General features: G+C 34.8%; 46 protein-coding genes and 1 pseudogene (1 of these 47 running past the window's edge). 34 read left to right on the forward strand and 13 right to left on the reverse strand.

Features of this window, described 5'->3' with window-relative positions:
* Nucleotides 1-1225 (forward strand): hypothetical protein (locus GYW75_RS08185; protein WP_174798997.1); only part of this gene is annotated, 1225 nt, incomplete at its 5' end.
* 341 nt (nt 1226-1566) lie between these two features.
* On the opposite strand, the gene GYW75_RS08190 is transcribed toward GYW75_RS08185, so the two are convergent.
* On the reverse strand, nt 1567-1749 hold the full coding sequence (locus GYW75_RS08190) for a hypothetical protein (protein WP_174798998.1): 183 nt from the start codon (nt 1747-1749) through the stop codon (nt 1567-1569).
* 401 nt (nt 1750-2150) lie between these two features.
* Here GYW75_RS08190 and glyA point away from each other — a divergent pair, with 401 nt between their 5' ends.
* A complete protein-coding gene (gene glyA / locus GYW75_RS08195; protein WP_174798999.1) occupies nt 2151-3407 on the forward strand; it encodes a serine hydroxymethyltransferase in 1257 nt (418 codons plus the stop codon).
* Nucleotides 3408-3455: 48 nt separating this feature from the next.
* On the opposite strand, the gene GYW75_RS08200 is transcribed toward glyA, so the two are convergent.
* Nucleotides 3456-5633 carry a MerC domain-containing protein gene (locus GYW75_RS08200; protein WP_174799000.1) on the reverse strand — a complete coding sequence of 726 codons (2178 nt, stop codon included), beginning with the start codon at nt 5631-5633 and terminating at the stop codon, nt 3456-3458.
* Between the two features lie 57 nt (nt 5634-5690).
* A complete protein-coding gene (locus GYW75_RS12785) occupies nt 5691-5888 on the reverse strand; it encodes an integrase core domain-containing protein (protein ID WP_363319071.1) in 198 nt (65 codons plus the stop codon).
* A 143-nt stretch (nt 5889-6031) separates the two neighbouring features.
* On the opposite strand from GYW75_RS12785, the gene GYW75_RS08210 reads away from it, so the two are divergent.
* From GYW75_RS08210 to GYW75_RS08230, 5 genes and pseudogenes are all read left to right on the forward strand, one after another.
* Nucleotides 6032-6397, forward strand: coding sequence for a hypothetical protein (locus GYW75_RS08210; RefSeq protein ID WP_194240449.1), 366 nt, complete (start codon nt 6032-6034; stop codon nt 6395-6397).
* Nucleotides 6398-6539: 142 nt separating this feature from the next.
* On the forward strand, nt 6540-7070 hold the full coding sequence (locus GYW75_RS08215) for a hypothetical protein (RefSeq protein WP_194240450.1): 531 nt from the start codon (nt 6540-6542) through the stop codon (nt 7068-7070).
* Nucleotides 7071-7503: 433 nt separating this feature from the next.
* Nucleotides 7504-7872, forward strand: a complete 369-nt coding sequence (locus GYW75_RS08220; RefSeq protein ID WP_085165057.1) for a hypothetical protein — start codon at nt 7504-7506, stop codon at nt 7870-7872.
* A 485-nt stretch (nt 7873-8357) separates the two neighbouring features.
* Nucleotides 8358-8807 carry an SMI1/KNR4 family protein gene (locus GYW75_RS08225; protein ID WP_065610359.1) on the forward strand — a complete coding sequence of 150 codons (450 nt, stop codon included), beginning with the start codon at nt 8358-8360 and terminating at the stop codon, nt 8805-8807.
* Nucleotides 8808-9255: 448 nt separating this feature from the next.
* Nucleotides 9256-9498: pseudogene (locus tag GYW75_RS08230) on the forward strand (transposase); the annotation flags it as partial.
* A gap of 317 nt (nt 9499-9815) precedes the next feature.
* Here GYW75_RS08230 and GYW75_RS08235 read toward each other — a convergent pair.
* The 3 genes from GYW75_RS08235 to glmU form a co-directional block, all read right to left on the reverse strand.
* Nucleotides 9816-10217, reverse strand: coding sequence for a hypothetical protein (locus GYW75_RS08235; RefSeq protein WP_174799001.1), 402 nt, complete (start codon nt 10215-10217; stop codon nt 9816-9818).
* A gap of 120 nt (nt 10218-10337) precedes the next feature.
* A complete protein-coding gene (gene glmS / locus GYW75_RS08240; RefSeq protein ID WP_174799002.1) occupies nt 10338-12170 on the reverse strand; it encodes a glutamine--fructose-6-phosphate transaminase (isomerizing) in 1833 nt (610 codons plus the stop codon).
* 3 nt (nt 12171-12173) lie between these two features.
* Complete coding sequence (glmU, locus tag GYW75_RS08245; protein ID WP_174799003.1) at nt 12174-13559, reverse strand: bifunctional UDP-N-acetylglucosamine diphosphorylase/glucosamine-1-phosphate N-acetyltransferase GlmU; 1386 nt, start codon at nt 13557-13559, stop codon at nt 12174-12176.
* Nucleotides 13560-13698: 139 nt separating this feature from the next.
* Here glmU and hemG point away from each other — a divergent pair, with 139 nt between their 5' ends.
* Nucleotides 13699-14232: a menaquinone-dependent protoporphyrinogen IX dehydrogenase gene (gene hemG, locus GYW75_RS08250; protein ID WP_194240451.1), complete on the forward strand. Its 534-nt coding sequence runs from the start codon at nt 13699-13701 to the stop codon at nt 14230-14232.
* Between the two features lie 165 nt (nt 14233-14397).
* Nucleotides 14398-16224 carry a ribosome-dependent GTPase TypA gene (gene typA, locus GYW75_RS08255; protein ID WP_065561705.1) on the forward strand — a complete coding sequence of 609 codons (1827 nt, stop codon included), beginning with the start codon at nt 14398-14400 and terminating at the stop codon, nt 16222-16224.
* Nucleotides 16225-16258: 34 nt separating this feature from the next.
* Here typA and GYW75_RS08260 read toward each other — a convergent pair whose 3' ends face one another.
* Both GYW75_RS08260 and GYW75_RS08265 read right to left on the reverse strand, forming a co-directional pair.
* On the reverse strand, nt 16259-16675 hold the full coding sequence (locus GYW75_RS08260; RefSeq protein WP_174799004.1) for an RnfABCDGE type electron transport complex subunit B: 417 nt from the start codon (nt 16673-16675) through the stop codon (nt 16259-16261).
* Complete coding sequence (locus GYW75_RS08265) at nt 16675-18375, reverse strand: formate--tetrahydrofolate ligase (RefSeq protein WP_202983948.1); 1701 nt, start codon at nt 18373-18375, stop codon at nt 16675-16677. Before GYW75_RS08265 ends, GYW75_RS08260 begins: the two co-directional genes overlap by 1 nt.
* A gap of 167 nt (nt 18376-18542) precedes the next feature.
* Here GYW75_RS08265 and sohB point away from each other — a divergent pair, with 167 nt between their 5' ends.
* From sohB to GYW75_RS08295, 6 genes are all read left to right on the forward strand, one after another.
* Nucleotides 18543-19658, forward strand: a complete 1116-nt coding sequence (gene sohB / locus GYW75_RS08270; protein ID WP_085164829.1) for a protease SohB — start codon at nt 18543-18545, stop codon at nt 19656-19658.
* 245 nt (nt 19659-19903) lie between these two features.
* The gene (gene aspT / locus GYW75_RS08275) at nt 19904-21604 is read left to right on the forward strand and encodes an aspartate-alanine antiporter (protein ID WP_174799005.1); all 1701 of its coding nucleotides are present in this window, start codon (nt 19904-19906) and stop codon (nt 21602-21604) included.
* Between the two features lie 29 nt (nt 21605-21633).
* A complete protein-coding gene (locus GYW75_RS08280) occupies nt 21634-23226 on the forward strand; it encodes a bifunctional aspartate transaminase/aspartate 4-decarboxylase (RefSeq protein WP_174799006.1) in 1593 nt (530 codons plus the stop codon).
* 463 nt (nt 23227-23689) lie between these two features.
* Nucleotides 23690-25282, forward strand: a complete 1593-nt coding sequence (gene purH, locus GYW75_RS08285) for a bifunctional phosphoribosylaminoimidazolecarboxamide formyltransferase/IMP cyclohydrolase (protein ID WP_174799007.1) — start codon at nt 23690-23692, stop codon at nt 25280-25282.
* A gap of 83 nt (nt 25283-25365) precedes the next feature.
* Nucleotides 25366-26655 (forward strand): phosphoribosylamine--glycine ligase, encoded by a 1290-nt coding sequence (purD, locus tag GYW75_RS08290; RefSeq protein WP_174799008.1) that lies wholly within the window; start codon nt 25366-25368, stop codon nt 26653-26655.
* Nucleotides 26656-27060: 405 nt separating this feature from the next.
* Complete coding sequence (locus tag GYW75_RS08295) at nt 27061-28542, forward strand: hypothetical protein (protein WP_174799009.1); 1482 nt, start codon at nt 27061-27063, stop codon at nt 28540-28542.
* Nucleotides 28543-28947: 405 nt separating this feature from the next.
* Here GYW75_RS08295 and GYW75_RS08300 read toward each other — a convergent pair whose 3' ends face one another.
* Nucleotides 28948-30159, reverse strand: a complete 1212-nt coding sequence (locus tag GYW75_RS08300) for an MFS transporter (protein ID WP_174799010.1) — start codon at nt 30157-30159, stop codon at nt 28948-28950.
* A gap of 194 nt (nt 30160-30353) precedes the next feature.
* Between GYW75_RS08300 and gap the strand changes: the two genes are divergently transcribed.
* Together gap and GYW75_RS08310 are read left to right on the forward strand one after the other, a co-directional pair.
* Nucleotides 30354-31355, forward strand: a complete 1002-nt coding sequence (gap, locus tag GYW75_RS08305) for a type I glyceraldehyde-3-phosphate dehydrogenase (RefSeq protein ID WP_174799143.1) — start codon at nt 30354-30356, stop codon at nt 31353-31355.
* Nucleotides 31356-31405: 50 nt separating this feature from the next.
* On the forward strand, nt 31406-31990 hold the full coding sequence (locus tag GYW75_RS08310) for a TetR/AcrR family transcriptional regulator (protein WP_085165965.1): 585 nt from the start codon (nt 31406-31408) through the stop codon (nt 31988-31990).
* 98 nt (nt 31991-32088) lie between these two features.
* On the opposite strand, the gene GYW75_RS08315 is transcribed toward GYW75_RS08310, so the two are convergent.
* The 4 genes from GYW75_RS08315 to GYW75_RS08330 form a co-directional block, all read right to left on the reverse strand.
* Nucleotides 32089-32829 (reverse strand): aldo/keto reductase, encoded by a 741-nt coding sequence (locus GYW75_RS08315; RefSeq protein ID WP_174799011.1) that lies wholly within the window; start codon nt 32827-32829, stop codon nt 32089-32091.
* Between the two features lie 158 nt (nt 32830-32987).
* Nucleotides 32988-34574 (reverse strand): sulfatase-like hydrolase/transferase, encoded by a 1587-nt coding sequence (locus tag GYW75_RS08320; protein ID WP_174799012.1) that lies wholly within the window; start codon nt 34572-34574, stop codon nt 32988-32990.
* Nucleotides 34575-34731: 157 nt separating this feature from the next.
* Nucleotides 34732-36048 carry a phosphoethanolamine transferase gene (locus tag GYW75_RS08325; protein WP_202983949.1) on the reverse strand — a complete coding sequence of 439 codons (1317 nt, stop codon included), beginning with the start codon at nt 36046-36048 and terminating at the stop codon, nt 34732-34734.
* A gap of 712 nt (nt 36049-36760) precedes the next feature.
* Complete coding sequence (locus tag GYW75_RS08330; RefSeq protein ID WP_202983950.1) at nt 36761-38362, reverse strand: phosphoethanolamine transferase; 1602 nt, start codon at nt 38360-38362, stop codon at nt 36761-36763.
* Nucleotides 38363-38669: 307 nt separating this feature from the next.
* Between GYW75_RS08330 and GYW75_RS08335 the strand changes: the two genes are divergently transcribed.
* The 17 genes from GYW75_RS08335 to GYW75_RS08415 form a co-directional block, all read left to right on the forward strand.
* The gene (locus tag GYW75_RS08335; RefSeq protein ID WP_202983951.1) at nt 38670-38903 is read left to right on the forward strand and encodes a Flp family type IVb pilin; all 234 of its coding nucleotides are present in this window, start codon (nt 38670-38672) and stop codon (nt 38901-38903) included.
* Between the two features lie 108 nt (nt 38904-39011).
* On the forward strand, nt 39012-40319 hold the full coding sequence (locus tag GYW75_RS08340; protein WP_174799013.1) for a CpaF family protein: 1308 nt from the start codon (nt 39012-39014) through the stop codon (nt 40317-40319).
* Nucleotides 40316-41242: a type II secretion system F family protein gene (locus GYW75_RS08345; RefSeq protein ID WP_174799014.1), complete on the forward strand. Its 927-nt coding sequence runs from the start codon at nt 40316-40318 to the stop codon at nt 41240-41242. Before GYW75_RS08340 ends, GYW75_RS08345 begins: the two co-directional genes overlap by 4 nt.
* 3 nt (nt 41243-41245) lie before the next feature.
* Nucleotides 41246-42124 carry a type II secretion system F family protein gene (locus tag GYW75_RS08350; protein ID WP_174799015.1) on the forward strand — a complete coding sequence of 293 codons (879 nt, stop codon included), beginning with the start codon at nt 41246-41248 and terminating at the stop codon, nt 42122-42124.
* A 13-nt stretch (nt 42125-42137) separates the two neighbouring features.
* Nucleotides 42138-43550, forward strand: coding sequence for a tetratricopeptide repeat protein (locus GYW75_RS08355; protein WP_174799016.1), 1413 nt, complete (start codon nt 42138-42140; stop codon nt 43548-43550).
* Nucleotides 43551-43600: 50 nt separating this feature from the next.
* Nucleotides 43601-44485: a hypothetical protein gene (locus GYW75_RS08360; protein ID WP_174799017.1), complete on the forward strand. Its 885-nt coding sequence runs from the start codon at nt 43601-43603 to the stop codon at nt 44483-44485.
* Nucleotides 44486-44487: 2 nt separating this feature from the next.
* A complete protein-coding gene (locus tag GYW75_RS08365) occupies nt 44488-45921 on the forward strand; it encodes a type II and III secretion system protein family protein (RefSeq protein WP_174799018.1) in 1434 nt (477 codons plus the stop codon).
* Nucleotides 45922-45939: 18 nt separating this feature from the next.
* Nucleotides 45940-47103, forward strand: a complete 1164-nt coding sequence (locus GYW75_RS08370) for a hypothetical protein (RefSeq protein WP_174799019.1) — start codon at nt 45940-45942, stop codon at nt 47101-47103.
* Nucleotides 47104-47133: 30 nt separating this feature from the next.
* Nucleotides 47134-47598 carry a TadE/TadG family type IV pilus assembly protein gene (locus GYW75_RS08375; protein WP_174799020.1) on the forward strand — a complete coding sequence of 155 codons (465 nt, stop codon included), beginning with the start codon at nt 47134-47136 and terminating at the stop codon, nt 47596-47598.
* A 32-nt stretch (nt 47599-47630) separates the two neighbouring features.
* Nucleotides 47631-48401 carry a tight adherence pilus pseudopilin TadF gene (gene tadF, locus GYW75_RS08380; RefSeq protein ID WP_174799021.1) on the forward strand — a complete coding sequence of 257 codons (771 nt, stop codon included), beginning with the start codon at nt 47631-47633 and terminating at the stop codon, nt 48399-48401.
* Between the two features lie 135 nt (nt 48402-48536).
* Nucleotides 48537-50399: a vWA domain-containing protein gene (locus tag GYW75_RS08385; RefSeq protein ID WP_174799022.1), complete on the forward strand. Its 1863-nt coding sequence runs from the start codon at nt 48537-48539 to the stop codon at nt 50397-50399.
* Between the two features lie 20 nt (nt 50400-50419).
* A complete protein-coding gene (locus tag GYW75_RS08390; RefSeq protein WP_174799023.1) occupies nt 50420-51781 on the forward strand; it encodes an RCC1 domain-containing protein in 1362 nt (453 codons plus the stop codon).
* Nucleotides 51782-51789: 8 nt separating this feature from the next.
* Nucleotides 51790-52239, forward strand: coding sequence for an A24 family peptidase (locus tag GYW75_RS08395; protein ID WP_174799024.1), 450 nt, complete (start codon nt 51790-51792; stop codon nt 52237-52239).
* A 450-nt stretch (nt 52240-52689) separates the two neighbouring features.
* The gene (locus GYW75_RS08400) at nt 52690-53925 is read left to right on the forward strand and encodes an NRAMP family divalent metal transporter (RefSeq protein ID WP_174799025.1); all 1236 of its coding nucleotides are present in this window, start codon (nt 52690-52692) and stop codon (nt 53923-53925) included.
* A gap of 15 nt (nt 53926-53940) precedes the next feature.
* Nucleotides 53941-54717, forward strand: coding sequence for a LamB/YcsF family protein (locus GYW75_RS08405; RefSeq protein WP_174799151.1), 777 nt, complete (start codon nt 53941-53943; stop codon nt 54715-54717).
* Between the two features lie 157 nt (nt 54718-54874).
* Complete coding sequence (locus GYW75_RS08410) at nt 54875-56482, forward strand: 5-oxoprolinase subunit B/C family protein (RefSeq protein ID WP_174799026.1); 1608 nt, start codon at nt 54875-54877, stop codon at nt 56480-56482.
* On the forward strand, nt 56475-57671 hold the 5' portion of the coding sequence (locus tag GYW75_RS08415; RefSeq protein WP_202983952.1) for an acetyl/propionyl/methylcrotonyl-CoA carboxylase subunit alpha. The gene runs 552 nt beyond the window's last position; 1197 of the gene's 1749 nt are visible here — the first part of the coding sequence; it begins with the start codon at nt 56475-56477; its stop codon lies beyond the right edge, outside the window. The genes GYW75_RS08410 and GYW75_RS08415 overlap by 8 nt, the downstream gene beginning before the upstream one ends.

Genomic DNA, 57671 nt, shown 5'->3' on the forward strand with positions numbered 1-57671 from the left:
TGTAGAGGATACTTTTGCTGATATTGAAATGATAGTCCCGTCATCAAGCAACTCAATAAATATAAATGACTTAGTGGCACAAGGTAAATGGGGCGATGATGATGGGGATGGACAGGGAGCAGGTGAAGTTACTGCATCAGGAAGTATATCGTTAGTAATAAAAGATAAAGATGGCAATACCGTTAATCGTAGTGATACATTAAGTCTATGTAATGCACCTTATAAGGTAACCTTAGATAGTTCAGAGGGAACTTTAGAGACTCGTTATGGCATGCCTAATAGTAGTACTTTTAGTGGAGGAACAGCGGAGTATTATATCACTTTACCGTCACAGCCTGTTATTTGTTCGGTCAGGCCAAATTTGTTGTTGGGTGGAACAACTGGCTTGGGTTGGGACGATAAAATCTACGCAGGTCCTGCTAACATATGGGATCCAGCTAAGGGTTTTTTAGTTCAGTCAACAAGTCCATCATCTTACGACAGAAATTTTCCTACTACAGGTGCAGATGGCTTGTATTTTGATTTGGATATAGTTGGGGTAGATGCAAGCCAGTTGAGTTGGACAGTTACCACTCGTGGTGATATAACGGCAACGGTGAGTTGGACAAGGCCGCTAACAGGGACATTCACAGCCACGGATGGGCGTACAGTCCAAGCTGATATGTGGATTACGGATAAATCCCAGAATGTAACGCGGGTAACGTTGCATGGTCCAGAGGCAAGAAACCAGTGGGACAATTCTAATCCAAGTCGAATTACCGTACCATCTTTACCGCAGAAATTTGAATTGGTGGGAAGTGATAGAAGTGGTAATGAGGTTAGGTATGGATTTGTGTTGAGGCAGTGGTTTATTAGCCGAGGAAATAAAATGGGTTCCCTCTCAGCTCAAACAACGTGGTGTAATAGTTTGGGTTATCGAATGCCACAGGTAAAGGATTTAACCAATGCGAAGTGTGGTGTAGATAGTGATTATTTCCCATGTATAAATGGTATAGATGGCGCCACGCCATCGTCATCTAAAAATAATTATCAGCGACAAATAGGCGCTGGACTTTTCACGGAGTGGGGCTTCATGATCAACTACGCTGATGCGGACTTCGATTACTACACCTACAATACAAGCGACGCATTCGGTAGAGACCACTTTGGTATCGAATCGGGCAGCGGCTTCACCAGCATCACCCTTGGGAGCTACAATTATCCTGTTGTTTGCACTACACCTTAGCTTTTAGCGTTTAGTTCTTAATCCTTAGGCTGCGGGGCGGTTATGGTGCTTGAGAGGATAATATAAAAAAGAATAAAGCCCCGCGGCAGTTGGGGCGTTTCCCTTAGGGTTGCGCAGTTGTGGCATAGCCACAATAGCGCCGCCCCCCTCCGCCGACGCAGAAAGCGTGGCAGGTAGTCCAGTATTACGCTGTGGCGGTTTAAAGCTGTGGTCTATTTTAGTTCGGCAAGGTTTCGGACGTATTGACCTTTGGGGAATAAAATAGCTATCTTGAATACGTCCTAGCAAGGGGAATTAGAGCGAACTCCTTTTGCAATCCCACGCTTTAGCGCATAATGTGTCTACGGCGCCCCTCCGCCGTCGATCGGTCTTAACGCACCGTTTGTGGGATTACTTGTATCATCCTGACACTCGCCTTTTCGAGACCATCTTCGCTTTGCTAAGATGGTCAAATTTGTTCCAGACAAATTTGTCAGACGTAGTACAAACTCGCCAAATATCCCTGTTTGGCGTGCTAATCTCACTCTGTTGTCGGCACATTCAGACGCCGAAACAAAACAGACAACATAACCTTGAGTGGTTTTTATAAGTTATTTTTTATAAAAAACAATACAGTTACCCTACAAAAGTTGGTTATATAAAATTATTGATTTTATTGTTTTTTTAAATATGCTAAATAAAATCAGTATTCTTATGACTAGATTTGAATTGTTCAAATGATGCTATTAAGCAATGTTATTTATGTGAGTTATTTCTTTTAAAAGTTGCAGTACTATTTTTATTGCAATGTATTAATATTACTTATAACTCATAAAAAAAGATTGAAATCGTTTGGTTGTTAAGTAACCATATAAGTGTAATGTCCATTTTTGCTAACGATAAAGCAAAATCTGACAAACTAAATAATTGATGATAAGGATCCAACATGTTTAGTAAAGATATGACTATTGCCGATTATGATGCGGAATTGTGGAATGCTATTAAAGGTGAAGAACAGCGCCAAGAAGATCACCTTGAACTGATCGCATCAGAAAACTACACCAGCCCACGAGTAATGCAAGCGCAAGGTTCGCAATTAACCAATAAATATGCCGAAGGTTATCCCGGAAAACGTTATTATGGTGGTTGTGAGTATGTTGATGTTGTTGAAAAATTAGCAATTGATCGTGCTAAGGCTTTATTTGATGCTGATTATGCTAATGTGCAACCGCATTCAGGTTCACAAGCTAATTTTGCCGTTTATATGGCGCTTTTAAATACAGGCGATACTGTTTTAGGTATGAATTTGTCTGAAGGTGGGCATTTGACGCACGGTTCGCCCGTTAGCTTTTCGGGTAAACTTTATCATGTTGTGGATTATGGTGTTGATGATTCAGGGCGTATTGATTATGACAAGTTAGCTAAAACAGCCCAAGAATCTAAACCTAAAATGATTATTGGTGGTTTTTCGGCTTATTCTGGGGTGGTGGATTGGCAACGTATGCGTGAAATCGCCGATAGTGTGGGCGCTTATTTGTTTGTGGATATGGCGCATGTGGCAGGGCTAGTTGCGGCAGGTGTTTATCCAAATCCTGTTCCTTATGCACACGTTGTTACTACTACAACTCATAAAACTTTAGGTGGTCCTCGTGGCGGTTTGATTTTGGCTAAAGGTGGTAGTGAAGAATTATATAAAAAGTTAAATTCGGCTGTCTTTCCTGGAGCACAAGGTGGTCCTTTAATGCATGTAATTGCCGCTAAAGCAGTTGCGTTAAAAGAGGCGATGGAGCCTGAGTATAAAATCTATCAACAACAAGTGGTGAAAAACGCTAAAGCTATGGTCGAGGTGATTTTGCAACGTGGCTATAAGGTAGTTTCTGGCGAAACACAAAATCATCTGTTTTTAATTGATTTAGTCGATAAAAATATCACAGGTAAAGAAGCTGATGCGGCTTTAGGTAGTGCTAATATTACCGTTAATAAAAATAGTGTACCAAAAGATCCACAAAGCCCATTTGTAACATCTGGTGTGCGTATCGGTACGCCGGCTATTACTCGCCGAGGCTTTAAAGAAGCCGAATCGCAAGATTTAGCTAATTGGATTTGTGATGTTTTAGATAATATCGATGACGAGCAAAACATCCAAGCCGTGAAAGAAAAGGTGCTTGAAATTTGCCGTCGTTTGCCAGTTTATCAGCATTAATGGTTGTTTCATTTCGCCGACGGTTGTCGGCGAAATGGTTTTTTGCTTTTATTTACCAATATTGGCATTTGTGTCAGTTTTGTTTTGGGTTTGTGCTTGTTTGTGCTGTTCGATATAGCGGTCAAGGTAACCTTCATGCCATAACCAGCCTCCTGTAACTCCAACACCAAGTAAAATTGCTAACCAAAAAATAATAACTAATTTGTTGTGACGTTGTTTCATTGGATCGCGCAAATTACGTTTTGCATTGGTAGGGAGCTGGGCTTTGCTAGTAAGCAAGCTTCCTAGCATTAAGTTGATTTTGACTTGCCCATTAATTGCCCAACCAGATGCTTCTAGTAATGGTCCAAGTGTTCTTCGACGTAATTTTAACCATGCTAAAATAACAGAAGGTCCTGAAATAATTAGAAATAATCCAATAAAAACTAAAGGTACTTGCCACCAAGCTAGCGCAAAAATGGCTTGGAATATTGTGGCTAATGCTGTGCCGATTGCGCCAATGGCTAAACCAATTGCAGCAAAAATCCCTACACTTTTACCAATATCAAACTTATTAGCTGGATTTTGTAGTGCTTGTTCACTTGATTTTTCGACATCGACATCTTTGCTGCTTGCCCATTTGTTAATTTGTTCGGTAATCACACGCCCCATACGTTGATAAGGTGCCCAAATAGCTTGTTGGATGCTGATTGGCTTAGTGATTATTTTCACAACATTGGCATCCCAATCGTTACCTTTATTGTCAATAAACACACCATTGCGACCTTCAATTAATAAATCACCTTGCCCTGCTGTCATTGCTGCTGCAATTAGCTGTTTTTCTCCATGTCTAGTGCATTCACAATAAAGTAAACAGAGTTCAGAATAATTTGCCATGGTTGCGTGTTTGGCAATATTATCGACCGCAACGCAAAGTGTTGCACAGCGACCATCAATGTAAAGTTCACCAAGTTGAAATGCTGCTCGTGTTTCAGGTTGAAAGAAGTCTGCAAAAGAGGTAAAGTTAACTAGCAAACGGTAAAGATGTTTATGAAATAGGACTAATTTTTCTAACACGAGAATATCTGATGCGGATATCGGTGTTTGATTATCTTGTTCAACCATCTTCTCAAATTCGGTCAGTAAATCATTGTTAGCTAGGTTGGTAATGATGCTAATAGGAATATCATCTATACTGGCCGAAGGCTCAATTTCAACAGTTAAGTGTGCTATTTCGGGCTTAGTGCTAATAAGTGAGGTATATGCTTGCAAGCTTTGTTGTATATTTTGCCATTCTTGTTGTGTTAGTTGGTCTGGGTTGGATAATGATGATTCTATTAATGCCTTAAATCGGCTGATTTTAGCTTTCCAAAGTGGATTTAGCCCATTGACTAGATCTAGAGTATCAGTTGTGTCGATTTTGGATAGCGGTAATTCGGCTAATTCTACTTCAGATAGTAATCCGTTTTGTGTTGGTACAATATATCTTTCGTCTACATTAAGTGCATTTTGCGCTTGAGGGGCGTATTGTGCTAACTCAGCACGTAAAAAATAATCATCAATTTTGGGTTTTAATAGCTGAATTAGTTTCCAAATTTCTGCGGTATTTTCACCAAATGGGGTTTGCGTATTACTTATTTTTGTTTGCCATTGTAACCAAGTTTGTAGATTTTCAACAAAGGTGGTTGCTATGTTTAAATCAATGCCATCTTGCCCACTCATATCTTTTTGTGCACCAGTAGTTTTGATTGCTGTTGCAATAAACATTTGCATGTTTGGTGACAATTCGCTTGATGGAGGAAAGATCAAATCACCATTATAAAGTTTGTCAGCATTGATTTTTATTGATTGTTGTATATCATCTTGTGTTAAATAATCCACATTTTTTTTATTTAAGCTAGCTAAAATGCTTTGTGCGGTGACCGATAATTTTTTTCCTTGCGGGGTCGATGAGTTAATTTGTGATAATGGTAGTGTTTCACTTGTACTTAAGATACTATCAAATGAGTTGATTTTATCGCAAGTCCAGCTAATGGCGTCTAAAATATCAGGTATGCGAATACGTCCGTCATTATCTGAATCGAGTAGAGATAAGGTTCGTTCATCAAAATCCAACCCTGTTGTTGGGCAACTTAGAGCGACCCATAATTTAGGATCTAAATCAGGTAAATTAATAATATCACTGGCACTTTTAAATACGACTTGATCAAGCCCACCAACACGTTGAAATGTCCACATATGGCTCATAATAATCTCCACACAAAAATTTGATAATATCTTTGTTAAAAGAAAACAGTGGGTTGTCTACATTTCATGACTAAAATAACCCTCTAAAAACTCATAAGGCTTTTTACTGGATATCGCTTGATGAGATTTAATTGTATTATAATAGCTAATAAATCGCTTAAACTTTTGTTTTCTATTTTTTGAATCTTCGGATATTTGCTGATTATGCCATATCTCCATTAAAGTTCGTACCACTCTTTCTGCTTTTCCATTTATTTATTGGTAGTTAGGTTTAGTGGTTTTTGGGTTTATGTGATTATTATACATTTTAACAAATCGGTGAATGCTACGTTTTCTTTATGATATAGTGCTGTTGAACCGAGTGAAAAATAAAGCCTAATGGAAAAGGAGGTTGTTAAATGAATAAAATAGGAAAAGATGAATTAGTAGTTACCTCACTTTTATCTATACTTTTGGATGATACACTTGAATATTATAAAATTCATTTAAGTGATTCAAGTCAACCTACGAACGATGATGATCCTTTTGCAAGAGCAAGAAGTATTATCACAAAGCTATCAGATAAAGACCAAGAAAAGATTTTTAATTTTCTGCGTATAGTAATAGTAGATACAATGTCAACGATTTTTGGAACCATAGACGGTTCATGTTTTCCCCCGAATATTAGTGGTGATTTCGTTCTTGAGTATGATGGAGATGAAATACAAGGTTCATTGCAAGATGAGTTAATTGCAAAAGCAGAAGAGATTGGTGTCTATGATTAATAGCTAAAAGTAAAGAATTTATTTTATCTTTTACATTTTATTATTTATATACCAATTGCTTTTAAAATATATTTAGGTACTTAATGAATTCGCTGAAAGAAGCTCATACAAAATTATTAAAATGGTTTAATAATGAACAACTGTGGAAAATTACCAAGAGGTAAAAGTGGTTAAGACAATATACGTTGATGTAGATTTTAATGGGATAATTATTTTCGACTATCCAGGGATATTTATCCCCTTTGGGGGAAAAATAAATAATGGAGAAAATATTCTCAAAGAATTTACTACAACAGGCAAAGGTGATTCTGTGCTTGATGAAGGAATTGCCTTACCTATCATGGGTATTGATGATGGTGGCTACGTTGTTCGTTTGTTTTTAAATGAAACTCCTTGTAATGAGAATAGATCCATTATATTCAGTGATAAATATTTTTATCTTAATGTTACTGGAGATTTATATATTGCTGATATGTCAGTTTTTTGGGAGTGGGAAGAATATACTGGTTGGAATAATACCGATATTCCTAAAGGAATATATAAAGTCTGTCTGGAGGGAGTAATTTTAAAAAAAAATGAGGATATTTTTTATTGCTATGATTTGATCTTAGAAAAAGTAAGTAAAATTGGTAGAAGAGAAATTGAACCACGCTCAGATTGCAGGCTTTATTAAAAATAATCTGAGTAGAATGTCTTAATTGATGTTATAAAGAAAAATAACATGTTGATTTTCTAAATCTTATAAAAGAGCAAACAGACCACTAGTGCTATCCTTGTACCACCTTTATAACGCCCTAGCCCTACGTATCGAAAAACATCAGATTGTTGACTGTAAGGGGAAATTTTAAGGCTAGATCAGCTTTATTCTTTAAGCGAAAAGTACCCTAGTTTGCTACTGTCGCTTATAATGCGGAAAGAAATGTTATTTAACCATTACAAAACGATTTTATAGTTTCAGTAAAAATTGTTTGATGCATATCATAGAGCATATTCAGGCCTAGATGATATTAAAGTTAATCCCAAATTTATAATTTGAGTATTTTTGTAACATACTCTAAAGTTGCTAATTTCATGAAAAGTTGGTTTAAAGAACTAGGATTAATGAAATGAATGACAAAAATCTTATCGAAATTGATGACTATTTATCTACTTCAACAAATTTCAATTTTTTAAAATTATTAGACGTTGATAATGCATTGGATTTAAGAGATGAATCCGAATTTGATTATCAGTGGATGAATGTTTTTAATTCTTTGAAAATGTGTGACTTTAATGCGAATGAAGTGAAATTTATTAATATGTTACGAGAAAAGGCTTTTAAACAATCTTTTAAAATAATTAATAATTTTGAAATATCTTCCCGAATTTCTGATGATATTGAGATAATAGCTAAGAGTTTTATTGCTAAGAAATATAAAAATTGGGCTATCACGCACTTGTGGTCAACCTATAAAAATAAAAAATTTCCAATATAATTATTATTATAACTTAATAAAAAAATTAATTATCTCTAATAAATTGCTTAGCCCATTTTATTTAATGTATTAAATCTTAGCAGCTAGACGGCGTAGACAAGGGTAATGCAGTTATCAATTATGGGTAAATGGATTCAGAAAATTGAACACCAATTAATAGAGCAAAATTTCAGGTATCATGGACAATATTTAGACGGATAAACCAGCCTGCATTACAATACTTTTAAGTATTATGAGCTGAGCATAGGTAATTTTATTTAGCTAGATTTGATTGGTTGTTGAGTGGGATTAATTTGTATCAGTATGATATTAGTAGGTTGGCTTTAGTTGTAAGTTATATAAAATTCTTCAGATATTAATCTAGGTACTTCAAAAACAGTGAATTCATCTATTTAACCAAAAATAAATGACTAGATAGGCAGTATCATAAATTTAGAAAAGGATATTGGAAATTGAAAGTATTCGATTTTAGGTAGGGTAATTATATGAGTAGTATTAAAAATCTTGTTATGCGTTTAAATCATGAGGCTCAAGATGAAGTGTATTGGCTTGGAGCTTGTGATGAATCACAAATTAATATACTTGAAAATAATTTAAAATTGTCGTTACCAAACGAGTTAAAAGAATTTATTTTATTAGTTGGTGGTGGAGGGCTTGTTGGAGAAGAATTGTCAGGTATAGTTGATAATGATGCTTTGGTTGAGTCAGGAGGCGCTATTTATTATGATACTTGCCTATGTAGAAATGAATACGCGTTACCATTAGATATGGCTGTTATTTACTTTAGAGATGATGATGTATGTTGGTGTGTTGATTGTGGAAGAAATACTTATGGAACAATAGTTAATTATGATCTTTTTTCAAGAAAAATATCAAATGTTCTCGCACCGTCATTCAACAGTTTTTTTGAGGAATATGTAAATCTACGCACATAACTTATAGCAAAAATTTTATAAAAATTAATTATTTAGTTTCTACATGTTTTATTATGAAAGTGATTCGTTTTTAGACTTTGATTGAGATAATATGGAGTCCTTTTTATTTGCTTGGACGAATGTTGTTTAACATGTTAATTAAATTAGATATCTCAAAATTATTGTTTTCTTTTATTGATAACGGTGAGTATTGCAAATAAAACGTAGCTATTCAGTGAATTATTTATACCAATTTGATTGGTAAACATCATCTTCAGGAGACTATTATATATATTTTTAGTGCTACAAAATGGTTTTATAAAATTAATGAAAACATGGTAAGGATCTTTTATGAGACAATCTGTTAATGAACTTCTTAAAATGGGGTTGTAACTATCCCCTAAAATAGTACAGCAAAAAAGTAGAAAATTCTCTATGATAAAAGAAAAGGGGATTTAATTATGAAAAAATGACTGAACATCAAATCGTGGCTATTTTAAAAGAAGCTGAAGCAGGTATTCCTGTCAAGGAACTCTGTCGTAAATATGGCATGGGTAATTCAACTTTCTATAAATGGCGAGAAAAATATGGCGGAATGGAAACTTCGGATATCAAACGCTTAAAGGAGCTGGAGGCTGAAAACCGCAAGCTTAAGCAGATGTTTGCTGAGCTCAGTTTAAAATCTCAGCTTCAGGAGGAAATCATAAAAAAGCTATAGTGCCTACCAAGGCACGTAAAGCATGGGCTTTGGAGTTACAAGAAAATCATTTTGTTACTATTGCTATGAGCTGCGCTATTGTTGGCTTAAGCCGCTGTGCTTACTATTATCAGCCTGGAGCGGCTACACTAAGTAGTACCAGTTTTATAAGGTCATTGTTATGATAAACTAAAAAATAAGAGAAGGTAACAACAATGGCAGTCGATTCATCACGAAGAGCAAAACGTAGCTTTACTAACGAGTTCAAAAAACAAATGGTCATACCACTACTTTAATTTATAAAAATCAGACGGCTTTTAGGTCATTTATATCTATTCGTAACTAGTTAAAAGGTTAGAGAATTCATCAAATGACGAAACTAACTCGGTGTCTTCATAGGTTTCAATATCTTTTACTTTTAATAAATCCAAACATTTTTTATTTGCTGTCATCAATGGAAAATCTGGACCGGCAATAAACATTGGATGTTCATGAATAAGTAAAAAGATGGCTTTTTCTAACGCTGGATGATCAGAAGGTTTAATAATTTCAATCGACTCTATTATATCCTTGCTGCTCTCTTTGAAGGATAGATATAAGGTACAATGATTGCATATAATCATATCTTCATAAACTTCATCACCATAATCTAATAAATATTCTTCGTCATCTTTTTTAGTACAATACGGGCTGAACGCATTTAAAACAATATCTTGTGTAACACTGTCATCCATTGCAATGATACTATATTCTATTCCCATGAATCTCTCCTTAAATAGTTATAATTCAAATAAAATATTTACACTATAAGTATAACAACACAGTTAAATAAAAATAGTAAGTTGTTTGCGTATCTATTCTACCGTTACTGATTTTGCTAAATTACGAGGCTGATCGACATCGGTTCCTTTGATCAAAGCAACATGATACGCAAGTAGTTGTGTAGGTACTGTGTAATATATTGGTGCAGTAAGTTCTTCAATATGGGGTAGGTTTATAATGTGCATGGTGTCATCACTAACAAATTCCGAATCTTCTTGGGCAAAAACATACAGTTGACCGCCACGCGCTCGAACTTCTTCTATATTAGATTTTAATTTTTCTAGCATTTCGTTGGTTGGTGCCATAACAATCACTGGCATATCAGCATCAATTAATGCAAGTGGACCATGTTTGAGTTCACCAGCAGCATAGGCTTCAGCGTGAATATAAGATATTTCTTTGAGCTTTAGCGAAGCTTCCATAGCGATTGGATACTCATCACCTCGACCTAAGAATAGCGCATGATGTTTATCCACAAAATGACTAGCTAGTTTTTTTATTTGAGGTTCTGCTGTTAGCACCTGTTCAATGCGGTTTGGTAGGACTTGTAGTGCATGCACAATAGCCTGCTCAGTACTTTCAGCCATATTATTTATGCGTCCTAATTTAGCAACTAGTAGCAATAAAACCGTTAATTGTGTGGTAAAGGCTTTAGTTGACGCAACACCGATTTCAACCCCCGCCTTGGTTAATAGAACTAAATCTGCTTCGCGCACGAGTGTTGAGGCTGCCACATTACAGATAGCAAGGGTGCTTAGGTAATTATTTTCTTTGGCTAATCGCAATGCAGCGAGTGTGTCAGCCGTTTCACCAGATTGTGAAAGGGTGATAAATAAGCTATTTTTGCGACGAGCTGGATTTCGATAACGGAATTCTGATGCAATCTCGACATCACAAGGAATTCCTGCTAAAGCTTCAAACCAATAACGTGCAACCATACCTGCATTATAAGCAGTACCACAGGCAACAATTTGAACATGCTCAACCTGTTTAAGGATGGCTTTGGCTTCATCACCAAGTTCGGACAAATCAACTTTACCATGTACCATGCGGCCTTCAAGCGTATTTTTTATTGCATTAGGTTGTTCGTAGATCTCTTTTTGCATGTAATGACTATAGCCTGCTTTACTACCCGCGTCATACTTTGCGTCAGATTCTATACATGGTCTTGTTACTTCTTGATGATTTTTGTCTAAAATTGTTACTTTTCGATGAGTGATAAGTGCGATATCCCCTTCTTCTAAATAAATAAATCGGCGAGTGACGGGTAATAGTGCTAATTGATCGGATGCGATAAAGTGTTCACCTATGCCGCAACCTATAACTAAAGGACTGCCTGAACGTGCCGCAACCAATATATCTGGATTGCGAGTATCCATAATGACTGTACCGTAAGCCCCTCGTAGTTGTGGAATAGCTTTTTGTACAGCGTCAAATAAGGAACAATCTTCGGTTGATATAATGTTATGAATTAAATGAGCAATAACTTCAGTGTCGGTTTCGGAACGGAATTGGTAACCTTTGGCGATCAGCTTTTCACGCAGTGGTTCAAAATTTTCGATAATTCCATTATGCACAACGGCAATAAAACCCGATACATGTGGATGAGCATTGTGTTCAGCTGGTTCACCATGAGTTGCCCAGCGAGTATGAGCAATTCCTGTAGAACCTTCTAGTGGATGCTGTTCAATGGCATCTTTAAGTGCTTGTACTTTGCCAACACGACGAACGCGTTGTAATTCACCTTGTGGTGAAATAATTGCCAGTCCTGCCGAGTCATAACCACGATATTCTAATCGTTTTAAACCTTCTAATAATATTTCAGCAACATCACGTTTGGCGATAGCACCTACAATTCCACACATATCTTATTCCTCGTTAGCTAGCTTTGTTGGTCGTTTCCAACCAGCAAGTTGTTTTTGTTTTACTCGGCTTACGACCAATTCGTTCTCATTCACATTATTGGTAACCGTTGTCCCTGCTGCAATAGTTGCCCCTTTACCCACTTTTACAGGTGCAATTAATTGCGTATCAGAACCGACAAACACATCATCTTCAATAATAGTTTTAAATTTATTTGCACCGTCATAATTACAGGTGATGGTGCCTGCACCTATGTTGACGTTACTACCAATTTCGCTATCGCCAAGATAGCTTAAGTGTCCGGCTTTGCTTGCTTGGCCTAGATGTGCTTTTTTTAATTCAACAAAGTTGCCAACATGGACTTGTTCATCAAGCTGTGAACCAGGTCGTAGACGGGCGAAAGGTCCGATAGTGCACTGTTTAGCGATAGTTGAATCTTCAATAATGCTATACGGACTGATTGTTGAATTGTCATCAATTGAGCAATTTTTTAAGACACAGCCTGCACCAATAAATACGTTATTGCCTAGTTTGACATTTCCTTCAATAATTACATTACAATCAATCGTAACATCTTTACCATGCGATAGTGTGCCTCGTAAGTCAAAGCGATTTGGATCAAGCAGTGTTACACCAGCTAGTAATAAATTTTGAGCTTGCAGATGTTGATATTGTCTTTCTAACATTGCCAATTGTAGGCGATTATTAACACCTTCAACTTCAAATTGTTGAACTGGGTGCGAGGTTAAGATTTCATAACCATCTTGGTAAGCAAAAGCAATAATATCGGTTAAATAGAACTCTTTTTGCGCATTATTATTGGTTAAACGTAATAACCAACTTTTCAATAATTTTCCGTTAACTAGCATTATGCCGGTGTTAATTTCGTTGATTTTTTGTTGTTCTGGTGTAGCATCTTTTTGTTCAATAATAGCAACAACTTTGCCATTTTTGCGTTCTATTCGACCATAACCTGTTGGATCTTCAAGAATAACAGTTAATAAAGCGATACCTTGCTGGGGTTTACTGGCAATTAAAGTTTGTAGTGTTTGAGCCGATATAAGGGGAGTGTCGCCATATAAAATTAAGATATCTTCGTCATCTTGAATGTAAGGGATAGCTTGTTGCACTGCATGACCAGTACCTAGTTGTTCAGCTTGATATACCAGTTGCACATGTTGCTCTTTAAGCGCATCTTTAAGCTGTTGTTTGCCATGTCCATAAACAATATTGATGCGATTTGTATTAAGTTGTTGAACTGTATCAATCACATGTTGTAACATCGGCTTGGCGCCAATTTTATGTAAAACTTTAGGTAGGTTGGAATGCATCCGTGTGCCTTTTCCTGCCGCCAAAATAATTGCACTTAGCTTTGGTGGTGAAATTGCCATAATTGGTTCCGATCTGGTTGAATTAGCGTAACACTATAATCAAAATTTTTAATGAAATCATCCCCAATCTTTTAATTTTTATCATAAAAAAAGTAAAATTGATATTTACCAAAGAGTTTAACAAAAGAGGCAGCAAGTTATGAATTCCGCTATAAAAGTTTTATTACTCTATACCACACACGAAAAACAGACATTTAAGATTATGCAACGTATAAAAACACGACTTAATGGTCGATGTGATTGTGATGTTATTGAGCTGTTACCCGATACTAAAATCGATTTGACACAATACCAAGCAGCCTTATTGGGAAGTTCCATTCGCTATGGATTTTATAGCAAATTAATGAAAAAGTTTATAAATGAGAATTATCAGCAGTTAAATAGTATGAAGTCTGGATTTTTTGGGGTAAATATGGTGGCAAGAAAACCCAACAAAAATACACCAGAAACAAATTTATATACCAAAAAGTTTTTAGCTAAAATAGCATGGAAACCAGCTTTTACTGCTGTTTTTGCAGGTGCGCTTTATTATCCTCAATATAATTGGTTTGATCGCAATATGATCCGCTTTATTATGTGGTTAGGGAAAGGTGATACTGATGTAACAAAACCAGTTATTGAATATACAGATTGGGCAAAGGTAGATGAATTTGCCAAACAGTTTTATACTTAAACGTATAGTTACCTGAAACTTTTTTACAAATAAATTGATATTTTTCTAGAGATATCAAGTGTTCAACTTCTTTTAAAGAAACTTTGTGATATAGATCAACATTTCGGCTAAAAAGGTGTACAATACTGCGCCTATAGAATCTGTCTCCTAATTGGAATTTTAATTGTGATTGAAAATTTAAGAAATATTGCCATTATTGCTCACGTTGACCATGGTAAAACGACATTGGTTGATAAGTTATTAAAACAGTCAGGTACGCTAGATAATCTACGTGGTGACGATAACGAACGCATCATGGACTCTAATGCGCTTGAAAAAGAGCGTGGTATTACCATTTTAGCTAAAAATACCGCTATTGATTGGAATGGTTACCGAATTAATATCGTTGATACCCCAGGACATGCTGATTTTGGCGGTGAAGTTGAACGTGTTATGTCTATGGTTGATTCTGTATTATTGCTCGTTGATGCAATGGATGGACCAATGCCTCAAACACGTTTTGTAACGCAAAAAGCATTTGCTTATGGTTTAAAACCGATTGTGGTTATCAATAAAGTAGACCGACCAGGAGCTCGCCCTGATTGGGTGGTTGACCAAGTGTTTGATCTGTTTGTTAATTTAGGAGCTACTGATGAACAGCTAGATTTCCCTATTGTTTATGCTTCTGCATTAATGGGTATTGCGGGCTTAGATCATGAAAATATGGCTGAAGATATGACGCCACTATTTGAAGCGATTGTTAAACATGTTGAACCACCAAAAGTGGATTTAGATGGTCCATTCCAAATGCAAATTTCTCAACTTGATTATAATAATTATGTTGGCGTTATTGGTATTGGTCGTATTAAACGTGGTCGTGTTAAACCAAATCAACAAGTGACTATAGTTGATAGTGAAGGTAACAAACGTACAGGTAAAGTAGGGCAAGTGCTAGGTCATTTAGGGCTGCAACGTTATGAAGCTGAAGTTGCCGAAGCTGGTGATATTATTGCATTAACTGGTCTTGGTGAACTCGGTATCTCTGACACGATTTGTGATAACAGTTGCGTTGAAGCTCTGCCGGCATTAACTGTTGATGAACCAACAGTAACGATGTTCTTTAATGTTAATAGCTCACCATTTGCTGGTAAAGAAGGTAAATATGTAACATCTCGACAAATTCTTGAGCGTTTAAATAAAGAGCTTGTACATAATGTTGCGTTGCGCGTTGAAGAAACCCCAGATCCAGATGCTTTTAGAGTATCGGGTCGTGGTGAATTGCATTTATCAGTACTCATTGAAAATATGCGCCGTGAGGGTTATGAGTTAGGAGTTTCTCGTCCTAAAGTTATTTTTAGAGAAATTGACGGTAAAAAACAAGAACCATTTGAACAAGTTACTCTTGATATTGAAGAACAGCATCAAGGTTCAGTAATGGAAGCTCTTGGTTTACGCAAAGGTGATCTAACCAACATGTTACCAGATGGTAAAGGTCGTGTGCGTTTAGATTATGTCATTCCAAGTCGTGGACTTATCGGTTTCAGAACTGAATTTATGACTATGACTTCAGGTACAGGTTTACTTTATTCTACATTTAGTCATTATGATGATATTCGCCCAGGCGAAATTGGTCAGCGTAATAATGGCGTAATGATTTCTAACGGTACAGGTAAAGCATTGGCATATGCGTTATATGGTTTACAAGATCGTGGTAAGTTATTCCTAGGCCATGGTGCTGAAGTATATGAAGGGCAAATCATTGGTATACATACTCGTTCAAACGATTTAACTGTTAACTGTTTAACGGGTAAAAAATTGACTAATATGCGAGCATCAGGTACCGACGAAGCAACAACACTTTCACCACCAATTAAAATGTCATTGGAACAAGCGTTAGAGTTTATTGACGATGATGAATTAGTTGAAGTAACACCGTTATCAATCCGTCTTCGTAAACGTCATTTGACGGAAAATGACCGAAAACGTGCATTTAGAAGTGGTAACAAAGACTAATTAATATTAGTTCTATCGTAATATGAAAACCTCGCTATTTAGCGAGGTTTTTTTTAGCTTTTACTCTAGCAATGGCATCGGCGATAGACTGTTTTCGGTCGTTCGATGTGCTAGTTTTGTTTGCCATCGGTGTGACACGAGGAAACAAAATTGTTGGTGGCACCAATTGGTTGTGATTTAATCGCTGTTGCTTTTTCTCAGTTAGCGCTAACTCTTCTGATTCACTTAATACAGTGCCTAAAGTGCTTAATGTAATACAGTCTGTTGGACAGGTATTAATACAATTACTACACGAAGTACATAACTGTGGCAAAATAGTGTGCAGCACTTGCTTACTGCCCACTATAGCATCGGTTGGGCAAACACGAATGCATTTGCCACAACCAATACAGTTTTCTTCGTCAATAAATGCTTTATATTGTTCTTGGGTTTGCATAATTACTTCTTGCATTAACTTAAACCTACAATATTACCATCCTTGTCAATATCAATATGCCTATAAGCAGGATTAGTACCAAGCCCTGGCATGGTCATCACATTTCCAGCGTAAACACGAATAAAGCCAGCCCCTGCTGAAATAGCTAAATGGCTGATATCAACGTCAAAATTAGTTGGTACATTTTTTAAGTTAGCATCGGCACTAATTGACATTGGTGTTTTAGCAATACAAAGTGGCAAATGATCCAGTTTTAATTCTTCGATCTCTTTGATGTTTTCCAGTGCAGTGGCTGATAAATTAGCTTTGTTAGCACCATATTTTTTTACCATGGTTTGAATCTTATCTGCGAGTGGCATATTATCAGGATAAGGCAATTTGATTTCACTTGGCATGTCACATGCCTTAATAACATGTTTTGCTAATTTTTCAGCGCCTTTACCGCCTTGAGTGAAGACTTCACTCACTTCACAGGCAAATGCGCCATGTTCAATCGCATATTTTTGTAAAAACGCTAATTCTTCTTCACTGTCATGTGGAAAGCGATTAATAGCGACAATTACTTGTAACCCATAGCTTTTGGCATTGTTGATATGCCATGCTAAATTGGCAGCACCAATTTTAAGTAATTCAACGTTTGACTCAGAAATTTCTTTTGGAATTGCTTGCCCTGGTTTAATATTATATTTACCACTGTTAGATTTTAAACTACGAACTGTTGCAACAAGCACTACACATGAAGCTTTAATGCCAGCTTGGCGATATTTGATATTAAAGAATTTTTCCATACCCATATCCGAACCAAAGCCCGCTTCAGTCACGACATAATCAGCAAGTTGTAAAGCAATGCGATCGGCAATGACAGATGAGTTACCATGAGCAATATTAGCAAAAGGCCCAGCATGAATAAGTACCGGTGTATTTTCAACAGTTTGCATTAGGTTTGGATTAATCGCATTTTTAAGTAACACAGTCATGGCGCCAGCAACTTCAAGTTGTTCTGCGGTAATGGCTTCGCCTTGCGTATTATAAGCAAGAATAATACGACCAATACGAGCACGCATATCATGTAAATCTGAAGCTAAGGCTAAAATTGCCATGAGTTCTGACGCTGCGGTAATTTCAAATCCATCTTGGCGTGTAACACCATTAACGCCACCACCAACACCGACAGTTATTTTACGAAGCGCACGATCGTTATGATCTATCACTCGCTTCCACACAATGCGATTTACATCAATGTTTAAACGCGGTAAACCTGTTTGTGCAGTAAATTCATCACCTAAACGTTCTTCATGATAAAGCCTTGAATCTAAAGCAGCAGAAGCTAAATCATGTGCGGCAGTAATGGCATGAATGTCACCAGTTAAGTGTAGATTTAATGTTTCCATTGGCAAAACCTCGGCCTTACCACCGCCAGCAGCACCACCTTTAACACCAAATACAGGACCTAAACTTGGTTGACGGATACAAGCGATTGCGGACTTACCAATATAATTTAAGCCCTCACTTAGCCCGATAGTATTAACTGTTTTACCCTCACCAAGTGGCGTCGGCGTGATAGCAGTAACTAATACCAATTTACCGTTAGGTTTGTTTGGTTTGGTTTTAAGAATGGATAGATCAACTTTTGCCACATGCTTGCCGTAAGGCAGGACAAATTCTTCTGGAATGTTGCATTGTTTAGCTATTTCGGTAATTGGATGTAATGGCATATTAATTCTCATCTAACAGTAATTTGGGTTATCAGTATAAATAATTTGATTTGCCGAATAAAGCGACAATTTTATCTTTATCGTTTTTCGGCACAATTCGCAATTATCTTGTTATAATTACTAAATCTATTCAATCAACATATATTTCATTAAAGGATAATAATTAAATGAATTGGTTTTCTGAGTATTCACTTTTTTTAGCTGAAACAGCAACAGTTGTTATAGCAATTTTAGCTGTACTTGTTTTTATATTAAGCCAACGCCGTAAATCAGCAACGGTGGCAGGGCGGTTATCGGTTAAAGATATTAGCCAAGAATATGAACAAGTTAAAGACGACATGTTAATGTCAAGCATGGACGAGTTAGAAGCTAAGCTGTTTATGAAAGATCTTAAAAAACAGAAAAAAAATGAGAGAAAGCAAGCGAAATTAGCAGCTAAACAAAAAAAGAAACAAGCTAAAAATCAAGAAAAATCTGCCGAACAAACTTCGGCAGATTCAGATAATGTAGCGAAACCAGTAGAAAGTAATACAAACCAACAAGTTAAACCTAAATTATTTGTATTATCTTTCAATGGTAGCATGGATGCACACGAAGTTGAAGAATTACGCCAAGAAATCACTGCTGTATTAGCTGTTATTAAGCCTGAAGATAAAGTTGTCATTAAGCTTGAAAGTCCAGGTGGCGTGGTTCACGGTTATGGTCTTGCTGCATCGCAATTATTACGGTTTAGACAACGTGATATACCTTTCACTGTAGTGGTTGATAAAGTTGCGGCAAGTGGGGGATATATGATGGCTTGTACCGCTAACAAAATTGTGGCTGCACCATTTGCAATTGTGGGTTCAATTGGTGTGGTTGCGCAGATCCCTAATTTTAACCGCTTACTCAAAAAACATGATGTAGATATTGAATTACAAACGGCAGGTGCGTATAAGCGTACATTGACGATGTTTGGTGAAAATACCGAAGAAGGACGTCAAAAATTCAAACAAGAATTAGAAGAAACTCATCTTTTATTTAAAGACTTTGTTAAAGAGTATCGCCCAAATGTCGATATCGAACAAGTTGCAACGGGCGAACACTGGTTTGCAACACAAGCTAAAAATAAAGGCTTAGTTGACGAAATCAGTACAAGTGATGACTTTATTTTATCTCACTTAGAAACACATAAAATTATCTCAGTCTGCTATCAACGTAGGCAAAAGCTATCGGAAAGAATTTCGAAGAACGTGATGAAAAGTGTAGAAAGATTGTTTTTCAGACAAGAAAACGGGCTGTAATAGCCCTTTTTTGTTTAGCAAATACTTATATCCTCTTAGACCTAAAATTCAAAAATCATAAATTAAGCTCACTTTTGACGTAAAAGTTTATCAGCAACTGATTAATTTTTAACGATAGCATTAATTGTCAAAACTGAATATCCATTATTCTAAATGGGTTTAATATATAAACAGTCCATGAAAATTAATGGATAAACTCTTTCTTTAATCGCATTTCTTTATGTTTCTCCTTGAGGACAATTAATATGTTTCAATGGCTTTCAAATTGGGTTTTAGATGGACTTAAACACTCCCCAGAAATTCTATTATTTTTATCGTTAAGTTTAGGGTATTTAATTGGTGGCATTCGAATGGGTAAATTCCAACTCGGTGGTGTTGCCGGTTCGTTACTTGTCGCTGTTGCTTTAAGTGTTTTTGGCGTTACTATTGATGCTGGGGTTAAGTCGATTCTCTTTGCACTATTTATTTATGCTGTGGGCTATGAAAGTGGTCCTCAGTTTTTCCGTTCACTAGGCGTGAAAACATTACGCGAAATATTCTTAGCATTATTTATTGCTGTCGCAAGCTTTGTGACTGTTGTAATTTTAGCTAAAATATTCAATTTAGACAAAGGCCTTGCTGCTGGTTTAGCTGCAGGAGGATTGACCCAATCTGCCATTATGGGCACAGCCTCTGATGCATTAAGTCAGCTTGGATTAAGTGCTGAAGAATTAAGTAAAATGCAAGCTAATGTCACTATTGGTTATGCAGTGACTTATATATTTGGTTCACTAGGTGCCATTATAGTGTGTGTCAATATTCTACCAAAAATAATGGGTAAAGATATTGGCGATGATGCAATTAAAGCACAAGCAGAACAGCTTCATGGTTCGCTCTTATTGGGCAATGATCAAAATTTAGCTTTATCTGATATTAGTGGTCGTTTGTATCGTATTACCAATAAAATCAACCAAACTGTTTCCCATATTGAACAAACTGTAAATGGTATCAGTATTGAACGTATTAAACGTGGCAATAAAATAATAGAAGCAACCCCTGAAACAGTATTAAAGTCAAAAGATATCATTCTGGTTGTGGGGCATCGTGACGCTATGATTAAAGCACAAGATCTACTTGGTAGCGAAGTAAATTCAGCATCAGGTATGGATGTAGTGATGAACAAACTAGATGTTGAAATGCGTAATAGCCGTTATGTGGATCAAAATCTTACTCAAATACTTCAATCTGACGAAGTTATGAAATTAAAACATGGAATATACCTTTTGGCTATTCATCGTGATGGACAATCCCTTCCTCTTACTAACGATATTAATTTAAAACTTGGTGATGTTATTACTATTTATGGTGCTGATGGTGATCTTCGTCGTGTTGTAGATAAAATTGGTGCTCCAATCACTAAAAGTGAAAAAACTGACTGGATATTTCATGGTTTAGGGCTTGTTGTTGGTCTTATTATTGGTTTAATCGTTATACGTGTTAGCGATATTCCTATTACATTAGGAGCTGGCGGCGGTGCGCTTTTATCGGGATTATTATTCGGCTGGTATCGCTCTGTTCATCAAACTATCGGTAACATACCAACTGGTGCTGTGCAACTTTTAAAAGATTTTGGCTTGGCTGGTTTTGTGGCGGTTGTTGGTTTAAGTTCTGGTCTTCAAGCGATTAATACTATTAAAGAACAAGGTTTATCTCTATTTTTAATTGGTGTTGTTGTTACTTTATTGCCAATGTTACTTGCCATTTATTTTGGTAAATATGTATTAGGCTATAAAAATGTAGCGGTGTTTGCCGGCGCTTTAGCGGGTTCGCGTAGCGCTAATCCTGCTTTTGGTGAAGTGCTAAATAAAGCCGGTAACTCAACACCAACCAACTCTTTTGCCATTACTTATGCTTTAGCTAATGTTTTCCTAACTTTATTAGGACCATTAGTTGTTGCTTTTGTTTAATTGATCCATCAAATTAAGGATACAAATGTATGAAAAACAAAACAGAATACAGTCAATATGCTAATTTAAGTCCTTTTGAATTAAAAGATAACTTAATTAAACTGGCACAAAGTCATACTGATCGAGTAATGTTAAATGCAGGTAGAGGTAATCCCAACTTTCTTGCTACTTGGCCTCGTCAAGCTTTTTTCCAATTAGGTGTATTTGCAACCCAAGAATCCGAAATGTCATTTTCATATTTAAATGAAGGTATCGGTGGCATGCCAATTAAAGCAGGACTAACCGGACGCTTTGAACATTTTATTTGCCAAAATTACAACACTCCTGGTGTTGCCTTTTTAGGTAAGGCATTTTCTTATATTCGTGATCAACTAGGGCTTGACGAAAACGCCTTTTTACAAGAAATGGTAGAAGGTATTTTAGGATGTAATTATCCAGTACCAGATAGAATGCTACATTTTAGTGAAGATGTGGTTAAAGCATATGTTTTACAACAAATGGGTGCTCAATATCTGGATCGTAATGATATAGATTTATTTGCTGTTGAAGGTGGCACAGCTGCCATGGCTTATATTTTTAACTCAATGAAAGAAAATGGATTAATCCAAAAAGGTGACAAAATTGCCATTGGCGCACCTATATTCACGCCTTATCTCGAAATTCCTGAACTTAACGATTACCAATTAGTTGAGGTATTAATTAATTCTGATCCTAACTCAAATTGGCAGTATCCTGAGTCAGAATTGCGTAAATTAGAAGATCCAGCAATTAAAGCCTTTTTTGTTGTTAATCCTTCAAATCCACCATCAGTTAAAATTGATGACAAAAGTTTAAAAATCATTGCTGAGATTGTTAAAAAACGTCCTGAATTGATCATTTTGACTGATGATGTTTATGGAACATTTGCCGATGATTTCCAATCTTTATTTGCAATTTGCCCTCAAAATACTATTTTAGTTTATTCATTCTCTAAGTATTTTGGTGCTACAGGTTGGCGTTTAGGTGTTATTGCAACAGCACATGATAATGTAATAGATAAAGCCATTAAAGCGTTATCAAGCAAAACCAAACAGATCTTAAATAAACGATATAGCTCAATTGTTACTGACCCTGAAAATCTAAAATTTATAGACCGCTTAGTAGCCGATAGTCGTGCGGTTGCATTAAACCATACTGCTGGACTATCAACACCACAGCAAGTACAAATGGTATTATTTGCATTATGTGAAATGATGGATAGTGATCAAAGCTATAAAACAGCATTAAAATCGCTAATTCGACGCCGCGCAGCATCACTTTATCAACATTTAGGTCTTAAACATCAAACCGATGAAAACAGTGTAGATTATTACACTCTAGTGGATCTTGAACATATTTGCCGAGAATTATATGACGATAAATTTGCTAAATGGATCCTAAAAAATAAAAATCCATCTGAAATGTTATTCAGAATTGCTGATGAAGCAGGTGTTGTACTACTACCAGGCAAGGGATTTGCTGTACAACATCCTTCTGCTCGAGCATCGTTAGCAAACTTAAATGAATATCAATATGCCGCAATTGGATTATCAATGCGTAAATTAGCAGAAGAATATTATGCTGAATATAAAGCGAAGAATTAATAGTTAAATATTTAAATCAATAAACTTAATTAATACCCTAGCTAGTCTAGGGTTTTATTCAACCAAAATGTTGTAAATTTTCTACTACTGATGTATCCAAAAGTAACAGTATTACAACAATCTATCTTTTGGGAAAAATATAAAATCAATATACTACCTGAGTTATGTAAAACGAAAAATAGACCTATCTTTATAACGTTAAAAGGTTAATATAACCATTTATACGTCGTCAAAATATGCTGACAAATAAGCGAGCATAACACGTCAAAAAAGCGTGTTGGAAGTGTTAGGTATTTTGTCAAGAATAAAATATAGCTGATTTGTCAAAACCGAAATAAAGTCAAATATTATCATTCAACTACTTTGATCGTTTTTGATAAGTTAACACTAAACTTCTATCTTTAATTTATATATAATGTTGGCTCAATAACTTAGATTGTAGATATCAATTTCGGAGCCTTTCATGCAGCAGTTTCGTCCTATCCGTCGTGCTTTACTTAGTGTGTCCGACAAAACCGGTATTTTAGAATTTGCAAAAGCCTTATCAGAACGTAATGTGGAACTCCTTTCGACTGGGGGGACAGCAAAATTATTAATGGAAAACCAAATACCTGTTATTGAAGTATCAAATTACACTGGTTTTCCTGAAATGATGAACGGGCGAGTTAAAACTTTACATCCTAAAATTCATGGGGCAATTTTAGGGCGACGGGGTATTGATGATGATATTATGCAACAACACCAAATTGCACCGATTGATATGGTTGTTGTTAATCTTTACCCCTTCGCACAGACTGTCGCTAAACCAGATTGTACGTTAGATGATGCGGTTGAAAACATTGACATTGGTGGCCCGACAATGGTTCGATCTGCGGCCAAAAATCATAAAGATGTTGCCATTGTAGTTGATTGTGGTGATTATGAAAATATCATCAATATGATGGATAGTAACCAAAACTCCCTTTCATTTAAATATCGTTTTAACCTTGCAATTAAAGCCTTTGAACATACGGCCAAATATGATGGTATGATAGCCAACTATTTTGGGCAATTAGTGCCACCTTACATGGGTGAAACCAATCAACCATCGGGCGAGTTTCCTCGAACTTTAAATCTACAATTCATTAAAAAACAGAATATGCGTTACGGTGAAAACGCACATCAGCAAGCGGCTTTTTATGTTGAGCAAGATATCAAAGAAGCCTCGATTGCAACAGCAAACCAATTGCAAGGTAAATCCCTTTCTTATAACAATATTGCTGATACAGACGCTGCGCTTGAATGTGTAAAATCATTTGATGAGCCAGCATGTGTGATTGTAAAACATGCTAATCCTTGTGGTGTAGCGGTTAGTGATAATATTTTACATGCTTATGAAAAAGCCTTTAAAACTGATCCAACTTCAGCTTTTGGTGGCATTATAGCCTTTAATCGACAGCTTGATGTAGATACCGCAAAAGCCATTGTTGATAAACAATTTGTAGAAGTAATTATTGCCCCATCAGTTAGCCAAGAAGCTTTAGCCATTACTCAAGCTAAAAAAAATGTGCGTGTACTTGAATGTGGTGAGTGGTCAACATCAGCATCAGTAAGTTTAGATTTTAAACGTGTCAATGGCGGTTTATTAGTGCAAGATCGCGATCTAGGTATGATATCGCCAAATGAATTAACTGTAGTAACCAAACGTAACCCCACTGCTCAAGAGCTTTCAGATGCGCTATTTTGTTGGAAAGTGGCAAAATTTGTTAAGTCAAATGCCATTGTCTATGCAAAAGATAATATGACAATTGGTATTGGAGCAGGGCAGATGAGTCGTGTTTACTCTGCTAAGATAGCGGGAATTAAAGCTAAAGATGAAAATTTAAACGTTGCTGGATCAGTTGTTGCTTCAGATGCGTTTTTCCCATTTAGAGATGGCGTCGATGCCGCTGCAGCCGCAGGTGTGACTTGTGTGATTCAACCTGGTGGCTCGATTCGAGATGATGAAGTGATCCAAGCCGCAAATGAGCACAATATCGCGATGATCTTTACTAAAATGCGTCATTTTAGGCATTAATTGTGTGATCACTTTGTTAGTTTTTAAAAAGAGTTATCTATATATATCTTTATATTATGAAAGGCATCTTAAAAGGATCTTTTATGAAAGTATTAGTAATTGGTAATGGTGGGCGTGAACATGCGCTTGCTTGGAAAGTAGCACAATCTCCATTGGTTTCTAAAGTTTTTGTTGCCCCCGGCAATGCTGGTACTGCACTGGAACCAAGTTTAGAAAATATTAATATCAAAGTCACCGATGTGAGTGGACTGCTTAATTTTGCCCAGCAACAGCAAGTGGATTTGACCATTGTTGGTCCTGAAGCACCACTGGTTATTGGCATTGTTGATAGCTTCCAAAAAGCAGGATTGAAAATCTTCGGTCCAACAAAATCGGCCGCTCAACTTGAAGGCTCAAAAGCTTTTACTAAAGATTTTTTAGCACGTCATAAAATTCCAACAGCTGAATATCAAAACTTTACTGAAGTGGAACCAGCAATTGCTTATATCCGTGAAAAGGGCGCACCGATCGTGATTAAAGCCGATGGACTTGCGGCTGGTAAAGGCGTTATTGTTGCCATGACACTAAAAGAGGCCGAAGACGCCGTTCGTGACATGTTAGCTGGAAATGCCTTTGGTGATGCAGGTCACCGAGTAGTGATTGAAGAGTTTCTCGAGGGTGAAGAAGCTAGCTTTATTGTCATGGTAGATGGCAAAAATGTCGAGCCAATGGCAACTAGCCAAGATCATAAACGTGTTGGCGATGGCGATACAGGTTTAAACACGGGTGGCATGGGCGCGTATTCGCCAGCTCCTGTTGTAACTGATGCGGTTTTTGCAAAGGTAATGGATGAAATCATTTATCCAACGGTCAATGGTATGGCGCAAGAAGGCAACGTCTATGTCGGCTTTTTATATGCTGGCTTAATGATTGACAAAAACGGCAATCCCAAAGTTATTGAATTCAACTGCCGATTTGGCGATCCTGAAACACAGCCGATAATGATGCGAATGCAATCAGATTTGGTCAAACTTTGCTTAGCGGCGGTAGAAGGCAAATTAGATACGGTCAAATCAAAATGGGATCCAAGATCCGCATTAGGTGTAGTGCTAGCTGCAGGCGGTTACCCGGGTGAATATCATACCCAAGATATAATTCTTGGACTACCGGCAGAATCAACCGAAGATTGCAAAATTTTCCATGCAGGTACTAGTTTAGAAAAAGGGCGAGTCTACACCAATGGGGGACGAGTATTATGTGTAACTACACTTGGCAACACAGTACTTGAAGCTCAACAACGTGCTTATCAGCAAGCCAAAGACATCTATTGGCATGGTTGTTTTTATCGCCATGATATTGGCTACCGTGCAATTGAGCGGGAAAAAAATAAATAACCGTTTATGAAAAATTGATTTATTAAAAAACAATAAATAAAAAAGTTCAATAAAATCAATGCTCTACATGAATATTTTTGCCTTGGGTAGAGTGTTTGATAGCGCTAAGTGCTTTATCATTTTGATTTAAAATAGCCTAAATCGGATAATGTTACCGTTGCGGTTTGTTACTCTCAAAGCTCAAAATATCAGAAATCTTGCTAAGTTTTTAAATAAAAAATGTATCCTAAAAGCTGTCATAAAGCCAAAACAATAACATTTATTCTTGACAAAAATTAACCAAAATTTATCTAAAAACTAGCAAAAATTTATATAAACGTCTATAATTTCACCAATTTAAAATTAGTTAATTTAATTATAAGGTTAATATAGAAACCAATAAACTTAATCGACAGGTGGAACGTAATGCAGTATCATTTTAGACACAAGCAGAGGCAAGCCAATGTCTTAAATTTATTAAATCACCATGCTAGATGTGGTGTTACACAAATCTTGTTTATCTTATCAAAGTTATCTTTAAAATTTTTATCGAAATCACTTGCTAAATTTCCGTTGTCATTGACACTACTACTATTATTGCCGTATTCATTGGAATCTCAGGCATTATCGGCCACGACTTCTAAACTCATTCATGGTACTGCACCTTATTTAACTTTTGATGGTGGTACTACCAAAGTGACTACAACAGATGACTTATTAAGTATTAGGTTATCGGATGGTCGAACATTCACACCGCAAAACAATTCTTCATCATCAACAAATCCCATTGAGCTACCCGCATCAGGTCAAAGTTTTGAAAATATTGACATGATAGTACCGACATCAACCAATTCTGTGAACCTTAGCGATTTAGTCGCACAGGGTAATTGGGGTGATGATGATGGTGATGGCCAAGATGGCGGGGTAATGGCAGAAGGAAGTATAACGCTTAGTATCACAGATAAAAATAACCAAACGGTTAGTCGTAATGAAGTATTAACGATAAGTAATGCACCTTATAAAGTAAAATTAAGTAGTACAGGGGGATCTTTAAGCACACAATACGGGAAACCAAATGCTAGTACCTTCACAGAAAGTAGTGAAACATATTACATCAAACCAAAGGTTACAGTAGGCGTCAATTTCGTAAGACCAAATCGTCGTGAGGGTTATGGTGAGTTTGCTGTCCAAGATAGCACATGGCGCTTTTCTGGGTTTCTTATACAATCGATTATACCGTCACAAAACGAACAAAATTTTCCGACTACAGGGGCAGATGGTTTGGATTTTGATTTAGATATAGTTGGAGTCGATGCAAGTCAGTTAACGTGGGCTCCAGTCATACATGAAGGAATAACTGCTTCCATAACCCCTATGGGTAGTACTAGTGTTCATGTTACTTTAACTGGTCCAGAAGCTAAAGCCCAATGGGATAATGACAAACCTAGTCGAATTACCGTGCCAAATTTACCAAAGTTATTTGTATTAGAAGGTAAGGATAGTAGTGATAGTGTAGTAGTAAAATATGGATTTGAGTTACAAAAGTGGTTTGTCAACCGAGGGTATACAAACAAACCCTATTCCGACCAAGCTGTTTGGTGTAATAATCTAGGATATCGTGTACCACAGGTAAAGGATCTGACTAATGCGAACTGTTCTTCTGTAGGTAATGGTTGTCAAGGAGCTGTACCTTCTTCAGTAGGCAACAATTATCATCGCCGGATAGGTGGTGTTTTGTTGAGTGAGTGGGGTAATATTACCGAGTATCACTGGGCAGATTTCGTATATTTAAACTACTGGACGAGTGACACTACTGGAAGTGAGCGGTTTGTTGTGTATCCAAATTATGGAACTGTTTTTACCAACGACTCTAACAATGATTCTTTTGTCGTTTGTGTCACTCCTTAGTTTTTTATATTTAATCTAAACTGAGGACACTCAACCAAAGAACAAAGTCCTGTGTAAGACCAGACGATACGCACAATAGTTTTTAAAAGCTTGCGCTTTTTCTAATAAATAGCAAAAGCGCTTTGCAAAAATAAAAAACAAAATTTAACTTAACAAACGAAAAATAATCTATAACTATTTAATTTTATTAAAAAAGAAAAAATAAAAATTAAATAAAATCAATAGTCTACCTGAGGTTTTTTATAAGGTCATCTTAATAAATATTTTCAATGCTTTTCTTAAAGACTTAATTTTTTTTCTATTCATTATCAAAGTTTTTGGATCACTATAGGTAATTTATGTATTGTATATAGTGAGCAATTACTTTATCGTCATCATTTTACTAATTCAAACTAATAATAGAAACTAAAGTTTAATTTCTTTATTTGCCAATGAAATAAAACACAATAGCGAAGCAAATGTCAGAATGGTTACAGTGCCCCATACCGTTCGCCATCCGTAGCTATGGGCGATATCAGCAATGATAATAGGAGTTAGAAACGAAGTGATAAATACAGTAGTGCCAATCATACCCAAGGCTGTTCCCGCACGTTCAATGCCCGCTTTCACTGCTACCTCGGTATAAGCAATACCGTGCCACGCATGGTCAAATAACCCCGTTAACACAATAAATATAATGCCGATATATGTATTACTCACCATTAAACAAAGCATTAAAGATGCCATTCCACCAAGTATGGCGTAATATTTTAATAAGGCAATACGATTCTTTTTTTTGTCTGTATAGTAACCTGACCAGATCCTGAGCAGCCCACCACCAATCTGAACACCAATAAGAATAATAGCTATTGATGTTAAATCTATATGTAGGTTATCACGCATATAGATGCTACCAAATGTGAGTACTGCCATTTGAGGTACCGTTAGAAAACCCGCAGCCATAACGACCCTCCAAACTGCCCCAGTTTTTAGTGGGGAGGGGATAGTGAGGGTTGATTTTGGTGTATATTTTGATTCACTCTGTTTAGTGTTGATAAACAATATAACTACAAGACCAACGCTAAAGCCTGTGGTAGCTAATACAATAAACATCAGTTCAAATCCATATGAATAGGATAACCAAGGCAGTAGTCCAGTTCCAATCGCACCGCCAACTGGGATTGCGGTTTGACGAACACTCATAGCAAATCCACGTTCACTATCATCAAACCATGACATCACAGTTCTGCCAGATGATGAGTTAATACTACCGCTGAAAGCTCCTGTTACAACTAGGGCTGCTCCCAAGTGTAAATATTTAACACCACCACCAAGTGAAGCTTCTGGCGTGAGTGATATGGCGATTAAGGCATACATTATAGCTGATGACCATAACCCAAGAATCAAAACCTTCTTGTCACCTAATTTATCTGTCAAGATCCCCCAAATTATCTCTGAAGCTGCAACACCTAACCCCATTGCTCCTAAAACGAAACCAAGTTCGTATAATGAAAAATGATAAGCATCTCGCATTAAAATTCCAGTAATGGGTATGCCAGCAAAACCCATCGCAAATGTTGCTTGTGCCAGAACACCAATTCCAAGCACAAACCAACGATAATTATTTTTTTTATCCATTTAATTTTTCCTTATTTAATTGCATACCAATTGGTATGTTTTGATTTATAGTATTCTATTTATTTGTATAAGTAAAATTAAATAAATTTCATTAAATTATTTTCATTTATTAATTATTTTGATTTTAATTAGTATATAGGGTGTTTTTGTGTTACCGTACTAATTGGTATGTTTTATTAATGTAATTGGAGGTAATAATGACTAATGTAGCAATTAATGGTTTTGGTCGTATTGGGCGTAGTTTTGTCCGTGCATTGCAGGATTGTTCTCATGACATCAAAATAGTTGCGATCAATGATCTGGGTTCAATTGATCAACTCGCTCATCTTTTAAAATATGACACAACTTTTGGACGTTTTGCTAAAAGTATTGATGTAAAAAAAGGTTGCTTAATTATTGACGAACAAGAGATTGCGATATATCAAGAACGTGATCCTGAGGCTATCCCATGGGCTAAACATCAAGTTGATGTGGTATTAGAATCAACAGGTGTATTTAATGATGGCACAAGAGCACAGTCTCATATTAAAGCTGGAGCTAAAAAAGTGCTCATTTCTGCTCCAGCAAAAAATGTCGATTTAACTATTGTTCAGGGGGTGAATGAGCACTTGTATAACAAAGATGAACACCACATTATTTCTAATGCTTCATGTACAACAAATTGTTTAGCCCCTTTAGTTAAGGTGTTACATGAGAATTTTGGAATTAAATCAGGTTTTATGACAACCATTCATGCTTATACGCAGGATCAAAATCTTCAGGATACACCGCATCGGGATATGAGGCGAGCACGAAGTGCAGCACAAAATATTGTTCCGACTTCAACTGGTGCAGCGCAGTCAATTGGACTTGTTTTTCCTGAATTAAAAGGCAAATTAGATGGCGGTTCGGTGCGTGTTCCTGTCATTACTGGATCTATGATAGATCTTACATTAAATCTAGAGAAAGAAGTGACAGTACAATTAGTAAATGATACTATCAAAAAAGCCGTAAACTTGAAAAGAATGGATGGTATTCTTACCTATACAGAAGATGAAATTGTTTCTTCTGATATTATTGGCAATCCAGCTTCCTCTATTTTTGATGCTAAGCTAACTAAAGTGATGGATGGTACTTTACTCAAAGTTGTCAGCTGGTACGACAATGAATGGGGATTTTCAAATCGTTTGGTGGATACCATTTTACAAATTAAATAATTAGTTAATTAAACATACCGTCAATTGATGGTGTGTTGAGTTATAGCAATATGAATAACGAACAAAAAACTAAACAAAATTCCAGAGAAAAGCTCATTATTGCTATGGCTGATCTCTTATTAGAAAAAGGTCTTGCAAATACTAGCCCTAAAGATATTTTAAAGCGGTCAGGAGTTGGACAAGGTAGCCTTTACCACCATTTCAACGGTAAAGAAGATTTGGCTTTATATGCTATAACTTATAATGTAGAACAGTTAATAAGCATAAATGCTTCAGTACTAAATACTGATACAAATGCTTATAATAAACTGTCAAATTTGCTATTAAAACCTCGTAATATACAACGAGGCTGTTTAGTTGGTCAAATGGCACGAGATAGGTCTATTATGACAAATCCTCATTTAGCGGCAGAAGTTACACGCGGATTTTTGACAATGAAACAAACGTTAGAAAATCTTATAAGAATGGGAATTTCGGATGGAAGTATTTCTAATATTCTTGCACCGTTAGAAGCAGTAACACTGATCATATCTACTTTGCAAGGCGCTTATATTTCAGCAAAAGGATTGCAAGATGAATCCTATTTTCACCTAACAATCAATTCACTATTGAAAATATTTACGCCAAAATCATAGTTTATTTTTGTTTAATTTGTATTGAATTACAAACAATAAAACAGTCAAACCGTCATTTATAGCTCAATAAAGTAGCTCATTTTTCTTTATTGTTTTTTCTATTTCACAATGGACATAAACCACTCCACCGTTTTTGGATCCTGATGCGAGAAGAATAAGCTATGACCTGTATCTAAAGCCGCTATACTTGCCATTTCTTGATTTGAAAGTGAGAAGTTAAATACATCAAAGTTTTCTTCCATTCGTTCTTTTCGGGTCGATTTAGGAATGACAACAATACCATTTTGAATCAGAAAACGCAGTGCAACTTGTGCAACTGATTTTTGATGTTTTTTGCCAATTTCAATAAGTACTGGGTTTTCAAAAAAATTGTTTTTACCCTCGGCAAATGGTCCCCATGATATTATTTGTGTATTTAGCTTTTGCATCACTTCGCGTGCTACTTTTTGTTGTTGAAATACATGTGTTTCAACTTGATTAGCCGCTGGTTTTATACGAACAAAATGGTTTAAATCAATAAGGCGATCTGGATAAAAATTGCTAACGCCGATGGCTTTAGCCTTGCCTTGTTCGTAAGCTTCTTCCATTGCGTGATAAGCACCGTAGTAGTCATTAAATGGCTGGTGAATTAATAGTAAATCAATATAATCTGTCTTTAATTTGCGTAATGACTCTTCTATTGATTGTTTGGCTTTGTCATAGTTAGTGTTGGTGATCCATATTTTTGTGGTAATAAATAGTTCTTGACGGGGAATGCTACATTTTTGTATGGCATTGCCAACCTGACGTATTTTAAAAATTAAGACCTGTTTTAGATGGACGGTAAATCCATCTAACATTCATTATTTAGCCAAATTTAAAATATTAGCAATGACCTGCTTGCTATAAATGTCACTAACAGCAAAAAAGGGGCGTTTTGTGCCCCCTTTTATAATATTTTTATATAAAATTTATAGTCGATTTCTATCAATTCCTCAAACGTATAATAGGTAACAAATTAATGCTTGTTGAGAACTTCTAAAAAAGGCATGACACTACTGTTTGGCATAAAAACTCGATCATTGTTTTTTTCTTTGTCAAGGATAACTGGATCAATCTCATAACCTAACAGATTAGAAAGAATATATTTATTCATAAGCCCACTTAAATAGCCATCTGGTCCTCGAAATGATTCAATAAATTGACAATTATATCGTTGATTGGTTGATATAAACATAAAAGGGATTAGGAACTGGTCAACGTTGTCACCTATACCATGCCCAACATTCACAATTTCGCCATGATCCGAGGTATAAATAACGGTATAGTTGTTACTATATTTATTAATAACATCATATAATGCTTTGATTGCACGGTCGGTGTGATGAATAGTTAAATCATATTCTTCGACATCAGGTAAAGCCAACTTATCAACTTCATCATAACCTTTTGTATAGGGTTGATGGCTACCGCGCAAATGTACAAAAATAAATTTTTTTGGAGAATTATCTTTTTGTAGGGTGTCTTCTAATAATTGACTTAAATTAATATCCAGAATATCTTCAGTAAAAGTGATAACATCGCTTTTACGTGCAATAAAACCAAACTTAGTATTAAATGTACCTTGAATTTGTTGCCCAGCCGATGCTAACCAATAGGTTTTGTAATGATTGAACTTAGCCATCTCAATAATCGATTTATTATCAAATAAATTATCATCACTTTCGGGCACATTGAATGAAAGTGTCATAGGTATAGAATCCCGAGTAAAGGCTGCCGCTGAGTGGCTATTTGGGATAATACATCCGCCATTTTGACTAAAAATATTGGTCATAAAAGGCGTAGTTTGTTTATGATAACCGTAAGTGCTATAGCGGGAAACTAAAGATGATTCCCCCATGATAAATACGATCAAGTCGTTATCAGGCTTACTAGGCGGCAAAAGAATAGCCTCATTAAATTTTTCAATTTCATTGGTACTTGAATAAATATCTGTTGATGCATAACTAGCCAAAAGATAGGATAAATTACCCAATGCCGCTGGATAAATTCGACGAACTATCTCAGCAGTAGTTTTATAGTTGCCTCTCTCGATTTCAGACTTCTCTGCTAAATTTTGTGAAAAAACAATAAAAAAAAGTAAAATTAAATACAATATTAATGGAATAACAGGTCTAAATTTAACAGTAATTGCTTTTCTAAAAATAAATAAAATAAGAAAAGTTGCAATAAATGCGGGGCCAGCTATGATTAAAACTTGTTTAGACATTGACAATATTTCATAAGAACTGGTTTCTACTATAGAGTCGAGCACGGTATCAGATATTACTTGCCCGTAATAAATAAAATAACTTATTTCTAGTAAAAACAGAAATAGAAATAACGAGCCAAGAGCAAATATAAAATAATTAGGGCTAAGAATACTAGTATGTAAAAGAATAATAAAACATAAAGTTGTTATCAAAACGGCATAAAATATAGGTTCATTAAAAATAAATTTGCCGCCAATAACATCAAATGTTAAGTAAGAAAAAATAGCACTAAAAACGATATAAACCAACAATAAAATGAAAGAAAGATTCCATTTAATTTTAAAAAATTTCATTATATTACCTTATTATATTTTTAACATATTAGGTTAACTTATTGTTCTATTTGTGTGATTGTTAGCTTGTACTGAATCAATTTTTTTAACAACTTAATGTATTTATTAAAAAGCATAATGATGATAAAAAATTTTTCAACGTATAGTAAGTAACAAATTAATGTTTGTTAAGTACTTCTAAAAAAGGCATGACACTGCTGTTTGGCATAAAAACTCGATCATTGTTTTTTTCTTTGTCAAGGATAGCTGGATCAATCTCATAACCTAACAGATTAGAAAGAATATATTTATTCATAAGCCCACTTAAATAACCATCTGGTCCTCGAAATGATTCAATAAATTGACAATTATATCGTTGATTGGTTGATATAAACATAAAAGGGATTAGGAACTGGTCAACGTTGTCACCTATACCATGCCCAACATTCACAATTTCGCCATGATCCGAAGTGTAAATAATGGTATAGTTGTTACTATATTTATTGATAACATCATATAATGCTTTGATTGTACGGTCGGTGTGATGAATAGTTAAATCATATTCTTCGACATCAGGTAAAGCCAACTTATCAACTTCATCATAACCTTTTGTATAGGGTTGATGGCTACCGCGCAAATGCACAAAAATAAATTTTTTTGGAGAATTATCTTTTTGTAGGGTGTCTTCTAATAATTGACTTAAATTAATATCCAAAAGATCTTCACTAAAAGTGATAACATCGCTTTTACGTGCAATAAAGCCATATTTAGTATTAAATGTACCTTTAATTCGTTGCCTAGCCGATGCTAACCAATAGGTTTTGTAATGATTGAACTTAGCCATTTCAATAATCGATTTATTATCGAATAAGTTATCATTACTTTCGGGTACATTGAATGAAAGTGTCATTGGTATAGAATCCCGGGTTAAAGCGGCTGCTGAGTGGCTATTTGGGATAATACATCCGCCATTTTGACTAAAAATATTGGTCATAAAAGGCGTAGTTTGTTGATGATAACCATAAGCGCTATAGCGGGAAACTAAAGAAGATTCGCCCATAATAAATACGATCAAGTCGTTATCAGGCTTATTAGGAGGTAAAATCACAGCTTGATTAAATTTCTCAATTTCATTGGTATTTGAATAGATATCCGTTGATGCATAACTAGTTAAAATATAAGCTAAATTAGCAAGTACAGCAGGATAACATTTACGAATTATGCTATCACTAGTTTTATAGAAACCTCGCTTAATATCAGGTTTTAATGCTGTGTAATTTACTAGACAATAAATAAGGTAGAACAATATAAGCACATAAATAGTTATGGGAATAAAAAGTTTAAATTTAATACGAACAATTTTTTTAAGAATCAATAAAATAAAGAAGTCTGCAATAAGCGCAGGAATTATTATGATTGAAGCTTGTTTAGCCATTGACATTGCTTCATAAGAATTAGTCTCAATAATAGAATCAAGTACTCCTTCTGATATCATTTCTCCATAAAAAATAAAATAACTAATTTCGGATAAAAAAAGAAATAATAATGAAAAGCCAAAGACAACAATAAGCTTATGACAGCTGCAAATACAATTATGTACTATCATAATAAAAATTAAAGTTGTTATTATTGTAATATAGAAAAACAAATCCCCAAAAATAGATTCGGTAGATTTTTCATGATAGCTATTATTAAAGCAGTAAGACCAGATAACACTGATAAATGTATAAACTAATAACAATAACATTAAGGGCAGAACTCTTTTTATCCCACATAATTTCATAAAATATGACCTCATCCTATATTTGTGTATTTACTAGTTAAAGGTAACAGTTGATTTTGTTACTCCAGTCCTTAAATATCCTCTAGAATATCTCGCCACGTACAGCTACCGCGTATTCAATATAAAACATTTTCTAGTCTGTTTCTATATGCTTGTTTATTTTTATTTTTTCTTATTTATTTACAATTTCTGTTTTTTCCCAGTAGTTATCTGTTACAGATGTTCTACATATAGCGTGCTGTTATTGCCCATTTTGGCAAAACTATATCATATACAATATCTTTTTATTTTCTTTTTATTGAAAGATCGATAGCCTCTAGTATGTAATAACAAAAAGGAGCTATATTTTTACGGCCCATTTAATATTTTGTATAAAATTCATAGTCTATCTCTATCAATTTCTCAACGTATAATAGGTAACAAATTAATGTTTGTTAAGTACTTCTAAAAAAGGCATGACACTGCTGTTTGGCATAAAAACTCGATCATTGTTTTTTTCTTTGTCAAGGATAGCTGGATCAATCTCATAGCCTAACAGATTAGAAAGAATATATTTATTCATAAGCCCACTTAAATAGCCGTCTTGTCCCCGAAATGATTCAATAAATTGGCAATTATATCGTTGATTGGTTGATATAAACATAAAAGGGATTAGGAACTGGTCAACATTGTCACCTATACCATGCCCAACATTCACAATTTCGCCATGATCCGAGGTATAAATAACGGTATAGTTGTTACTATATTTATTAATAACATCATATAATGCTTTGATTGTACGGTCGGTATGATGAATAGTTAAATCATATGCTTCGGCATCAGGTAAAGCCAACTTATCAACTTCATCATAACCTTTTGTATAGGGTTGATGGCTACCGCGCAAATGCACAAAAATAAATTTTTTTGAAGAATTATCTTTTTGTAGAGTGTCTTCTAATAATTGACTTAAATTAATATCCAAAAGATCTTCACTAAAAGTGATAACATCGCTTTTACGCGCAATAAAACCAAATTTGCTATTAAATGTACCTTGAATTGCTTGCGCAGCCGATGCTAACCAATAGGTTTTGTAATGATTGAACTTAGCCATCTCAATAATCGATTTATTATCGAACAAATTATCATTACTTTCGGGCACATTGAATGAAAGTGTCATTGGTATAGAATCCCGGGTTAAAGCGGCTGCTGAGTGGCTATTTGGGATAATACATCCGCCATTTTGACTAAAAATATTGGTCATAAAAGGCGTAGTTTGCTGATGATAACCATAAGCGCTATAGCGGGAAACTAAAGAAGATTCGCCCATAATAAATACGATCAAGTCGTTATCAGGCTTATTAGGAGGTAAAATCACAGCTTGATTAAATTTCTCAATTTCATTGGTATTTGAATAGATATCCGTTGATGCATAACTAGCCAAAAGATAGGATAAATCGCCTAGCACAGCAGGGAATATTGTTCGAATTACACTAACACTACTTTTAAGATGACCATTTTTAATGTCAGACTTTAGTGATGATTTAGTTACTAGGAATAAAAGAACAACGGATAGTATAAGTATATACAAAGATAGGGGGACAAAAATCCTAAATTTAACAAAAATTAATTTTTTAAGAACAAATAAAAAAAGAAAGGTTGTAATAAATGCTGGACCTATTATGAGCAAAGCCTGTTTAGTCATTGACGTTACTTCGTGAGAATTAGTCTCAATAATAGAATCAAGTACTCCTTCTGATATTATTTCCCCATAAAAAATACAATAACTAATTTCAGATAAAAAAAGAAATAAAAATAAAAAACCAAAGACAACAATGGGTTTATGACGACTACTAATACTTGTATGTACTAACACAATAAAACATAAAGTTGTTATTGTAATTAGATAAAAAAAAGGATTTTCAAAACAAAATCCATCCCTTTGTGCTCCAGACTTAGTAAGGTAAATAAAAGCAAAAATAACACTAATAAAAGTATAGATTAACAGTAAAATTAAGCGGGAACTTCTTTTAATTCCATATGATTTCATAATATATCTTAGTTATCTTATCGTTATTTTGTAAAAATTATAATAATCAATTATATTTTTTCAATTAAATTTTATTAAACAGAGTGCATTATTGAATTTTTAAAAATACATGTTTTTGAAAAAAAAGAAGTAATATAATTATGTTAATGGTGAATATTTACACAATAATAATGATGTGAATTATTAAAATACAATTTTCGATCGATAGCTAGTCATTTTAATTTTATTAGTGTAAGATATGTACACTTCTTGATAAAGAAGTATAAATTTTTAGTAATAATTAAAAAGTATTTAAAAGGAGAAAATAATGATGTATTTATCAGCAATTCGTGCTCAAACAAGAAATTTTTTAGGTAAATTTGTTAAAAATGAAAAAGGTGTAACAGCAATTGAATATGCAATTGTTGCAGCTGGTGTTGCTACTGTTGTATTCGTTGTCTTTAAAGGTGATGGTCCAGTAGCTTCAATGTTAAGTAATGTTTTTAGTACTTTAAAAACTAAAGTAATTTCTACAATCAATACTGTATCTACTGGTGCTTAATTTAGTTTGAAGATAATGTATTATTAATCTTTGTTAAGTCAAAGTTGCTAGCACGAGTTAAAGTGCTAGTAACTTTTTTGTAATGTAAAAAATAATATAATAAATGTTATGGCTAATGGACAATCTAAGTTTTCTGATGAATGGGGTAGAGTTCGTGACTTGGTTTTTCAAGTACTTGATCTTGATTTAATTGAGCAATTAAAAAACGAACCCAATCGAGTTTTGCGTGAAATTCAAACAATAATCAGAGATATTGTTAATTCTGGCAATGCTTATATTACTGCCGATGAATCGGGTGTATTGGCAGGTATGATTTGCGATGAAATTATTGGTTATGGTCCAATTGACTCATTAATGAAAGATGAAACGGTTAATGATATTTTAGTCAACGGTCCTTATAGTATTTATGTTGAACGGGGCGGGGTCCTTGCCAAAACGGATAAGTTTTTTATAAACGAACGTCAACTACTTGATATCGCAAGACGTTTAGTCAATAAAGTCGGTAAAAATATTGATGAGGCACATCCTTTAGTCGATTCACGGATGCCCGATGGTAGCCGACTTAATGTTGTTATTCCTCCAGTTGCCATTGATGGAACGTCGATGTCAATTCGTAAATTTGGTACTGGCCGTCGAACATTTCATGACTTGATCAACTATGGTTCACTAAATGAGGACATGGCTAATTTTTTAGTTATTGCTGCTCGATGTCGAATGAATATTATTGTTTCAGGTGGAACAGGTTCTGGTAAAACAACAATGCTTAATGCATTGTCTGGATTTATAGGTGAACATGAGCGAACTATTACACTTGAAGATGCCGCTGAATTAAAGTTGCAGCAAGATCATGTGCTTAGACTGGAAACCAAATCAGGTGGTGAAGATGGTCGTGGAAGAGTAACTATGCAAAATCTCTTAGTTAATGCATTGCGTATGCGACCAGATCGAATTATTTTAGGGGAGTGCCGTGGTGAAGAAGCTTTTGAAATGCTTCAAGCTATGAATACGGGTCACAATGGTTCAATGTCGACATTACACGCCAATACTGCTAAAGATGCTTTATCTCGATTAGAAAGTATGATCATTATGGCTCAACCTGAATTACCTATTGTTGCAATTAGACATTATATTGCTTCTTCCGTTAACTATATTATTCAGGCTTCACGCCTTCCAGATGGACAACGTAAAGTAATGAGTATTACTGAAGTTATGGGATTAGAATCCGATAATATTGTTACTCATGACGTTTTTAAGTTTAAAATTCATGACGAAAGAGACGGAAATGGTAAGATTCAAGGTGAATTTGTCTGTAATGGATTAGTTAGGCGATCTGCACTTTATGATAGTGCTCAATATTATGAAATGTCAGATGTGTTAGAAAAACTAATGTTAAATGCAGTAGGTTTAAAAACATGATTCTACTTCTTTCGCTGGTGCTTATTTTTGTTGCCATTATAAATATTTTTGCATTGCATCGCCGTAGTGGGCGATTACAAGTATTTTATAATGTCGAAACTAAAAATACTTCGTTATCAAGTTTGGTCGAAAGACAATTATCTCAAAAAAAGCAATCCTCTTGGGAACGCATCAGCTTTAATATTAAAATGATGATTAGAGCTGATTACAATTTTCTTGTAATAGGGCAATCAAAAAGTCGGTTGTTTGTTTATATTTTTGCAGGTACAGTTGCAGGTATCATATTGAATGAAAAGTATATTAACTATAATAGCTATTTTGCTACTTTAGTTAGTATTATTATCACAATTGTTATAATTATTTATATAAAAAAAAGAAAGTTAAAAAAAGAGTTTTACGATACATTTCCTGAAGCATTAAACACTATTACAGGTGTTGTGTCATCTGGTGGTGCAATAACAACAAGTTTTAAAACGTGTGGAAATTCTATTGGTGGAATTGTTGGTGAAGTAATGAAGGATGTGGATAGCCGAATTGAAATTGGTGAAAATATTGAGGATGTGTTAATAAGATCTTATTTAAGGCTTCCATTTCCAGAATATTATTTTTTTATTTTGACAGTAATGGTTAATCTAGATAGTGGTGGAGAATTAAAAGAAGTTCTTAGTCGGTTAACAAAAATGTTAATAAACAATCGAATTTTAACTAAAACTAGAGACGGTAAAACGGCTGAATTAAGAATGACTATGAAAATACTAGGTGGTATGCCTTTTGCTTTTATTTTTATTCTTAAATTTGCTTCACCAGCAAATTATGAACAATTGGTTGGCACAACAGCTGGTCATTATGTTTTATATTATATATTTGGTAGTGTGGTTATTGGGCTTTTCATTATAAAAGGAATGGTTAATAAGGTCATTTAAATTATGATGAATTTATTAAATATATTAATTCCCATTATTTTAATTTTTATAGGTAGTAGAGAATTAGTCTGCTTATATTTGTTGCATCAAAGAAAAGAAAAACTTAATTTGTTATTAAGTAATGAAAATGAAGAAAAGAGAACACCTAAAAAGCATATTAACCAAAGAAATCTTGCTTTTGAGAGACTCGCTGAAAAAAATAGCATAAGCTTAACTTTTTTGCGCCGTTTTCAAGAACAAAATAGTTGGAAGATTTACGCTATCATTATCGGATTTTCATTTTTTTATCTTGTGAATCAAATATTTTCTTTTATTGAACTTAGTTCAAATATATTACTAATTGTATTATTCCTTATTATTATTATAGTCATTATTCTGCCTGATAGATTGGTAAAAAAACAAACAGAAAAAAGAATTAAAAGAATTTCACAAGATTTACCATTGATCATTGATATGATGGCAATTATGGTGAAATCAGGTATGACAGTCGAAAATGGTTTTAGATATTTAAGCACAAGAGTAAAACCAATTAATAGGGATGTGGCAACTATTTTAGAAAGAGCTTGTTTAATGATGGATGTTAATGGTATCGAGCTCGCTATTGATTTAATTTTGAAAGAAGTACCGTGTAAAGAAGTCAGAATGTTTTGTATTACTTTAAAAAGGAGTATTAGTTATGGTAATTCGATTTATGACGCTTTATTAGAATTATCAGCTGAAATCAGAGAAGTACAAAAATTAACAATAGAAGAAAGAATCGCTGCTATTGCAGCTAAAATGACAATGCCGATGATGGTATTCTTTTTAGTTCCTGTTCTTGTTGTTGTAGTTGCGCCAGTTATTATGAATATTATATCGACATTAAGTCAGATGAATAATTAAGGATCTAGAGATAATGAATGATTTTTTAAAATTCTGTAAACCAAAAGTGTTAATAAATCCGAAATTTATTGCGGTATGTTCAATATTGTTTGTTGCTACTGGATGTCAAAATAGTACCTTAAGATATGATTTAAATGAGCAGCAAAAAATTTTCATTCATGAAACCACAAAAAATTATGGTGGTTTAATTGAGCTTTATAAACAACGTTTACAAAGATCTGATACTGAAGATACAAGATATAAACTTGCTCAAGTCTATTATTTATCTAATGATTATGAAGCATCAAAAAGAACATTAACCCCTGTTTTAAATAAAAGCAAAAATGATAATCTTTTTGTTTTGTATGGTCATGTTGAATCAAAAATGGGGAATAATGACACTGCATTAGAATATTTAGACAAAGCAATCACGATTAATCCTAAAAACGGTGAAGCGTATAATGTAAAAGGTATTGTTTTGTTGAAAAAGAAACAATACGATGCTGCACGATATTCATTCAATCTAGCTAGAGAAAACTTTTATGATGAGAACAAAGTCACAAATAATCTAGCTATGCTATCAATTTTGAATCAAGATTATAATGAGGCTTATAAGCACTTAAATATTTTATATACAAAAGGATATCGTGACCAAACCATTCTTCATAACTTGCTTTACACGTTAGTTAAATTAAATAAAATTCAATTAGCTAAGTCATTTTGCTTAGGGCATAGGTTATCTAGTGAGCCAGAAATATTAATACAAGAACTAAAACAGATCGAGCCAATTAAAGCGATTAAATTTAATGAAATTGTGCCAGCGCAAAGCGAAAATCAAAAGCAGTATACAATTGAAAAATCGGCATCACAAAAGGTAGATAAAACGGACAAGAAAGTTGTTAAGTCTGAAAAAGTAACTAATTCACAAACAACTGATAAGTCGGAAGTTAGTGCTAAATTATCGAGTGTGGCTAAATTAGATTCAGAAACTGAATCCAAAACAGCTTCTCAAGCTACTGCAACTAATTCGGCAGTTGTTAATAAAACAGATTCTAAACAAAATAATCAAGTCAATCGGGCGGCGACTCAATCGACTATTTTAGCTGTTCGATCTGGCGAACATCGAAAATTTAGTCGAATAACTTTTGAAACAGTTAGTCCATTAAATAAAAATCAATACGTAATTGAAAAAATTTCATCAACAGAGTTCAAATTATCGTTATATGACGTAACCCTTCCTAGCAAAGGAATAAATTATATCATTAACCAAATATCTCGTAGTGATCGTGATTTTGCCAATGTTACAGGAACTTTAACTGCCGAAAAAACATTAGTTTTACAAATAAAAACAAAACAAGACTCAATAGTGAAGGATTTCGATGCAGGCCCTAATTCTAACGGTAAAGCTCATTGCTTTGCATTTGATTTTTATTTAGAGAATAAATAAGTGCAAAAAAAATAATAATAACAATAGATATAAAATTTTAGGGAGTTTGCATGAAACAAAAAAAAATAATTATTCTATATATATTAATGTTAGTTGTGGGACTGGCATTACTATTTACTAAATCATCGCCTGAACCTGTTGCTGAGCCCATAGTTCAGCAACCAGTTCAAGTTAAAGAAGAACCTAAAAAAGAAGAACCTAAAACAGAAATCATAACAGTAGCTGTTGCTAAGCGTGATATTAGTAAAAGAAAAATTTTGACTAAGGATGACTATTATTTTAAATCGATAGAAGTCAAAATTGGGTCTAATGACAAATCCAAATATATAGGCGATGCAACAGAAATCGATGCTTATGTTGCTAAAAATAATATTGCAAAAGATGCATTTATAGAAAGAAGTTTTATTGCTGCACCTAATTCAGAGGAATACTTAATGTCAGCGATAAAAGAAGGAAATTATATGTTTCCATTCAAATTGGATCAAATTGATTCATACTTGGTAAAAAATCTAAAGAGTGGCGATCTTGTTGATCTTTATATATTTTATAGTGATGATGAAATAGCTAAGTCTAATACTAATAGTAAAAATTATAAAGAAGATAGATTAGTTTCACCTAGTGATGATTTTGTTAAAAATCGCATAAAACCAATTATTGTTGGTAAAAAGATTCTCTATATTGATCTAGGAGATACAATAGACCAAAAATTTCAGAGAAAAGAGGTAGGTCAAGTTCAATTAGAGCTTTCAAATCAAGAAATTAAATTATTAAGAACACTAATGACCAATTCCACAGTTATGATGTATCCAAGTACTTATAAACAAAATGTTGATGATGGATTACGTTTGTTAAGTGATAAAGAAAAGAAATGGCCATTAACTGATAAAGCTATTTTCTCAAAGAAAAAACAAATTAATTTGCTAAAAGGGAATTAAGAATGCTAATAAAAGTTAAACCAATTATGAACAAAATCAAACTGCTAGCTTGTTTATTATCAATTAGCTTCTCTCCGTTGGTTTTTGCTAATACTCACAATTTACATATTGGGCAAAGTAAAACAATTGTTTTACCTGAGAATGTAGGTACGGTTTTTATTAGTCAAGACAGCGTTGCAAATTATGAAGTTGTTGATGGTAAATCACTAATTATATATGGTAAACAAAATGGTAGAACTAGTTTACTTGTTTATGATGATGCAAATAATATTATTATTAATGACACCATTAATGTCGATCCACTTTTATCTCAAATTACAAATAGGTTAGCGCAAAACTTTCCAAATAGTAGCGTAACAATAGATCGTTACGATAACGGTGACCCAAGTGGTAGATTTGTCTATGTACTAAATGGTACTGCACCCGACACTACAACAAAAGGTAAAATCATGGCGCTTGTAGGTACACTTGTTGGGCAAAATGCAGAGCGAATACGAAATAAAGTATCAGGTGAAGATTTTGTCAACCAAGAACTTACATTCCAAGATTACTATGTATATAACAATATTATTGATAATATTAGAGTAATTGAAGAGTATCAAGTTAATGTCAGATTGACTTTTGTTGAAGTTAGCAAAACTTTTACTGATTCATTGGGTATTGAGTGGCAAAGCTTAACTTTGGATAGTATGGCCAAAGGTCAAGATTTTAAGATGAACAATATTGGCGAGTTCACTCTATTAGGTCTAAAAAAAGGATTTAATATTCATAACATTACTACAATGATTCGTGCTATAAAAAATGATCGCCTAGCTAAAATTTTAGCACAACCTAATTTATCTGTATTATCTGGCGAAAGTGCTGCATTTCTTGTTGGTGGTGAGATTCCCATTGTGACTAAAGGTAAAGATGGTGATTCTGAAGTTACTTATAAAGAGTATGGTATTAAATTAAATATCAGTACTAAAGTAAACAATGACAAACGCATTAGATTATTTATTAATAACGAAGTGAGTTCGGTTGCTGGTTCATATGCTTTTAATAACTATAATATACCGACTTTACAAACTCGAAAAACAAGTTCTACTATTGATTTATCTGATGGTGACAGCTTTGTTATTGCAGGATTAATTAGTGAACAGGACTCAGAAACATTATCCCGTATCCCTTTTGTTAGTGAAATTCCTATTTTAGGAGCATTGACTCGTAGTACTACAACTGGTCGTGAAAAGACTGAAATGGTCGTATTTGCAACAGTTAATTTAGTTACACCTAATAATAGTTTTGATGGTGTAGAATTACCGGTTTTAGAGCGAACAGATGCAGTAAATAGTTTCTTTAATATTAAGAATAATATGGATAAACAACGCCGAAAAACAGTACCAATATCTAATGAAAGTGAAAAGTTTATTAACGATATGGGTTTTATTGAATAAAAAATTAGTGGGATTTTTATGCAATTATTTGGTAATAAAAAAGATAAAGATATATCAAAAGAACCATCACAAGAATTTGTGGTTGGACGCATTTCTGGTTTTCAGATCGCTATTTTAAGCAAAAGACCTGAATTGATTGAAAATATTCGTTCGGTGCTTTTCCTTTACAATGTGTTAGCCATGGAGATCTTCTCATTAGAATTATCTGAATTAAAAGAGGACCCACGTTGGAATAAATATGATGCTATTATTTTAGATATTAAAGATGAAGGTGATGCTGAGCTATTATCTGAAAATGTCAATCGTTTTTTTCCAATTCAAGCATCAACAATACTTATTGGTAGCCATGATTCAATCCAGTTTTCTGAATTTTTATTAAAAAAAGGAATTCATTTTTTATTAGAGAATACTCAATTAGAGAAAATTCCTGATATCTTACACTCAAGGAGTATTACTCCACCTGGTTCTAGCCAAAGAGTAGGTAGCGTTATTACATTTTTAGGTTGTAAAGGTGGAATTGGCACATCATCATTAGCAGTTCATACACTAAAAAAAATCAGTTCGTTAACAAATTATCCGCTTCTTTATATCCAAGGTGCAACTACAAGCCCTAATGCAGATTTTTTATTTGAAACACCAATTCCTCAAGATGGTTCAATTGTTGATATTGAAATGTCTTTACGAGTAAAAGTTGAACTTGCTGATAAGGCTTGGAAATATGATGATCTAAATTCAGGTCAATTCAATATTACTGTTATTGATCAAAATATGGGATTGCAATCTTCGTTTAAGCATTTTGATGAAATCATAAAGCTTTCAAACATTGTGTTTATTGTAATAAATAGAGATCCCTTTTCAATCAAAGTTGCTAAGAGAATTTTGGAGGAAATCGCACGTATTAGTACACAAAATACGGATTTATTAAATAAACGTTTTTTGGTTTGTTTAAATGAAAACCTTCCTTATGATAAAAAAAATGCTTTGCAAAATGAGGATATTGAAGAATTCTTAGGTAGAAATATCGATTTTACACGCAAATTTATTCCAAGATTAGATAAATTTAAAAAAGCACATACTAGCAGTGAAATAAATGAAATGGCTGCGGCTATTATTGGTAATAAAAAAGTTAAAAAAAATAAACAAAAGATGTCTTTTTCAATATTAAAGAAAAAGAAAGATTAATCGTTAATATAATAGAGTAGAGCAAAAATTATGTTTAAATATTGGAAATTATTCTTTGGTCAAAAAAATGCAAGTGTTTCGATAGAGTTTGCAATTGTTTTTCCTTATTTAATTGTTCTATTTTTATTTGTACTAGAATTTAGTCGAATTATGATTATTGGTTCGGCTTTAGATCTGGTGACTACAGAAATAACTAGAAAAACGGCGATTTCTCAAAATGCAGACTATAATCAACAGTTGCAGGAATTGATTAATTCTGAAGTGCCTTCATGGCCTTATATAGCAGATCCACAAAAATTTGAAATAACTGTGAAATACTGTAAAAAAATTGATGAGGCAATTAATAATAATTGCCTAAATACTCCAGTTAGCGATGCTCCAATACTATTATTTGAATTGAAGTATGACTACAATGCTATATTCTCCAAGCTGTTTGGTCGTATACTTGACAGCTCTCTGGAAAAGAAGACTATTGTTTACCGTGAGTTTTATTAAAATAATTGATAATTAAAGGAATGAAATAGCAAATGAGATATTCTGATAATTTTTTTCGTAATAAAGACGGTATAATTTCAATAGAGTTTGCAGCATGTTTTTGTTTGTTTTCACTTTTAGTATTTATTATCTATGATACTTACAGTAGTATCATGTTACAAAATAGATTAGAGCGGGCAAATTATACTGTAGCTTCTATTTTTCGTGAAAGATCAGCAATTTATCCAGTTATAAATGGCTCGACAGTTCAAGAGGTGGCTGCATTATGTGCTGATTCTAACTTCTGTTTTAATTCTCATGAGTTATTTGATGGTACTCAAGTGGAAGAACTCAGCCGCCTAGCAAGTTCATTACTAAATGGACGTAATGTTACTTTAAAAGTCGATAGTTTATTTATTTTTCAAGATGTTGCTAACCCCAAAAGCTTGGCTCATGCGCAACTTGTTAATCTAAGCGCTAGTTCTTGCTCCTCTGGTGTATGTAATGATGGTGGTATTGGGGACTATTTTAATTCGTTACCCAGTATGACTGATAATTCAAATAACTCACTTACTGACTATTCCAAACTTGTTCCGTATGTTGAACGTGCTGCTGATCCCACAACAGGGTTAGCAGGGCGTTGGATTCCCTTATATCGAGTTAGTATGTGTATAGTTAACGAAGAAAGCCTTTATTTAAAATGGTTTAATTCAAGCAGAAAAGCTACTGATACTTTACCAAATTTATGTAGCAATATTGTAGTGTTATCACGTTGTAATGATATTTCAAGCTCTGATGGAAATTGCCCAATTTATTATCGGTAATCAACACACTTTTGAGAGTATTATATGAGCCATAACAGACATAAACAAATTAATCATAAGAAATCTTTTTTTAAGTGTTCTTCAGGGAGTGCTGCTATAAGTTTCGCCTTGATGTTTCCTGCAATGCTAATTTGTATGTTAGTTTCAATAAATCATACTCAAACAATGCGCGACCGTGCAAGGATCTCAGAAGCGACTAACGAAGCTTCGTTGGCGATTATCGCATTAAACAATGAAAATGCTGATAAGACAGCAATTGAACAAAATCGCAAAATGGCATTGAACTATATTAATTATTTTGTTTATCAAAAAATTAGTGATGATTTAGTAGAAGATGCCGATGCCTCTATTAATATAGAATATAATAAAAACACAAAGGTATATAGTATTGCCTATAAACAGAAAGTTGATTCCTTAACAAGTAGTAAAGACAAAGGAAAAGTTGGTGAGTTAAATCAATCTATGATTGTTAGCAATAAAACTGAAAGTTATGGTAATACAAAGAAATTTGATAGATATGACTCATTTGATATTGCTTTTATTAGTGATTTTTCAGGTTCAGCAACATGCCAATATGGCGATACAGGTTGTAATGACTACTCTCCTCAAAATGGAAATAGTGATCAGCAACGTCTTCAATATATGAAACAAGCAATAGCTAATATTATTAATAATTTTCAAGGACATTCAGAGATTAAATTTGCATTAGTTCCTTATGATATTGGTGTGCCAGTTCAGCAAGACACTAAAAACCTAGCTGGTGGTGATAGCTATGGTTGTTCAGTTATGTACAAATTGAAAAGCCCCTATGATAAAGTTGATTATAACTTTTGGGCAAATAAAAACATTGCGTATGCTAGATGGAGTAATTTAAAGGAAAGCGGAGGGATGAGTGAGGGCTATTTAGACTATGACTATTTAGGTAAATATGCGAACACGGTTACTTATTATTTGGATTATTTTAATTATCGTTATTATTCACAAATAATTGGACCAGCGAAAGGATTAAATAATGATAGTGCCTTAGAGCGCAGTGGATTATGCCGTAATAGACATCAAGCTGAAGTGCTTAATATGGGAACAGCAAGATATGCTTGTGGTGAAAATAGTCCTGATTATCCATTGCGTCCTGAAAATAGGAAAATTATTGAAAGCCAATATGGTAAAGTTGTTCAACTATATGATTACATGTTTTCGGGAAAATATTCTGATGTCCATTATTCATTTGCTAACACTAGAACAGTTGATGTACAAGGTACAATTGATGCATTGTTCAGTGGTATAAAAAGCAATACAATAACATTTAATCGACCTATTTCGCCTACTGTTAGTGATTTTTCGCCATTTTTTGGAATGTGCCAATCGCCTTTATATAGTAATAACATAATGAGCGAAAAGGTGATTAATTTACCAACTAACCATCGAAGGTTTTTAGAAGCATCAAAGCATATAGGAACATTTAAAGCTGTCCCTCATTTAGTCCCTTTTAGTAAAAATGGAAATCATAATTCGGATTTACTAAATTATATCCAGAATGGGAATTGGCAACCTGGCGGAGGAACAGACACTATAACAGCCTTGTTAAGGACAGTTCCTGTAATGGCAAATGGATCTGCTAATAATAAAATGATGATTATTATTACAGATGGTAAAGATGATGCTGGAGCAGATATTCTTAGAGATAATTTTTTGGATGAAGGTGTTTGCCAAGCAATAACGGCTGGATTAACTTCAGCAACTAATAAGAATAACGGCTATATTGAAAGAGCAGCTAATACGGCGACGATCCACTATATAAAACTCGATCCTAATGCAGTCAATTTAACAACCGATGAACAATATACACAAGTGTACGGAAAATGGTTTACTAAATGTATGAATGGCAATAGAGAATATTTACACGAGGCTCGAGATTATCAGAGTTTATTTGATACTATGATAAAAATTATTCAGACAGAAACGGGTAATTTTGTTAACAAAGATGAATCTAATCAATAATGAAATAGAGGTTACTCTAAATGAAACTAATTAAGTTAATGGTATTATTTGCATCATGTTTATGCTTTTCATTATTTGCAAACGAAAGAAAAAGAAGTGATGCCGTCGTGTTGACAACAAAATCATTTGTAAAAACTCCTACTTCAACTAACTCTATTGATACAGGAATTACGATAGAAAATGGAGATGTTTGGCTTACAGGCTACAGAGATGCTGGGATATCAGGTAGTGGTCCTTTGGAGTATAGTCATTTGAAGCCTCCTTACAGAGTAGAATTTTTTGTCGAAAAAGGGCTTAATATTACGCAAATAACGGCAGGAGCATATCACCAAATTGCTCTTGATGATCATGGTGATGTTTGGGCATGGGGTGACAATCGAGCTTGGCAAGCATCAGCTATTAAGGCTGGAAATATAGGAGCTTATCAAACTATACCAACCTTGGTTTTAGAAGGTAAAGATGTCATCATGACAAATGCTGGGGAATATACTTCTTTTGCTTTAACCCGAAGTGGGGAGGTTTATGCTTGGGGAACTTCAGCTTACGGCCAAATGGCGAATGGTTCGCTAGTTATTGGACCAACAGTACTTCATCGTATTCCTCAATCATATTTTCACGATAGTCCAGTTGTATTGATTGGGGCGGGTTATGAATCTGCCTGGGCTATAAATGAACGTGGTGAAGTTTTTGCTTGGGGAGATGATGAGTCAAATCAATATGGGTTTAGGCATAGTATCATGGGAATACCAGTACATGTTTACCAGAAATACCCTGTGCAAATTACTAATCTTCCCCCTGGTATTAGTGGTGGAGATATAGTAACTATTACGGGAGGGAACCGCTATACTGCATTTTTAACTTCGGAAGGTGAAGTGTGGGCTATGGGGGCAGCTAATCATTTAGGTATAGGATTTGGTTATCTAGGAAGTGAAAAAAAAACACCTCTAATGTATGAGGTTGATAAGGATGGAGATGAATATAAAGTAGATAACGAGCTAGATGTAGCCGATCCCCAGTTTGTTATGGATAATGTTAATACGCTTTATTGCCGATATGGAGGATGTTGTGCCATCACTAATGATGGGGAACTATATACATGGGGGGTAACGGTTGCGGCTAATGATAGCCACAATTGGCAGATAATGTATGGTTATATGCCAATAAAAAGGGATATTATTGGTAATTTGACTAAAATCGATGGAGGTAAAGAGAATCTGATTTATTGGAATGATGAAGGACAAGCTTTTGGAGTAGGCTGGAATAATTGGAATAAATATTATTCATCAGTGAACCCTGTTAAGTGGCCAGGAGTAGAAATAAAAGAATTGCCAAAAGCGATGAAAGAAGTTTATGGTAAAGATTTTGTCCCTGGTCAAGGATAAAGACTATAATGATTAGCCAAGAATTAATTAATGATATTATTATTTTAGCTATTTGGGCATGTTTGTTATTTTCATGTTATACGGATTTAAAATATCGAACTATCTCAAATAAAATTGTTATAATAATATTCATTTTAGTTATTTTGAATTTTGCCCTTGGCAAAGGGCATCTAGATTATATTGCATCAGCTATATTTTTAATTTGTGGTCTATTCATGTTTTATTGTCGACTTGTTGGTGCTGGAGATATAAAATTAATTACTATTCTTTTGATTTCTATTCCAATAAACAGTGTGCCGTTTTTCTTAGTCGTTATTACCTTTTTGGGGTTACCAATGGCAATTATTGCAATAATATACAGATCCTTCAAAAAAAATTCTGTTACATTGCCTTATGGGCTTGCCATTAGTGGTAGCTATTTTTTAACATCAATAACCTTATTTGAGGTTATACTGTAATAACTAACTTGTAGTTAACATATTAAATATAATCGCATTTTTATAATAAATATCAATGTTTCCCATCCTCAATAAGGCGGGTGGGAAACTCTTTTTTAACCAGCAAACACTTAATAACTGTTATTCCTTAAAAAATATTTGAAATACTCTTACACATAGCTATATAAAAATTATTATGTTTTAGTCACTTTTAATAAAAAGTTTATCCCCTTATTTTAAGAATATGTATGTATACCATTTTGGTGCATATCAGGTCTGTATTAGAGTATTATAAGTTTATTACTTTTTAATGATGAATCATTATAATTATTTTTAATTAGTTTTTTGCTCAAAAAACAGTAATTATATTAACTAACATTTATCAAACTTTGTTTAAGTTATGGCATAGTTATTGCTTATAAATAACTTTGGATAGATTTGTAATTATAAATATTTAGAGGAAACATCCGTATGGAAAATCATAGCAGTAGTACTGTTGCTTTTGTTAAAAATCGGCGTGCTTCATTAATCAGTGCTATTTTTTTAATGGCAACATCAGCAATTGGCCCAGGCTTCATTACTCAAACCGCTACCTTCACCGTTACGCTTGGTACTGCTTTTGGATTTGGTATTTTAGCCTCTATTATTATCGATTTTGTTGTTCAGCAAAATATTTGGCGAATTGTAGCATTAACCAAAATGAACTCTTCAGATATAGCTAATGCAACCATTCCATTTAGTGGTTATTTGTTAGCGGTGTTAATTATATTTGGTGGATTAGTATTTAATATTGGTAATATAGCTGGTGCAGGTTTAGGTTTAAATGCATTGGTTGGCCTTGATCCTAAATGGGGAGGGGCAATTAGTGCACTTTTAGCGGTTTACATATTTTCTTCCGGTAAAGCGAGTCATTTTATAGATCGTTTGATGATTGGTTTTGGTTTGTTGATGATTTTTTTGACACTGTTTGTGGTGTTCGCATCGCATCCACCGATTGGTCAAGCTTTAAAAGAGACAGTGCTTCCAAGCCATGTTGATTTTGCTTCAATTACGACCATAGTTGGTGGGACAGTTGGCGGTTATATTTCTTACGCAGGCGCTCACCGTTTACTTGATAAAGGTATGGTTGGTGTAGAGCATATTGATTATGTTTCAGGCGCAGCCACAAAAGGAATTGTCGTTGTTGGTTTAATGCGTTACATTTTATTTTTAGCGATTTTAGGTGTCGTGGCAAGTGGTGTGACAATTGATATTTCAAGTTATGCTGCTAACCCTGCATCGCAAGCATTTCAAGCGGCTTTGGGAGAGTTTGGATTGCGCCTTTTTGGTTTGATTTTATGGGCAGCAGCCATCACTAGTGTTATTGGGGCAGCTTATACTTCAATGACGTTTATTACTCCGTTTAAACGTACTATTACAGACAGACAACGTCAGTTTGCTACCATTATTTTTATTGTTGTTTCGCTTGCAATTTATTTAATTATGGGGACTGCACCAGTATCATTATTAGTCTTTGCTGGTGGTTTTAATGGTTTAGTTTTACCGCTTGGGTTAACTATTTTTGTTTATATTGGCTGGAGACGTGCTGATCTTATGTCTGGGTATCATTATCCAAGATGGTTATTGTTGTCAGGTTTAGTTGTGTGCGCAATTACTTGGTATATGGGCATAATGTCGGTCGCGACTATTTTTAACTATCTAAAATAGAAGGGCAATATGATAATCACCAAATGTATTGATTTAAATAGTGACCTTGGCGAGAGCTTTGGTCAATGGCAAATGGGTAATGATGAAGCAATGCTAAATGTTGTTAGCAGTGCGAATATTGCTTGTGGATTTCATGCAGGTTCGCCTGCTGGCATTTTAAAAACGTTGAATGCCGCTAAAGCCAATAATGTCCAAGTGGGTGCTCATGTTGGTTACCCTGATTTAGTGGGATTTGGTCGTCGTAATATGGATGTTGCAACTGATGAGTTAACCGCTGATGTGATTTATCAAATTGGCGCACTTAAAGGATTAGCCACATCAATCGGTACCAAAGTGAGTTACGTTAAACCACATGGCGCATTATATAACACTATTGCACACGATAAACGTCAAGCAATGGCGGTGATTGATGCGCTTTGTCTTGTTGATCCCACGCTTATTTTGGTTGCGCTTGCTGGCTCAAAACTGATTGAATGGGCTAAAGAAAAGGGTTTAAACGTAGTTGCTGAGGCTTTTGCTGATAGAGCTTATCATGCTGATGGTACTTTAGTTTCTCGTAAAGAGGTTGGAGCGGTATTGCATGATCCTGATTTAGTTGCCGAACGCATGTTGCAATTGGTTAATGATGGTGGCGTGATGTCTATCGAAGGGCAATTTGTGCGTATTGAGGCAGGATCAATTTGTGTCCATGGCGATAGTGCAGGTGCTTTAGGCATGGCACAAAAAGTACGACAAAAACTACAACAAAATGGCATTCATATTGCCTCGTTTGCTAAAAGTAATAATAACTAAATTAGTTAACGTTTTGAAAAAGTTAATTAAATTAATAAAAAAATATGATTAGACAACACGTTACCAAGTGGGCTATAAACTTGGTCTTTAATATGACAAAACAATGTAAAATATGTATTGTTAGTGATTGGATGTTGATCATATTTCGAGGTACTTAATGCGATTTTTACCCGTTAATATCGATGCGTTTATCGTAGAATTAAACAGCCTTGAGCAAACCATGGCGCTTACTGATGTGCTTCAAGGTGTTATTGCTGATTGGCATATCAATGAAATAATTCCAGCGGCACGAACCCTATTAATCCGTTATAACCCCATTGTAACCAATGCTAATATACTTGCTGAGCAGATTGCTCAATTAGATATTTCGGCAAGCGTTATGCAATCAGGCGAACAGGTAACAATACCTGTTCGCTATAATGGTGAAGATTTACCTCAAGTGGCAGATTATCTTGGCATAACGGTTGCCGAAGTCATTGCAAGGCACACTGATAATGAGTATCAAGTGGCTTTTTGTGGCTTTGCTCCTGGATTTGCTTATATGGTATCTAAAACGGCTCAGCTTAATGTGCCACGTCGAAGTTCGCCACGAGTCCGCATTCCAGCAGGATCGGTTGCTTTGGCAGGGGAATTTAGTAGTGTTTACCCACAAGCAAGCCCTGGTGGTTGGCAATTGATTGGCATTACAGATACGGCAGTTTGGGATATTTATCGTGATGAGCCAGCGCTGTTCAAACCTGGTACTCGGGTTAATTTTATTGATGTGAGCCAATCGAAAACAACTTATCATTTACCTGCTCATTTATCAGCAGCTAAAAAACAAGATGATCTTGTTGAGCAACAAGATATAACAGTATTAACGACAGGGTTGCAAACATTGTTTCAAGACAATGGCCGAATTGGGCAGGCGGCGTTAGGCATTTCTGAATCGGGAGCGATGGATAAAAACGCATTACACAGTGCCAACCGCGTGTTAGGTAACTCAATTAATGAACCAGCGTTAGAAATTACCCAAGGTGGTTTTAGCGCCCAAATAAACAGACCAATGTTAGTTGCTGTGACGGGCGCTATATGTGAGATCACAATAACCACCATCCAAGGTGAAACCTATACTTCTCCTATGTATCGGCCAATTCAATTAGAAGCAGGTGATATTATCCGTTTAGGTAATGTAAAATGTGGCGTTCGTAGTTATTTTGCTGTGCGTGGCGGTTTTCAAGTAACACCTATTTTAACCAGCTGTGCTTTTGATACGCTTGCACAAGTTGGGCCCTTACCACTAAAATCGGGTCAAATGTTGGCGATTAAGCAAGCAAAAACGTTAAATCCAGTATCATTATCAGAAACTCCTATGATTAATTACCCAACTAGTGATGATATAGTAGTGTTAGATATTGTGCTTGGACCACGTACCGATTGGTTTACTCAGCAATCGATAGCGCTTCTTACTTCACAGTTGTGGTCGGTTACTCCAGCTTCTAACCGTATTGGCTTGCGTTTATCTGGCAAGGAACCGTTAATTCGTGAAAAACAACAAGAATTACCTAGTGAAGGTACCTGTATTGGAGCAATACAAATACCAGCTAATGGACAACCTGTATTATTTTTGAATGATCACCCTTTAACAGGAGGTTATCCTGTTATTGGCGCAGTATGTAATTATCATTTAGATTTAGCAGGTCAAATTCCAGTCAATGCTAAAATAAAGTTTAATCCTATAGGGATGTTTAAAGAATTTGAAGGGAGTGATGTTGATCATGTCTGAAAATAATAAAAATATAACACATAAAGTATTGATAGCTAATCGAGGTGAAATTGCTGTACGTATTATTCGCGCTTGCCGTGATATAGGCTTGTTATCTGTTGCAATTTATGCCGATGCTGATATTGATGCACTTCATGTACAAATGGCTGATGAAGCTTATGGATTAACAGGCAATGTACCTAGCGATACATATTTAGATATTGATAAAATTATCACAATAGCTAAAAAATCAGGAGCCACCATGGTTCATCCAGGTTATGGTTTTTTATCTGAACGTGTTGAATTTGCTAGAGCAGTACAAGATGCAGACTTAATTTGGGTAGGCCCTACCCCTGAAACGATTGAAATATTGGGTGATAAAGTCAAAGCAAGACAGCTTGCGTTGCAAGTAGGAGCTCCTTTGGTTGTTGGTACAAAAGAGCCTGTAAAAGATGCCAAAGAGGTTATTGAGTTTGCGCATGCCCATGGTTTACCAATTGCTATTAAAGCCGCATTTGGTGGCGGTGGTCGAGGTTTAAAAGTAGCCTGGCAAATGGACGAAGTAGAAGAACTTTATCATTCCGCAGTTCGTGAAGCTACAACTGCTTTTGGGCGAGGTGAGTGTTTTATTGAACAATTTTTGCATAATCCTCGGCATGTTGAAGCACAAGTTATTGCTGATACATTAGGTAATATTGTTGTCGTTGGTACACGTGACTGTTCATTACAACGACGTAATCAAAAATTAATTGAAGAGTCTCCTGCACCTTTTATAACAGATCAATTAGAACAGCAAATTATTCAATCTTCGATTGATATTTGCGCTAAAGCAAACTATGTAGGCGTAGGGACAGTTGAGTTTTTACTTAGCCAAGATGGTAAGTTATCTTTTTTAGAAGTTAATACGAGATTACAAGTTGAACACCCAGTAACAGAAGAAACTATAGGCGTCGATCTTGTTATTGAGCAACTGCGTATTGCCCAAGGTTTACCTCTGAGTATAGATGAAACACCTGCACCTAGAGCTCATGCCATTGAATTTCGTATCAATGCTGAAGACACAGCTAACGGTTTTTTACCTGTAGCTGGTACTATTACACGTTTTGATGTACCAACTGGTCCTGGTGTACGCATAGACAGTGGGGTGATGGCTGGTTCAACAATTCCAGCAACGTTTGATTCCCTTATGGCAAAATTGATTATTGTTGGT

Origin of the sequence: Gilliamella sp. ESL0232, from assembly GCF_013346885.1 — a bacterium.
Lineage (GTDB): Bacteria > Pseudomonadota > Gammaproteobacteria > Enterobacterales > Orbaceae > Gilliamella > Gilliamella bombi.

Excerpts from the sequence above, each read along its gene's own strand:
- GYW75_RS08320 (WP_174799012.1), bottom strand. The coding sequence starts at position 34,574 with ATGAAATTTTTTAAAATTAAATGGAATCTTTCTTTCATTTTATTGTTG.
- GYW75_RS08325 (WP_202983949.1), bottom strand. The coding sequence starts at position 36,048 with ATGATATCAGAAGGAGTACTTGATTCTATTATTGAGACTAATTCTTAT.
- GYW75_RS08410 (WP_174799026.1), top strand. The coding sequence starts at position 54,875 with ATGCGATTTTTACCCGTTAATATCGATGCGTTTATCGTAGAATTAAAC.
- GYW75_RS08315 (WP_174799011.1), bottom strand. The coding sequence starts at position 32,829 with ATGTTAGATGGATTTACCGTCCATCTAAAACAGGTCTTAATTTTTAAA.
- GYW75_RS08340 (WP_174799013.1), top strand. The coding sequence starts at position 39,012 with ATGGCTAATGGACAATCTAAGTTTTCTGATGAATGGGGTAGAGTTCGT.
- glmU (WP_174799003.1), bottom strand. The coding sequence starts at position 13,559 with ATGGCAATTTCACCACCAAAGCTAAGTGCAATTATTTTGGCGGCAGGA.
- GYW75_RS08235 (WP_174799001.1), bottom strand. The coding sequence starts at position 10,217 with ATGGATGACAGTGTTACACAAGATATTGTTTTAAATGCGTTCAGCCCG.
- GYW75_RS08225 (WP_065610359.1), top strand. The coding sequence starts at position 8,358 with ATGAGTAGTATTAAAAATCTTGTTATGCGTTTAAATCATGAGGCTCAA.
- GYW75_RS08330 (WP_202983950.1), bottom strand. The coding sequence starts at position 38,362 with ATGAAATCATATGGAATTAAAAGAAGTTCCCGCTTAATTTTACTGTTA.
- GYW75_RS08310 (WP_085165965.1), top strand. The coding sequence starts at position 31,406 with ATGAATAACGAACAAAAAACTAAACAAAATTCCAGAGAAAAGCTCATT.
- hemG (WP_194240451.1), top strand. The coding sequence starts at position 13,699 with ATGAATTCCGCTATAAAAGTTTTATTACTCTATACCACACACGAAAAA.
- GYW75_RS08360 (WP_174799017.1), top strand. The coding sequence starts at position 43,601 with ATGAAACAAAAAAAAATAATTATTCTATATATATTAATGTTAGTTGTG.
- GYW75_RS08375 (WP_174799020.1), top strand. The coding sequence starts at position 47,134 with ATGTTTAAATATTGGAAATTATTCTTTGGTCAAAAAAATGCAAGTGTT.
- purD (WP_174799008.1), top strand. The coding sequence starts at position 25,366 with ATGAAAGTATTAGTAATTGGTAATGGTGGGCGTGAACATGCGCTTGCT.
- aspT (WP_174799005.1), top strand. The coding sequence starts at position 19,904 with ATGTTTCAATGGCTTTCAAATTGGGTTTTAGATGGACTTAAACACTCC.
- GYW75_RS08265 (WP_202983948.1), bottom strand. The coding sequence starts at position 18,375 with ATGCCATTACATCCAATTACCGAAATAGCTAAACAATGCAACATTCCA.
- GYW75_RS08390 (WP_174799023.1), top strand. The coding sequence starts at position 50,420 with ATGAAACTAATTAAGTTAATGGTATTATTTGCATCATGTTTATGCTTT.
- GYW75_RS08210 (WP_194240449.1), top strand. The coding sequence starts at position 6,032 with ATGAATAAAATAGGAAAAGATGAATTAGTAGTTACCTCACTTTTATCT.
- GYW75_RS08295 (WP_174799009.1), top strand. The coding sequence starts at position 27,061 with ATGCAGTATCATTTTAGACACAAGCAGAGGCAAGCCAATGTCTTAAAT.
- GYW75_RS08355 (WP_174799016.1), top strand. The coding sequence starts at position 42,138 with ATGAATGATTTTTTAAAATTCTGTAAACCAAAAGTGTTAATAAATCCG.
- GYW75_RS08335 (WP_202983951.1), top strand. The coding sequence starts at position 38,670 with ATGATGTATTTATCAGCAATTCGTGCTCAAACAAGAAATTTTTTAGGT.
- GYW75_RS08220 (WP_085165057.1), top strand. The coding sequence starts at position 7,504 with ATGAATGACAAAAATCTTATCGAAATTGATGACTATTTATCTACTTCA.
- GYW75_RS08385 (WP_174799022.1), top strand. The coding sequence starts at position 48,537 with ATGTTAGTTTCAATAAATCATACTCAAACAATGCGCGACCGTGCAAGG.
- tadF (WP_174799021.1), top strand. The coding sequence starts at position 47,631 with ATGAGATATTCTGATAATTTTTTTCGTAATAAAGACGGTATAATTTCA.
- GYW75_RS08300 (WP_174799010.1), bottom strand. The coding sequence starts at position 30,159 with ATGGATAAAAAAAATAATTATCGTTGGTTTGTGCTTGGAATTGGTGTT.
- glyA (WP_174798999.1), top strand. The coding sequence starts at position 2,151 with ATGTTTAGTAAAGATATGACTATTGCCGATTATGATGCGGAATTGTGG.
- GYW75_RS08200 (WP_174799000.1), bottom strand. The coding sequence starts at position 5,633 with ATGAGCCATATGTGGACATTTCAACGTGTTGGTGGGCTTGATCAAGTC.
- GYW75_RS08280 (WP_174799006.1), top strand. The coding sequence starts at position 21,634 with ATGAAAAACAAAACAGAATACAGTCAATATGCTAATTTAAGTCCTTTT.
- purH (WP_174799007.1), top strand. The coding sequence starts at position 23,690 with ATGCAGCAGTTTCGTCCTATCCGTCGTGCTTTACTTAGTGTGTCCGAC.
- GYW75_RS08365 (WP_174799018.1), top strand. The coding sequence starts at position 44,488 with ATGCTAATAAAAGTTAAACCAATTATGAACAAAATCAAACTGCTAGCT.
- GYW75_RS08395 (WP_174799024.1), top strand. The coding sequence starts at position 51,790 with ATGATTAGCCAAGAATTAATTAATGATATTATTATTTTAGCTATTTGG.
- GYW75_RS08350 (WP_174799015.1), top strand. The coding sequence starts at position 41,246 with ATGATGAATTTATTAAATATATTAATTCCCATTATTTTAATTTTTATA.
- GYW75_RS08345 (WP_174799014.1), top strand. The coding sequence starts at position 40,316 with ATGATTCTACTTCTTTCGCTGGTGCTTATTTTTGTTGCCATTATAAAT.
- GYW75_RS08370 (WP_174799019.1), top strand. The coding sequence starts at position 45,940 with ATGCAATTATTTGGTAATAAAAAAGATAAAGATATATCAAAAGAACCA.
- sohB (WP_085164829.1), top strand. The coding sequence starts at position 18,543 with ATGAATTGGTTTTCTGAGTATTCACTTTTTTTAGCTGAAACAGCAACA.
- GYW75_RS08400 (WP_174799025.1), top strand. The coding sequence starts at position 52,690 with ATGGAAAATCATAGCAGTAGTACTGTTGCTTTTGTTAAAAATCGGCGT.
- glmS (WP_174799002.1), bottom strand. The coding sequence starts at position 12,170 with ATGTGTGGAATTGTAGGTGCTATCGCCAAACGTGATGTTGCTGAAATA.
- GYW75_RS08260 (WP_174799004.1), bottom strand. The coding sequence starts at position 16,675 with ATGCAAGAAGTAATTATGCAAACCCAAGAACAATATAAAGCATTTATT.